Genomic DNA, 57671 nt, shown 5'->3' with positions numbered 1-57671 from the left:
TAATCCAAGATGTTGTAGTAGCTTGTAATCCATACTCACCAAATGTTACATAGTTACCGCCTTTAGAACGACCAGTTGTTTTAGGACGATGTTGACGACGATATTTAACACGTTTTGGTAGTAACATTATTATTTTCCTCCTTCACTAGTATTCTTAGTAGGAAGAACTTCACCACGATAAATCCATACTTTAACACCTAATTTACCGTAAGTAGTGTCTGCTTCAGCATGTGCATAATCGATGTCAGCACGTAAAGTATGAAGTGGAACAGTTCCTTCTGAATATTGTTCAGCACGAGCAATGTCAGCTCCGCCTAAACGACCTGATACTTGAGTTTTGATACCTTTAGCACCAAGTTTCATAGCTCTTGAAATAGCTTGTTTTTGTACACGACGGAATGAAGCACGGTTTTCTAATTGACGTGCAATATTCTCAGCAACTAAACGAGAATCGATATCAATTTTCTTGATTTCGATAACGTTGATGTGTACTTTTTTATCAGTTAAGTTGTTTAATTTATTACGAAGTTTTTCAATTTCTGATCCGCCTTTACCAATTACCATACCTGGTTTACCAGTGTGAATGGCAATGTTAATACGGTTAGCAGCACGTTCGATTTCAACGTGAGAAACTGATGCTTCTTTTAATTCGTTATCAATGAATTTACGGATTCTTAAATCTTCGTGTAATAGTGAAGCGAAATCTTTTTCAGCATACCATTTTGCTTCCCAGTCACGGATGATACCGACACGAAGTCCGATAGGATTAATTTTTTGACCCACAGTGTTCCCTCCTTAAATAGTTATTAAGCTTCTTTAGCTTCTTCTTTACCGTCACTTACGACGATTGTAATGTGGCTTGTACGTTTATTGATAGCACTTGCACGACCTTGTGCACGTGGACGGAAACGTTTTAAAGTTGGTCCTTCATTTGCATATGCTTCTTTAACTACTAATTCATCAGTGTTCATGTCATAGTTATGTTCAGCATTTGCTAAAGCGGACATTAATACTTTTTCAATTACTGGTGATGAAGCTTTGTTAGTTAATTTTAAAATAGCAATAGCTTCTCCAGCATTTTTACCTCTAATTAAGTCAAGAACTAATCTTACTTTACGAGGTGCGATTCTGATTGTTCTAGCAACCGCTTTTGCTTCCATTAGGATTTCCTCCTCTACTTCTATTTATTATCTTCTAGTTTTTTTATCGTCTGCAGCATGTCCTTTAAATGTACGAGTTGGAGCAAATTCACCTAATTTGTGACCTACCATATCTTCAGTTACATAAACAGGTACATGTTTACGACCATCGTATACTGCAAAAGTATGACCGATGAAATTTGGGAAAATTGTAGAACGACGAGACCATGTTTTGATTACTTGTTTCTTTTCACTTCCGTCTTGAGCTTCTACTTTTTTCATTAAATGATCATCGACGAAAGGTCCTTTTTTAATACTACGAGCCATTTGGGCGCCTCCCTTCTTATTGTGTGCGTGCAGCAATTAAGCCGCACACCCAAATAAGTTGTTATTATTTTTTCTTACGTCCACGAACGATAAGTTTGTCTGATGATTTTTTACCACGACGAGTTTTCTTACCAAGTGTTGGTTTACCCCATGGTGACATTGGAGATGGTCTACCGATTGGAGCACGACCTTCACCACCACCGTGTGGGTGATCGTTAGGGTTCATTACTGAACCACGAACTGTTGGACGGATACCTTTCCATCTAGAACGTCCAGCTTTACCAACATTAACTAATTCATGTTGTAAGTTACCAACTTGTCCAATTGTAGCACGGCAAGTTGATAAGATCATACGAACTTCACCAGAACGTAATCTGATTAATACGTATTTACCTTCTTTACCAAGTACTTGTGAACTTGCACCCGCTGAACGAGCTAATTGTCCACCTTTACCAGGTTTTAATTCGATATTGTGAATTACAGTACCAACAGGAATGTTTTGTAAAGGTAATGCGTTACCAACTTTAATGTCAGCATCTACACCACTTTCAACTACTTGGCCTACTTGTAATCCTTTTGGAGCAATAATATAACGTTTTTCACCATCAGCATATACTAATAAAGCAATGTTAGCTGAACGGTTTGGATCATATTGGATTGAATCAACTTTTGCAGTGATTCCATCTTTGTTACGTTTGAAATCGATAACACGGTATTGACGTTTGTGTCCTCCACCATGGTGACGAACTGTCAATTTACCTTGGTTGTTACGACCCGCTTTTTTCGGTAACGGTTGTAATAATGACTTTTCAGGAGTTGATTTCGTGATTTCAGCAAAATCTAAACTAGTCATATTACGACGACCATTTGTAATTGGCTTATATTTTTTAAGAGCCATTGTCGCTTACCTCCTTAATGGTAACTTTTATTTTATTGTTTAGTTGAATAAGTCAATTGAACCTTCTTTTAAAGTAACAATCGCTTTTCTTCTTTTGTTTGTATAGCCTTGGTAACGGCCCATACGTTTTTTCTTAGGTTTGTAGTTGATGATGTTTACATTTGCAACTTTAACGTCGAAAATTTCTTCAACTGCAATTTTAACTTGTGTTTTATTAGCACGAGTATCTACGTCAAAAGTGTATTTATCTTCAGCCATTGCTTCAGAAGATTTTTCAGTGATTACGGGGCGCTTAAGAACATCTCTTGCTTCCATTATCCGAGCACCTCCTCAACTTTTTTCGCAGCTGATTCAGTAATAATAACACTGTCAGCGCTAGTGATATCTAATACGTTTAATCCTTGAGCAGTACTAACTTGTACGCCAGGGATGTTACGTGCAGATAATTCAACGTTTACATCTTCGCTATCAGTAACTACTAACACTTTTTTAGGTTGTTCAAGTGTAGTTAATACGTTTTTGAATTCTTTTGTTTTTGGAGCTTCAAAACCAAAATTATCAACGATAGTGAAGTTATTTTCTTTCACTTTGAAAGATAATGCAGAACGTAATGCTAAACGACGCATTTTCTTAGGCATTTTGTATGCATAACTTCTTGGTGTTGGACCGAATACGATACCACCACCACGCCATTGTGGGGCACGAATAGTACCTTGACGTGCACGTCCTGTACCTTTTTGTCTCCATGGTTTACGTCCGCCACCACGTACAGCAGAACGATTTTTAACTGCGTGAGTTCCTTGTCGTAATGAAGCACGTTGTAAATTAATTGCTTCGAAAAGAACACTGTTATTTGGTTCAATAGCGAATACTGAATCGCTTAATTCAACAGAACCTGATTTAGATCCGTCTACTTTTAAAACATCATAATTAGCCATTATGCTTTTCCTCCTTTCGCTACTTATTATTTATTACCTTTTTTGATTGAAGTTTGGATTTCTAAGAAACCTTTTTTAGGTCCAGGTACGTTACCTTTTACTAAAATTACGTTGTTATCTGTATCAACTTGAACTACTTCTAAGTTTTGAACAGTAACTGTGTTTCCACCCATACGTCCAGGCATTTTTTGGCCTTTGAATACTCTTGATGCATCTGAAGCCATACCTACTGAACCTGGTGCTCTGTGGAAATGAGAACCGTGAGCCATTGGTCCACGTGCTTGACCATGACGTTTAATTGCACCTTGGAAACCTTTACCTTTTGAAGTTCCAGTTACATCAATAATGTCTCCAGCTTCAAAAGTATCTACTGTGACTTCTTGACCTACTTCGTATTCATCAACATTAACGTTTCTGAATTCACGAATGAAGCGCTTAGGTGCTGTGCCCGCTTTCTTAGCGTGACCTTCAGCTGGTTTATTTGCATATTTATTTGATTTAGCATCTTTTTTATATGCTTTTTTGTCTTCAAAACCTACTTGGATAGCATTGTAGCCATCTACTTCTTCAGTTTTCTTTTGTAATACTACGTTTTGACTTGCTTCTACTACTGTTACTGGGATTAATTCACCGTTTTCTCCGAATACTTGTGTCATCCCAATTTTTCTTCCTAAGATTCCTTTGGTCATCGAAAGTCCACCTCCTAAAATTTTCTATTATAATTTAATTTCGATGTCTACACCAGATGGTAAGTTTAATCCCATTAGGGCATCAACTGTTTTTGGTGTTGGGTTAACAATATCGATTAAACGTTTATGTGTACGTTGTTCGAATTGTTCACGTGAATCTTTGTACTTATGCACCGCACGGATAATTGTGTAAACTGATTTTTCAGTTGGTAACGGAATCGGTCCAGAAACTTCTGCACCAGAACGTTTTGCAGTTTCAACAATTTTCTCTGCTGATTGATCAATCACACGGTGATCGTAAGCTTTTAATCTGATTCTGATTTTTTGTTTTGCCATAATTTTCCCTCCTTATTCGTCTACATTTAAGTGATAGACTTCTCCACGAAAACTATCTCACACAACGCCATGGCAAAGCGGCCGGGTGTGTCAGTAACCTTTCGCTTCATCGCTTTCATCAAGTCCAACATTAGATATGTTACAGGAAAAACATTGATAAATCAAGGCTTTTCTATAACTTTTTGTACTTTGTCTAACACATACCTAAGTATTGTACTTTAAATAGATGAGGACATCAACCATTTTAGGTAAATTTTTTCCCTTTTTTTGTTTTTACTTTATAATATAGGTAATTGTTGTTATGAATTTTGATTTCTTCTATTTGATAGTAGAAATTTGAATTTGTTTCTTTTATTTACATCCGGAGGTGAATGTTTTGAAGAAAGGTACTAAAACTGCGCTTGCAATTATTAGCGTCGTCTTATTAATTTGTGAATTTTTCTATGGTATACCATTTCTAGGCGGAAGCTTTATTTTAGGCTTCGGTTGGCAACCCTTATTAGTTAATGCCTTTTTATATCTTATAGTAGCTCTTATTCTATTAATAGATACTCAAAATGCTATTAAGCCAATGTCTATCATTCCTATTATAGGTATTGTTGGTTCTTTTATCGCATTTATTCCTATTATTGGTATGTTTGTCCATTGGATTCTATTCTTCCTAATGGTTTTCTTTATTTTCGTTGTTTTAAACGCACCTAATTACGTTCGTAATAAAGATGCTAAAGTCGTTTACACACAATATAAAGATGATCAATCCAAAAAATGGTAATTTAAAACAATCTTAGATTAGCTGTGAAGAGATCTATGACGGTAGATTTCTTCACAGCTATTTTTATATAGGCATGGATATCAAACGATATCAATCTAGTAACACTCACTATAGGGATACAATTAATAAACGGGAAGTAAAAAAGCTAGACCATTATTATTTTGGATAGTGATGAGTATTATTTAGAGTTAACGTAACTACGATAATCATGTCGCCGACTATTATTATAAACTAAAAAAGCAGCCTAATGAGTAATCTCAAAAGACTGCCGTCATCGCTTGTATAAATCGACTATTAAAAACGATTCATTATCTGGTAATGAATCAAAGATCGTACGATTATCAAATGTTCCCACATTAGCCAAACGTACAACCAACTACAATTTAACACCTTATTCAAAAAATTAAAATTGAACGGTTTAGTTAAGTAATGCTTATTTTATTTGTAACTGCTTGACTAATCGTAGGAAAGGAGTGGGACGGATTCTTTTAATTTCATCGTCCGCCCCTAGCTTGCTTAACTTGTAGAATTAAATAATGAATTTCTCTTTGCTGGGCCCCGCCCGCAAGGATGACTAGAACTGAAAAATCTTAGTTCAGTCAACTACTATTAATTTGCAAAGTAGCATTATCTTATTATATTGTTACAGCCCTTTATGACGATTTAGCCGTGTACAAAGATGAAGTATAGAATGAATAGTACCATTAAGAAATACATAATTGGATGTACTTCTTTATGTTTTTTTGTAATGATCATTGTAATTGGATAGAATATGAATCCACAAGCAATACCAGTTGCAATTGAATATGATAGTGGCATCATAATAATTGTTATAAATGCTGGCACTGCGACTTCAAATTTCTTCCAGTTAATTTCTGCAAAATTCGCAGCCATTAAAATACCAACCACTACTAATGCAGGTGTTGTTACTGCACTTGTAACAATTTCAATTAACGGACTGAAGAATAATGCTAACAAGAAACAGAATCCAGTTACTATACTTGCAAACCCTGTTCTTGCTCCAACCGCTACACCTGACGTTGATTCGATGTAAGACGTTGTAGTTGTTGTACCAAAGATCGCGCCCACAATAGTTGCGAGTGAATCGGCAAATAACGCTCTACCTGCTCTAGGTAATTTGTTTTCCTTCATAATACCCGCTTGAGTTGCTACAGCCACCAATGTTCCTGCAGTATCGAAAAAGTCTATAAAGAAGAATGTTAAAATAACAATTAAAAATTGAATCGTAAATAATTGGCCTGGATCTTTAAATGCTTCAAAGGCTGCACCAAATGTTGGTGTAATGCTAGGTATTTTACCTACTATGCCTGAAGGTGTATGTATTAGTCCTGTTATCATTCCAACGATAGCAGTTATAATCATACCAATAAAAATTGAGCCTGGTACTTTTCTAGCGTATAAAATAATTGTTATCGCGATACCAAAGATTGCCAATAAAACAGGACCTTTAGTTAAATGTCCTAATGTAACTAATGTAGAATCATTTTTTACAATGATACCAGCACTTTGTAAACCTACAAAAGTAATAAATAATCCAATCCCAGCAGATACTGCCATTTTCATTTGATACGGAATAGCATTAATAATTATCTCTCGAAGACCGGTTGCAGTTAGAATTGCAAAGAATATTCCCGAGAATAATACCCCTGTTAAACCTATTTGCCAAGGGATACCCATCGTTAATACTACCGTAAATGCGAAGAATGCATTAAGTCCCATACCTGGTGCAAGTGCGATTGGATATTTCGCAATCAGTCCCATAAATAAAGAACCCACAAATGCTGCTAAAGCTGTTGCTACAAAAATAGCGCCTTGATCCATTGTCATGTCGCCTGATACGCCTTTAACACCTGCTAAACTTAATACTTGAGGATTTACAGCTAAAATGTATGCCATTGATAAGAAAGTTGTGATACCACCGATGATCTCTTTCTTATAGTTAGTATCATACTCGTCGAATTGAAAGTATTTTTTCACGGCTTTAAACTCCTTTAATTGAAATACTTTAATATTTTAATATTACTTGTCGAAAAACACAATACTAAAAACGAACTTTTTCGACATTTAACTTAATTAAGTTCGATTTTAAACTATAATTTTAGATTTTTCAGTGCATCTTTAAACGGGTTATTCTCAAGTGACTCCTCTTTATTCATATATTTTTTCATTTCTTTTTTAGATACTTTGCCACTCGTTTTATTTTTGAACCTTTTATCCATTTGTTCTTGCGTTTCTGTATGACCACAAACACATCGATATACTGCATCCTTTCCCCTACCAAATAATGTCATTTTCTTTTTACAATTTGGACAACGTGCATTGGTTTTACGCTGTACGTTCTTTTTAGTTTTGCAAGCAGGATCTTGGCACACTAACATTTGTCCATTTTTAGTTTTAACTTTAATCATAAATTTTCCACAGGTAGGACATTCTGTTGTCGTTAAATTGTCATGCTTGTATTTTTGCTCACTGTTTTTAATATTATTTACAATAGCTTGCGTAAATGACTTCATTTCGTCAATAAAGCGTCGTGAATTATACTGACCTTTTTCAATTTGCATTAACTTCTCTTCCCACTCAGCCGTCAACAATGGAGATGTTAATTCTTGTGGCGCAAGTTCTAGAATTTGTTTTCCTTTAGGTGTAACTTTAATCTTGCCATCTCTAGATTCAATGGCATTGATATTAAAAAGCTTCTCGATGATATCAGCACGCGTCGCAACTGTGCCAATCCCACCAGTTTGCTTCAATGTATTAGCGTGTTTATTTTCTTTAAGTTGAATATAGTTTTGCGGATTCTCCATCGCTTTTAACAGTGAACCTTCATTAAAGTATTCTGGAGGCGTTGTTTCATGTTCATTAACCTTGATATTGTTTAGATAATAACTTTCACCCTTTTTAAAAGAAGCACCCTTAACCACATCATTATTACTCATTTTAAGTGCTTTGTAGCCTAATTGACGGGTAATCTTTTCATTTAAAACAAATGTATGTTTACCAACGCTAACATTTACTTTAATTGCTTCATATTCATGTGGCGACATTAACGATTCCAAGAATCTTTCAGCCACCATCATATATATCTTGCTTTCTCTATTGCTTAAACGTTCCATATCAGGACGTACTTCAGTTGGAATAATCGCGTGATGATCTGATACTTTTTGATTATTAAAAATACGCATTTTACGTGAGTATGATTGTCCTATTAGGGGCCTTACTTGTGCTTTATAATCAGTAGCTAGCAATGCTTGTAATCGTTCTTTAATCGTATCAACCATATCATCAGTTAAATAATTAGAATCTGTACGTGGATATGTGAGTACTTTATGACGCTCATATAAATTTTGAATGGTATTAAGTGTTTCTTTAGGTCCCATTTTGTATCGTTGATATGCTTCTTGTTGCAAATCCGTTAAATTATAAAGTGGTTTTGGATAACTTTTTTTGAGTTTCTTATCAACGCTGTCAACGCTACCTTCAGCATGTTTGACTTCATTTGCAATTTGCATGACATCTTCTTTAGTCATATGATGACGATCCGTTGCTAATTGGAAGGTTAATCCAGCTATTTCACTAGACAACGTATAATATTTCTTAGGCTTAAAATGATTAATTGCTTGTTGCCTAGCATTGACCAATTGTATCGTTGGCGTTTGAACGCGACCTAATGATAATTGCGCATCATATTTTGTTGTAAGTGCACGTGTAGCATTGATACCTACAATCCAATCCGCTTCACTTCTAGCTAATGCTGCTTCATAAAGATGTTGGAATTGTCGACCATCTTTCAAATTTTTAAAACCATCACGTATTGCTTTCTTAGTTACAGAACTAATCCACAAACGTTTAATTGGCTTTTTATTATGAACTTTATCTAATATGAGACGTGCTACAAGTTCCCCTTCTCTTCCAGCATCAGTTGCGATGACAATATCTTTAACATTCTTATCTAATATAAGTGATTTCACAGTTTTAAATTGTTTACTCGTCTTACCAATGACGACCGTATGCATTTGTTTAGGAATAATAGGTAAATCTTCAAGTTTCCATTCTTTAAATGCTTTATCATAATGTTCAGGTTGCGCGTTAGTAACTAAATGTCCTAACGCCCATGTAACAATATAACGCTCATTTTCAATATAACCATTGCGTTTCCCTTTTATATTCATAGCTTCAGCAATATCTCTAGCTACGGATGGCTTCTCAGCTAAAATTAATGATTTCATAGAACTTTCCTTTCGATAAAAGATCTCTCAGTTAATGTTTTTGATAATAATACAATTGTAACACGATAGACAATAGTCCAAACTTTCAATTACTAATAAATAAATTTATAATTAATTTAACAAATTGATATTGAAATGGAGGTACGCTATGGACATTATTAAAGTAAGCAACCTGAACCAAATCATATCTTTTATTAATTCATCATCAGACAAAATTGCGTCTTATATATATAAACTTCATTCGTCTAATGATGATGTAGAACAGTTGCTCAATGCATCTATCAATACGACAGGTGTTTTCTGTTTAATAGAAGATGACTCAATTGTCGCACTCATCACTGGAATATTATATGAAGAAGATAAGTACAAAGTTATTGGACCATTCGTTAAAACAGATTTTGATTTTACAGAGGCACATTTTATTTCTTTATTTTCGGCATTAAGAGATGAACAATCTGCTAATGCAACATTTAACTTCTCTTATAATGATTGCACACAAAATTCAAAACCTTTAATGAAGACGATTCATGCAAATTATAACTTTACGGATTATTACTTAAACGTCTATCAATCACTTAATGAACCAGATGCTGAAATGAACATCATTGAATATCAGCCGGGATTTCAACGTGCTTTTAGTAAATTACATGCGCAGACATTTAGGCATAATGCTTTAACACCAAAAGAAATTGTAAATACTTTAGATGAATATAATCGTTTATTCCTATTTGTAAGTGAAGGCTTACTTAAAGGTTATCTTTATTTACAAATCGATAGTCAATCTTCGCTAGCTGAAATAAGATATTTTAGTTCACATACTGATTATCGTCTAAAAGGGATCGCATTTGATTTACTATCGTACGCAATACATTATGCCTTTGAACACTATGCAGTGAATAAAGTTTATTTTAAAATACGAAGTAAAAATGCTGCCTTAGTTGAACGATTTAATGAATTAGGTTTTGAAATTGAAAGTGAATATACTAAATACAAAATTGATCCAAGTCAATTACATCATTAAGCTTATATGAAAGCATAGGAAAGAACGAAATTTCTAAATGAAATCACTGTTCCTTTCCTATGCTTTTTATTTTCAATACGATTGTATTTGAGCGTTTACATTTTAAAATGAATATTTTTCAGATAAAATGTTCACGAGTGTTATAGGAAGGAAGCACTTTTAAGTAATTAAATAAGGAGAGTGTCAGTATAATGCAGTTTATAGATATACTTATCGCATTATTACCAGCCCTATTTTGGGGGAGTGTTGTTTTAATTAATGTCTATGTAGGTGGCGGTCCCTACAACCAAATTAGAGGTACGACATTAGGTGCACTAATTGTCGGTTTCATATTACTCTTAATTGGTAAAGCAGAATTTGATAATTTAACAGTCATTATCGTTGGCTTAATTTCAGGTGCGTTATGGGCATTTGGACAAGGTAACCAATTACGTTCAATCAGTTTAATCGGTGTTTCTAAAACAATGCCAATATCAACTGGTATGCAATTAGTTGGTACGACATTATTTAGTGCTATTTTTCTTGGTGAATGGAGTACCGGTGTTCAAGTCACGCTAGGAATTATCGCAATGATTCTATTAGTTACAGGTATCGCATTAACCTCATTACGTGGTAAGAATGAGGGTCAATCCAATGATCCAGAATTTAAGAAAGCAATGTTAATACTTATCATTTCAACAGTGGGTTATGTTGGATATGTCGTAATTGCCGATATCTTTGGTGTCAGTGGTACGGATGCATTATTCTTCCAATCAATTGGTATGGCTATTGGTGGTTTCTTACTATCAATGAAACATGAAACCAATATTAAATCTACTGCGCTTAACTTAATCCCTGGTGTTGTATGGGCTGTAGGTAACTTATTCATGTTCTATTCACAACCTAAAGTTGGTGTTGCAACAAGTTTCTCATTATCACAATTACTTGTTATCGTATCAACATTAGGCGGTATTTTCTTATTAGGCGAGAAAAAAGACAAACGTCAAATGATTGGTATTTGGTCTGGTATCGTTCTAATTGTCATTGCCGCATTTATACTAGGAAATCTTAAATAGTTTGATTAATACTAAGGAGGAGTCAGATTGTTTTCAGATTTAGAAGGCAAAGTTATTATTATAACTGGTGCAGGAAGTGGCATTGGTAAATCGTTTGCTGAGAATTTTGGTAAAGCAAAAGCAAAAGTCGTTTTAAATTATCGCTCAAATCGTCATTTAGACGAAATTGAAGCAGTCAAGCAGATCATTCATGATGCTGGTGGACAAGCCATTGCAGTTCAAGCGGATATAGCCGTTGAAGAAGAGGTACAACAATTAGTACAAGCTGCGGTTAATGAATTTGGTACGTTAGACATTATGATTAATAATGCTGGCTTTGAAAAACCAATTCCATCACATAAAATGTCAGTTGAAGAATGGCAAAAAGTGATAGACATTAATTTGACTGGGGCCTTTATAGGATCTAGAGAAGCTGTTAATCAGTTCTTAAAAGAAGATAAAAAAGGTATTATCATCAATACATCAAGTGTACATGATACTATACCTTGGCCTAACTATGTTAACTATGCTGCTAGTAAAGGCGGTTTGAAATTAATGATGGAAACAATGTCGATGGAATATGCACAACACGGTATTCGTATCAATAATATTTCTCCAGGTGCAATCGTTACTGAACATACTAAGGAAAAATTTTCTGATCCAGATACACGCGCAGAAACATTGGAAATGATTCCAGCTAAAGAAATAGGTGAAGCACAAGATGTTGCTAATGTTGCTTTATTCTTAGCTTCAGATTTAGCTAAATATATACATGGAACTACAATTTACGTTGATGGTGGTATGACGAACTACCCTGCCTTCATGGGTGGTAAAGGTTAAGTTTTATGTGCTAATCATAAAAAGCAAGCAATTCTAAAAAAGAATTGCTTGCTTTTTTCATATTTATATTACTTTATTATACAAATAGTGCCTGATAAATATAAAGAATGATAATACTTATAACGATTGAAATATTCGTTACCATACCGACTAAAGGTAACGTTTTATATTTAAATTGAATAGAATATGGAATAATCGCTACACCTACAGGTAGTAGCCAAGCAATAAGCAATGTCGTCTTAATCATTTCATCTGAAACAGGTAATAAGAAATGAACGAGTAGTCCGGCTATTAAGCCTAAACCATAATGTGCTAATAAATATTTAATCGCAATGGGCAAGAAATGACGTTCTATCTTGAAGTTAAGCATAACACCTAATAAAATCATTGAAAGTGGCATGTTCGCTTTAGAGATAATTGTGAAAAAATCAATTGACACCTTTGGTAAATGAATATTTAGCATATTCAAAGTAAACATAATGATATATGTGACAAGCGGAACGGATGTAATAAGTTTCTTACCTAGATATTTAAAATCGAACTGATCTCCGCCTTGACTAAAATAGCTACCAACAAAATAAGTTACGCCAAACATAATAATTGCGCCACCTATATCAGCCATACCAAAATAAATCATACCGTTCTTTGGCCAGATTGTATCAACAAGCGGATAAGCAAATAATCCAATGTTAAGTGATGCGGTCATCATCCCTACTGTACCTTTAATATGGTTATTATGTCTGTTAAATAGCCATAAAACAGTTATCTTAGCAAGCACACCATATGCAATCATCATGATAGGTAATATTGAAAATGAAAAATCTAATGATGCACTGTTAAGATTAACAATAACTAAAGAAGGTAGTGTGACATTAAGTACTAGCGTTGATAACACTTGACTATCTGCTGCTTTCAAAAAGTTTATACGTTTCAATAGATATCCTAGCGCGATTAAAAGAATGATCATTATAAACTGCTCTGTCACGGTAGTTCCTTCCTTCTACTAAAACATTTTATTACAGTTAAATACTTTAACATAATTTACATCATTTTTAGAAGTGTCTTGTTTCATGCTATAATTCAATGTGATTATTAAATTTTGATGTTAAAGGGGTTTAAGACTAATGGATTTAGAATCACAATTAGATGAATTAAAATATGATTATGTTCGATTACAAAATGACCTCGAAAAGCGAGAATCTCTAAATCAAACGATAGATCCTCTCGTTAAGCAATTAGAAGACATCGAATTACAAATTGCTGACATACGTGCTAAATTACGTCAGAAATAACGATTGTCTTGATTTAGACCAATTTAGGATTAATTTGTTGCCCTAGCGCTTTCTGTAGTAATCATCTAAACTAAGAATAGTCATACTTGGGCACCTTTCCAATCCATTAAGTAATTGCCAATTTGTAATAAATTGTATATTATTTTCAGACAAATAATATAAGTTGTAATTAGAAAGGAAGACAACAGGTGAAACTCTACTTATTATTATTACCCGTTTTATATCTCATTGTTAGTTATATAAGTATTTTCAAAATGCATTCTATATTTATTCGTATTTTACGCATTATCATGGGTGTGTTATTACTATTTGTATTAGCCTTAACAACACTACAATTTCCAGCTGAAAACTGGTGGGTCTTTGTTGTATTAGCCCTACTTGTCGGTAATGTTGAAGTAACTGCATTCAAAGCTTTAAAACATGATGCTAAAGCTGTTTCAATTCTGAATATCCTATCAGTTATTTTATTTGTAATTTATATCATTTTAATTTTTGTAATGTACTAAACCATTCTTTATAAGATTAAAAGAAGCCTAAGGCATCAATCAATGTCTTAGGCTTCTTTTTACATATTAGCAGTAGTTGGCTATATGTTTTATTTACGTGTTATTTTATTTTTTAAAGTGAAGAGGATTTCATAGATGACAGGTACTACAATTAAAGTAAGCAGTGTAGACGAAATTAATCCTCCAATGACAGTTGCTGCCATACCTTTTGATATTAATATTGAGCTGTCTTGACCAAATAATAGTGGTAACAATGCACCAATAGTGGCAATGGCTGTCATCAGAATTGGTCTAATACGCGTACTTCCCGCTTCTAGCAATGCTTCTTTCATAGACATACCTTCTTGCTCATTTGTAATCACACGATCTATTAACACAATGGCATTGGTTACAACGATACCTATTAACATTAACATACCTATTAAACTTGGCACCGAAATAGTTTCACCCGTAATGAGTAATGCTAATACGACACCGATAACTGTAAATGGTAGTGAGAACAGTATTGTGAATGGCGCTAAGCCACCTTTAAATGTGATAACTAATACGAGATAAACAATTACGATAGCTACTAGCATCGCAAATGCCAATTGACTTATTGCTTGATTAATATCATCTGTTGCACCACCAACGTTGATTTTAACGTTATCTGGTTTGTCTATATTATTAATTTTATTCATGACTTTACTTGAAACGCCACCAACGTCAGAATCTGTGATTTTACCAGATACTGTTGTTGCATAATCTCCGTCTTCTTGAACGAGTTTACTTGGTGTTGTTGTACGCTCAAGGTTCGCGATTTCTTTCAGTTGAACTGTTTCACCAGTTGGTGATTTTAATTCCATATTATTCAATTTATCTTTAGACCAATCTGTCTGTTTGTTTTGTTTAACTTTGACGTCTACCTTATTACCATTTTCTTTAACAGTGGTAATCGTTTTTTCTGGTAAATTCTCATTTAAATTCAATGCTAGTTGACCAGCTGAGATACCTTTTTCAGTTGCTTTATTTTGATCAACTTTAATTTCATATTGATCATACGTTTGCGATAAATCTGATTTTACATTAGTTATACCGCTAACAGATTTCATTTCTTTCTCTACTTTGGCAACGGTATCTTTGATTGCATTCGTTGAAGGTCCTTTTACAGTGACTTCAACCGAATCATTTCCAGAACCAGTACCCATGTCTTGATTTTTCCATTCACCAGGTTGATTCATCTTAGATAAATGTGAAATCACTTTATCAGGTTCTTCTTCAAAGTTAGGTGTGTCTTTATCATATTCAACCATAATCGCCATACTATTCGTGCTACCAGTTGGATCTGCAGGCGAAGGTCCTCCCACAGAATATTGCACAGTTTTCACTTTATCTTTCGATTGCAAATAGGCTTGCGCTTGTTTTGCATGATTTAGCACAGCTTTTTCAGTTTCACCAGGTTTAGGTGTATAAGTTACAGCTAGGAATTTATCATCACCAGTCGAAATATAGCTTGTACCTAATTTTGAGCCACCTAGTGCAATGCTTCCAATTAGGATAACGACACTAATAATTAAAACAATCCACTTATGATTTAAAGACCAGCCAAGGATTTTACGGTAGCCCTTACTTATGACGCCACGATTTTCTTCATTTTGACTACTCGAATGCGCCTTTAACTTAATTCCTTTTTTGAAAAATGTAGAAGCTAATGCAGGTACCACAGTAATAGATACAAGTAATGATGCTAACAAACTAAAGGCGATTGCTAAAGCGAAAGGTCTAAACATTTCACCTACTGAGCCTGATACAAATGCAAGTGGTAAGAATACGATTATCGTAACGATTGTAGAAGATAAAATAGGTTTAAAAACTTCTCTCGTTGCACTGATTACTAAATTGTCTCCAGACAATGCTTCTTTTGGATCTGACAATCGTCGATAAATATTTTCAACAACAACGATTGAGTCATCTATCACACGACCAATTGCGATTGTTAATGCACCTAGCGTCAAAATATTTAAAGATACATCGCTTAATTTTAATGCAATGAGTGCGATTAAAATAGAAAGTGGAATAGAAACTATTGATATAGCCGTTGTTCTAATATTTCTCAAGAATAATAAGATAACAATAATTGCAACAATAGTTCCTAATGCTGCTTTTTCAACCATAGTATAAAGTGAATCTTCGATTGGCTTAGCAGTATCCATAGTCTTAGTCGCTTTAATGTCATCATTGTTTTTCACAAAGTCATCAATTTTCTTTTGTGCATCTTTAGCAACTTGAACCGTATTAGCATCTTGTGCCTTCATAATTTGGACATTGACCGCATCTTTCCCGTTCGTCTTAGAAATTGATTCACGTTCATCTCCAACAGTAATATTTGCTAAGTCACTTAACGGTACGCTTGGCATTTCACCACTAGACGCTTGAGATTGATTGTTCATTTGAGATTGAGCGCTTGACGATGATGCGCTATCTCCAGTACTACGCATCTCATTACCGGATTGGTCATCACTACTACTTGCCTGGCTTTGACCGCTTATTGTTAATGGGATTTCTAAGTTTTTAAGGGCATTGACGGATTTAAATTGACCATCAACGACGATTGATTTTTCATTTTTACCAAATTGAAATAATCCTAGAGGTGTTTCCCGTGTTGCTGTTTTAATGTAATTCTCTACGTCATCAGCTGTTAATCCAGCTTCATCTAGTTTATTTTGTTTAAATTTTAATGTTACTTGTCTTGTAGTTTGACCATTAAGTTGCGCATTTTGTACGCCATCAACGGTTTGTAATTTAGGGATAAGTTGTGTATTGATTTCTTTTGTCGTCGCTTTGAGGTCATTATTTTTATTGGTAAATGAATACGCTACGATTGGGAATGCATCCATAGAATTTCGTGTTAATTCTGGTTCACTTACACCGTCTTTGAAGTCTAACTTATCTATTTCTTTCTTTAAGACTTCTTCAGCTTTATCCATATCCGTATCATTGTCATATTCAACGGTTACTATAGAGGCATTTTGTATTGACTGTGTTTTTACACTTTTTACATATGCGAGTGAGCGCACTTGGTCATCAATTTTGGAACTGATCTCATCTTGGGTTGTTTGAGGTGTCGCACCCGGCATTGTGGTTTGTACAGATATGACTGGATTTTCAACATCTGGCAGTAACTCGAGTTTTAATTTAGCACTAGCATATACACCTCCTAGAATAACTAATACAACCATCAAGAATATTGCAAATTTATTTCCTAACGAGAACGTTAGCATTTTCTTAATCACTTATGGTTTTCCCCCATTCTTATATCTTAAAAAATCATCCATGTTAGCCATCCCTATTATCCTAAAAAAATCTGAACGTCACAATGTTAGTTGTGTTATCGTTCAGATTAAATTCTAATAATAAATAAACTATTTACCTTTTAATTTACGAGAAATTTTAATTTTAGCTTTAGTTAAACGTGGTTTAACTTGTTCAATTAATTGATAAAGTGGTTGATTTAATACATAATCAAATTCACCTATTTTTTCACTTAGATACGTACCCCATACACGTTTAAACGCCCAAAGACCATAATGTTCAGAATCTTTATCTGGGTTATTATCCGTTCCTCCAAAGTCATAAGTTGTCGCACCATGTGCACGTGCATATTTCATCATTTCAAATTGCATATGGTGGTTCGGTAAGACGTCTCGATAATCATTTGATGACGCACCATATAAATAATATGATTTTGAGCCAGCAAACATCAATAAAGCACCTGATAAATAAACACCTTCAGGATGTTTTGCTAATAAACCATTCATGTCTTCTTTTCTTTCTAATGCCTTCTGAATTTTAGCTTCGACATCATTGAGTTTATTCTGCGTCTTTTTATCTTGCTTTCTTTCATATTTGTCTTGTAATTGTGCTTTTTCGTTGTCCAGTTCTTGAAGTTCTTTATGAATGTCCTCTAAGACAGGCTTTGGTTCCAACTTAACAAGGAATAATTCAGCATCTCCATCTTCATGCAGAGAGTCATAAATATTTTGGAAATAACTTATATCTCTTGTTAAAAAGCCATCACGTTCTCCTGTTACCTTCATTAATTCCGCAAAAGTTTTAAGTCCTTCACGATTTGAACGTTCTACTTTCGTACCTCGTTTTAAAGCAAGACGTACTTTTGAACGATTTCGTCGATCAAAACTTTGGATTATTTCTTCATCTGTTTTATCGATTGGCGTAATCATTGTCATTCGTGGTTGAATGTAGTCTTTAGATAAACCTTCTTTAAACCCTTTATGTTTAAATCCTAATGCATTTAAATTTTTAAGTGCATCTATACCTTTATCGACTTCAACATCTGGATCAATTTTAATAGCATAGGCTTTTTCTGCTTTAGCTACTTTTTTAGTTTCGGCTAATAACTGTTCCAAGGCAGCTTTATCACTATAATCTGTTACGAATCCACGAGAAACATAACATAGCGTGAATGGTAGTTTAGGTATCTTCTTAAATAGTAATTGACCTACACCTTTAATTTCACCATCTTCGCCCACTGCCACACGCTTTGAATACCATCCTGTTAGTCGTTTTGTTTCTGCCCATTTCGTTAGTTGCAGCAAATCGCCATTAGGATGAGCTTTCACAAACGCATCATGCTCTTGGTTAGTGATATTCATCTTTTCCATGCTATAAAAACTCCTTTTTCTTTACATTAATTATAATTATACAATGTCATGATTTGAGTGTCGACAAACTCGCCGTCCGATTCAAATATTATTTCATGAATTTAAATTTTTGATATACTGTATAGACTTAAAATACTAATTTTTCTTAAAAAGAGGGTTATTATGCGAAATTTAATATTAATACTATTTATTATTTTAAACTTCATAGCTATTGTTGTTACGATGACTCAACCTTTAACTATTTCAAATTTTAGTTTAAGAGTAATGTTCGTTGGATTGTCGTTTGTACTCACTATCTTTTTCTTATTATTACAAACGTCAAAAATAACTGTATACCTCAGTATACTCTCTTTAATACTTACAATCGTGCACATCGTATTGATTGCGCATAGTACTTATATTTACCTATATTAATCTTCTGGTTCAAAGCGATATTTAGCACCTTTTGTAATAATTGAGTACGGTGCAGTCGTTTCGCTATCTTTAAATACGACTGTATTATACCCCGACGTTTTCGCATCTTGTATACGGTATATAATGTGATCTGTCGTTAATTGTACATCCGTGTAATGATCGCCTTCTTCAAGAATGGTCATATCAAACCATTTTTGCCATTTTGAAAGTGTTTTTGCACGCTTTTCACTATCTATAATAATTTTGTCGATTTTGAATTGTTTTTGAAAAAGCGGTTCTAATTTCTGATTGTGTTTAACTTCTTTTTCTGCCCATTCAATAAAGAATGGCGGTTTTACCATGTAATCAGGATCTGCAATGTACAGTAGTTTCCATCTTACTTTGTCACCTTTTTTATTCTCTCTATGCATATCTATAGGTCCAATTGTTTCAATACCACGACCTTCTAATGTTTGCTTCAATTGTTCTATATTTGAGGTTCTTAAAGCAATTGTCTTAAAACCTTGTTGGAAGTGGTCTTGAACAATTTTAGTCGCAAATGCAACGCGACCCTCTTCTGTTTTTGACTCTTTAGTTAGTTTCTCTTTGTCTTCTACATCTATCAATTCAATATAATTTTCATTTATATAAGATAAACGATTAAATGTTCCAAATTTATGATGTTTACCACCCGAGCTAATTTTTAAGATTTCCCCTGGATATTTAAAGTTCTTAAGGTTATCAACATAATGAATAATATGGTCAAATCTTAGTTCCATTGATCGTATTCCCCTTTAATTATTCGACTTGCATCTATCTTATCAAACTTCTTATCTGATTACTTCTTTTATTTATACAACTTATTAATAAAGTATTGCAATTTTTTTAAATACGTCATATAATAATTTTTGTTTCAAAAATAGTTAGCAAAGCTAACTTGTTGAAAGGAGTATATTATGTTAGCAAATGAATTCTTCAATAGTTTCATCGGTTTATATCGCCCATATATTAAACGGACGCAACCGATACTCGACCGATTCGATTTACACCCTGGACAATGGTTAATATTAAGAGATATTGCCAGTACTTCTCCAACGACACTAGTTCATATCTCTAAACGTCGTTTTATTGAGAAACCTACGACACGTAAGATTATTAAAATTTTGTCTGAGAAAGAATTGTTAGGTATAAAACCAAGTAAGCAAGATAAACGTGAGAAATTATTAAGTCTCTCTGATAAAGGTCAGGCACTATACGAAGAAGTTTATCGTGAGATTCTACCAGTTCAACAAGCGCTTATTAAACATGCTGGATTATCAAAGGAAGATCTTGAAAGTGTCATAACAGTAATGAATAAGCTTCATCTTGCGTTGGCAGAGGAGGAAGCAGAATGAAACAAAACATAAATGCAAAACAACCCATCTTCACGAAGAGTTTTACGGTTAATTTCTCAATCAACTTTTTCGTGTATTTATGTATGTATCTTTTATTAGTCATTATTGCTGACTATAGTAAGACAACTTATCATGCATCGGATAGTCTAGCCGGACTCGTAGTAGGATTGTTTATTATCGGTTCTTTAATAGGAAGATTTGGTACTGGTAAATATGTTAATAAATTTGGCCCTAAAAAAATATTAATCACTGGATTACTATTACTTCTTATTACACAATTACTGTATTTTATACCCGGATCAATTACATTTTTAATGTTCGTACGTTTAATAAATGGCATTGCAACAGCTATTGCGACTACAGCAACTGGCACGATAGCTGCACATGTCACACCAGTCGAACGTAAGAGTGAAGGTATTAGCTTATTTTCTCTCAGTTTAGTACTTGGAACAGCTATAGGTCCTTTCTTTGGCATCTTATTATTAAAATCATTTTCTATCAATTTATTATTTACGATATGTGTCGTGTTAGGCCTTATTAGTTTAATTATTTCTTTATTTATTAAAATTGATTTCGATGCCGTTCATAATAAAACGGATGCTAAAGTAGCTCAAGCGTCTGGTTTCAACATTCACAACTTTATTGCTAAAGAAGCAGTACCTGTATCTATTGTTATGATGGTTATTGCATTAAACTATGCTTCCATACTCACTTTCCTAAAATTCTTTGCAGAGCAACGTCATTTATTAGAAGCATCCAGTTATTTCTTTATTTGTTATGCCATCGCTTCTTTAATTACACGTCCAATTGCAGGACGTATGATTGATGCACGTACTGAAAATGTTGTTGTTTATCCAGCATTTATCGCACTAATCATTACCTTTGTCTTATTAGTATTCAGTTATAGTGGCTGGATGTTATTACTTGCTGGTGTCTTTCTAGGTATTGGTTATGGCAATTTATCGTCATCAATGCAAGCAATCGCTATTAAAGTGTCACCTACGAGTAAATATGGTATCGCAACATCAACCTACTTTATTGGTTTAGATATCGGCATTGGATTCGGACCATCTTTATTAGGCTTATTTACAGGTTTCATTAGCTATACAGAAGTTTATATTATTATGGCTATTGTAGCTGCACTTAGCATTGCACTTTACTTTTTTGTACATGGTAGAAAAGTCAAAATGCAATATCAATAAATATAAAGCGCTAGGAAATCATTAAAACATTTCCTAGCGCTTATTATAATCTATTAATTAGCAATACTAATTGCTTCGATTTCAGATTTCATTTTATCTAATAATTTTTGTTGTGTAGCATTGAAGAAATAAAAAACTTGTCGCTCATCTGTTTCAGAGCGTAATTTAGAAATCAATTCTTTCTTATAAATTTTACGTATAATCACGTCAATTTTGCTTGTATCCCATAACATTTCAAAATGCAATGTATCGCGTAATTCTTTACCGCTAATTTTTTTACCTTCATAAACTTTAAATAAAACTACAAATTCCTCAATGGAAATTTTATACGATGATTTTAACCAATGTTTTAATTGGCTTAATTCTCTCTCTGCTGCAATAAAGCGTTGTACTTTTTCTGTTGCCATAATTAAAGACCTCCAATGTTGATTCTAAGATGTAGTTATTGCTTTAAAAAATTAATTTTCCTTAACAAAATTATATAACACATACACAATTTAATCTATTACAAATTTTATTTGTTTTCTGATTAGTGTTTAATACAAAATCAGTTATACATATACTCAGTGCTATTATGACATTCCTATACTTTAATCATAGGTATTCTATTAAATAATGATTTACTTTAAATGTAATCTGTTAAGTGAATTTATATTCTAAAAGAACGGGAGCGAGACAGAATTCTTTTTAAATTCTGCGCCACTCCCGTTCTTAATTTAACCACCAATGTAGTTCATATTAATTTTCTTGCGTTGACGATTTTTAACTGTTTGTTCTGTACGTTCATCTGAATATCGATCGTCACGAATGTTCCATAAGCTTATTAATTGTTCTCTTAATTCATCATCCGTCACACCTGAACGAATAAATGATTTAATATCAAAGCCTTCAACAGTACTAAATAGACAACCATAAAATTTACCATCCGATGATAAACGTGCTCTCGTACATGTAGAACAAAATGAAGCTGAGACACTTGTGATTAAACCAAATTGAGCACCATTATCTTTATGTCTATAGTACTTTGCGACTTCCCCAAAATATTTAGGAGGGACTGGTTCAATATCAAAATGCGCTTCAATCATATCTAGCATTTCATTTTTGGTCACAACTTTACTGAAGTCCCAACCATTATCATTACCAACATCCATGAACTCGATAAATCTTATTTCGATATCTTTATCTTTAAAGTAATCGACCATTGGGATGATTTGATCATCGTTTACACCTTTTTGGATTACAACGTTTACCTTAACATGGAAACCAATAGATACTGCATAATCAATTTGATCTAGAATAGTAGTTGCTTTAATATTACGATTATTGATGGCTTGGAACACTTCATTATCTATAGCATCTAAGCTAACATTAATACGTCTTAAGCCCGCATCATATAATTTTTGACCATGCTTTTTCAACAAGAGTCCATTCGTCGTCATACCGATATCTTCAATACCATCAATGTTGTTCAACTCAGCAATTAATTGATATAAATTGCGTCTAAGCAATGGTTCCCCACCTGTTATACGTAATTTTTTCACGCCAAGCTCTGCATAAACACGCGCAATTCTCACCATCTCTTCAAACGTTAATAACTCATCTTTAGGTAGGAACACGTAGTCATCACCGAAGATTTCCTTAGGCATACAATAATCACATCTAAAATTGCAACGATCAGTTACAGAAATACGTAAATCGCGAATAGGTCGACCTAATTTATCTTTGATTTGTGCAACCATACATGGACCCTCCTTAATGATTTATCTGATGTTTCAATGTGGCTAAATCTTCTTGATAATTAATATTCTTATACCAATATTCAGGTGATTGTATGGTTGTAACATCTATACATTCTGTCGTCACTTGATTATATACGTGTCGTAAGCTAAAATCATCTGAATCTAAAGCTTCTTTCATAACGTCTATACAATTTGGGTGATAAAATGCAATGGTTGGTATGACACGTCCATTTTCTGAATATGCAGCAATATCAATTTGATCTTCGATTAGTTTAGAAACTAAAAACTGATACAATGCACTGATGGCCTTACCAGTTACCATCGGCGTATCAACAGATATGACAAAGAATAACTCCTCATCATTGTATTGCTCCATTACAGTATATATACCAGCAAGTGGCCCTTTATCTTTATTTTTAGTGTCATCTATAATAACATGATCATGTTTAAATTGATCAGCTAATTGATCATTCGTGCTAATAATGATGTCATTAAACATATTTGTTTCTTGTAATGTTTGAACAATTCGTTGATAAAATAATTGTCCATCTATTTCAGCAAACGCTTTAGCCGTACCAAAGCGTTCTGAATGACCACCTGCTAAAATAATAGCTTTCATTTCCTGTTAACCCCCACTTACTGGTGGAATCAATGCAACTGTATCTGTTGGTTGAATGATATCCTCTTCTTGTACAAATTCTTCGTTTACTGCAACCTGAAATTTTTTAGATTGAATTGAGGGATGTCTCTCAAACAATCTTTGTTTAAAATTATCAACATCAATTGTTTCATTAATATCAAGTATTTCACTATCAGTTTGCAAAATTTCTTTTATTTCAGCGAAGTATAATACCTTCACACTAGTCCTCTCCTTTAGTTGCAAGGTCGTGGCTACCTCTTTGATGGCCCTGCCATTCTGCACCATCTTCCCATATTTCTTTTTTCCAGATTGGAACAATTTCTTTAATACGCTCTATCGCATACTCATTCGCACGATATGCATCTTTACGATGTGGTGATGATACTGCAATTAATACTGCAATATCTGAAATTTGGAGCGGCCCAATTCGGTGAACAATGGTGGTAATTGTCCCTGGCCAACGTTCTTGAATTTCATCACCAATTTGCGCTAATTTCTTCTCTGCCATAGGAACATACGCTTCGTATTCTAAGTATTCCGTTTTAATGCCTTTGGTCCACTCTCTTACATGCCCTGTAAAGACCACTACAGCACCTTGGTGTTCATTTATAGTAAATGTTCGATACTGTTCCGTTTGTATAGGTTCAGTAACGATTTCAAATTGCTTCATTTAGTGTCAATTCCTTTGCTCTATCCATTGTAATAGCCAATTATCATAATGTGATAATGCTTGTATATCTTGAACATGGTAACAATATTTAACACATGTCAATTGCTTTAGCTGTTCTAGTTCTTCAGTTGTTCGATAAACAATTACTTTATCATAATGTTCATCTTTATATCCTTCAACCAAAATGATATTACAATCAATTGTAACAGATTGGTCAATCATTTGAGTAAGATTTTGTTTATATGCACGCGTGACCGTTTGTTGATAGTGTTCACCTTGCACAATGCTTTGATCTGCTCCAGCATTAAAGTGTTTCATATGATCTACATGATCCTCTTGAAGCGTGATATCATCGCCAATGTGACCATGATGTTTGATTGTTGCTACAGTGTAACCATGAGATTTTAAAAATTGTATCGTATGTTGCATCAATGTTGTTTTTCCTGAATTTTTAAAGCCTACGATTTGCAAAATCATAAGGTCATTTCCGTCTCAAAAACATTAGATTCAGTTAAAATAACATTTACTGTATGTCCAGCTTTAAATCCTCTTGTTCCCCCTGGCAACATAATCATTGCATTACTATGTGCAATTGCCACTACTGCTCCTGATTTATTAAACCCTGATGGTACTACAGTCGCACCGCTTTGTGAGAAATTAGCAGTTGCTCGAATAAAACGTGTAAATGGATTAGCTTTCGTAAAATCTTCCATTAATGTCGCTTTAACAACCTGAGGGTAATATGCAGTTGCGCCCATCATATGCTGAACAGCTGGTTTCACAAATAATTCAAAACCGGTAAAGCAAGCAGATGGGTTGCCTGACAAGCCAAATAAATATTGTCCATTAGCCACAGCTACCGTTGTTACACTACCAGGTCGCATTGCAACTTTGTTAAATAATACTTTAGCATTAACTGCTTTATAAATTTCTGGTAGGTAGTCAAAGTCTCCAACAGAAACACCGCCAGTTGTTATAACAATATCGTGTTTAGACATAGCATCTTTAACTACAGCAATACTACTTTCTAAATCATCTTGTTGGATTTTGTATGCTTCCACGTTTAAGCCAATCTTCTCTGATAATGCTTTAATCATTGGACCATTTGAGTTGCGGATTTTTCCTGGTTGTAAGTCATCGTTCACATCTAATAGTTCACTACCTGTTGCAATGACAGCAATGCTAGGGCGACGTGTAACTGGCACTTTAGTATAACCATACGTTGCTAATACGGCTATTGCACCGGGGTTAATGACTTGTCCCTTTTTCAAAACAATATCTCCAGTTGTCGTTTCTTCACCTTTAAGCGATACATTCTCATTTGCTTCAAATGATTTACGTATCGTGAAGGTATCCCCGTCTTCAACTGTTTGTTCAAACATCACTACTGCATCGGCGCCTTCTGGAATTTGTGCACCCGTCATAATACGCACCGCTTCGTTTTGACCAAGTGTTTTACTTGAAACTGAACCTGCACCTATATTGTCAATTACTTTAAATTGTTTGCGGTTTTCTGAATATGCACCTGCAGAGTCTTCACTGCGTATCGCAAACCCATCATAAGGTGATTTATTAAAACGAGGTATATCATAAGTCGCAACAATATCCTCTGCTAAAATATATCCTAAACTCTCATCTAAATTCACTTCAATTTGATTCAAATATATCTCTTGTTGGACAACACGATGTATTGCTTCTTTCACTGGTATAGGATTTCTTTTTTCAACTGCCATTGATTTCATCTCCAATTTATAATTTAAAATCATGATATACTATCCCTATCAGGAGGGTTAATATGTCAAAATTCACTCATATTAATGAACAAGGTAATGCTAAAATGGTTGATGTTTCAAATAAAGCTGTTACGAAGCGTACTGCACAAGCCCATTCTAGCATTACTGTTAATGAAACAATCTATAAACAAATAATTGATAATACTAATAAGAAAGGTAACGTATTAAATACGGCCCAAATTGCTGGTATTATGGCCGCCAAGAACACATCAACAATAATACCTATGTGCCACCCCTTACCTTTAACTGGCATTGATGTTCAATTTGATTGGCAAACGAATGACAACATGACTTATACATTAAATATCACTGCGATTGTCTCCACAACAGGAAAGACTGGTGTGGAAATGGAGGCATTAACTGCCGCATCAGCGACTGCACTAACCGTTTATGATATGACGAAGGCAGTAGACAAAGGCATGATCATCGGTGAAACGTATCTTGAATCAAAATCAGGTGGCAAATCAGGTGATTATCGTCGATAAGCTATTCTAAGCACATATACTATGTTCAATTTAAATAATAAAGTCATGGATGCAAAACTTCAATTAGGGAAACCTATCATTTAAGTTTAAATCCATGACTATTTTTTTTATTTATTCAATTCATGCAACATATGATTTAATTCTGGCTTAATTAACTTTTCAATAGCTAATTTCACAGCGCCAGTTGATCCAGGTAAACTGAAAATCAATTTATTTTGGACTGTACCAGCAACCGCTCTTGATAATAATGCTTTTGTGCCCACATCTTCTGCGTAACTTAAATATCTAAATAATTCTCCAAATCCCTCTATTTCTTTATCAAAGATGGGTTTAACTGCTTCAATCGTAACATCTCTTTGCGCAATACCAGTACCGCCTGTTGTAATAATGACATCAATATCAGTTGCCAACCATTGTTTGATTTGAGAATAAATCGCTTCTTTATCATCTTTGACAATCGCATAATGTGACTTTGCGACTTCAACATTAATGTCTTGAATTAAAGTTTGAACAAGTTGACCACCTTTATCTGTTTCTTTATCTCTAGTATCTGAAACTGTCAAAACTGCACAATGAATCGTTCTGTCTACTTTCGCATGATCATGTTGATGCATTAAATTCACTCCTATCCGAATAATTGATTAATTAAATGAATGGCATCTGACGTTTTTGTTGTGCCATGTATAAGCATCCGTCCACCTTCAAAACTAACAATTCGATGCCCTTTATATTCAAACATTATCATATATTTGTTTTCTCTATAATTAAGTTGATGTTGTTTGAGAAACTCTCGCACCATTTCCTGGGTAATATTATCATTATCATATTGTACTGTATCTCTACCACATAATGTTGCATATAATGTATGTTGTTGATTTAAATAAGGAAATGATGGATTTGAACCACACGTTGGACATTCATTTCTGAACATACGACTAAAGCCAAATGTATAATGTTGTCCTTCCCATATATCCCCGTATGTTAATTTACTAGGCACTGATTGTTCAGTTAATAATTTAAGGGCATCTCGCAATTGAAAGCTCGTTGTCATTGTGACTGCAGGTTGTATAACACCGACTGTATCACACGTTAAATTAATTGCTGGGAGTTGTGGCATTAAACAGTTGAAACATGGTGTCTGTCCGGGTATAAATGCAGCTTCTATATAAGTGCTTTGTACGACACCACCATAAATCCAAGGTATTTTCTCTTTATAAGCAAAGTCATTGATTAATTGTCTTGTCTCAAAATTATCCGTAGCATCAATGATTAAATCTACATGCTGTGCATGTTTATCTAAAAAATAATAATCAACATGCGTAATGAACGTATTGAGTGCTAGATCTTGACGCAATGCTTTTAAATGACGTTCAGCCGCGACGACCTTAGGAAGCATTTTATTAGCATCCTCTTCCGTAAATAATGTTTGACGCTGTAAATTACTAAATTCAATATAGTCTCTATCCACAATTGTAAGTGTGTTTATTCCTGCACGAACGAGTCCCTCAGCAACATGTGTTCCCAATGCGCCCATACCAATAATAAGTACATGCTTTTGACTGATTTTATTTTGTCCGTTAGCTCCTATTCCTTTAAACAAAGTTTGTCTCGAATAACGTTCCCTCGTCATTTTTATTGCCCTCTCTAGTTAAGATCCATTTCTATCATTATAACGAACAAAGCACCTCTTTTACAAAGAGGCGCTTTTATTACCCTATTTTTATGATTTTATCCGCTAAAACTTCGGCTTCAAAATTAGAATGTGTAACAAAGATAATAGGTATCTTCCATTCTTTAAAAATACGTTTGATTAACTTGATTCCCTCGTCTCTTGTCGCATCATCTAAACTTGAAAAGGGCTCATCTAATAAAATTAAATCTGGCTTCGTACTTAATGTACGTGCTAATGCAACACGTTGAGATTCGCCTCCTGAAAGCGTCGCTGGATATTGCGCGCTTAAATGATGAATATTTAGGCGATCCATTAAGTCATCTATGTGAACAGATGGTTTAGCCATAAAAGTGATATTCTTATTCACTGTCATGTTCGGAAATAATTGGTAATCTTGAAATAAATAACCAATATGACGCTCTTGGATTTTCACGTTCACTTTATGTTCAGTATCAGTGATAAGTCTATCATTTATTTTAATATATGCTTTATCCGGTTTTCTTAAACCTGCTATCATATTCAATACTGTCGTTTTACCTATACCTGAAGGTCCTCGTATTGCATAAATTTTAGGGACAGTATCATGAATGTTAATATCAATCAACGTCTTCTTTAATTGATATTGTAGCTTTAACTCTAACATCTAATCTACCTCCCTATACTTATCTTTATTAGCAAAATTCAATATACCAATTACAGTAATTGAAAATGCGACTAACACAAGCACCCATAACCAAGCTTGGTTTTCTCTACCTTGTTCCACTAAAAAGTATATCTCAAGTGGTAACGTGTTCGTTTTATTTGGTATGTAACCTGCAACCATTAATGTTGCACCAAATTCTCCAATTGCACGAGCAAAACTCATCATAATCCCAGCGATGATTGAACGTTTAGATAACGGTAAAATTAAGCGATAGAATATTTTATTTTCACTTGCCCCCATGGTACGAGCAGTATTTAACATTTTAGGGTTAATACTTCTAAATCCTTGAATCGTGTGTTGATACATTAACGGAAAACTAACAATGACAGATGCAATTACTGCACCTGTCATTGTGAATACTACTGGAAGATGTAGTACCTCTTCAAAAAATTGTCCTACAATACTTCTAGGAGAAAATATAATGAGTAAGATAAACCCTAGCACCGTTGGCGGTAGAACAATGGGTAATAATATAAAACTTTCAAGGAGTTTAGTAAGATGCCCTTTTCCCTTATAAAGCAATCGACATATAAAAATACCTAGTACTGTTACAATAATCGTACTTATGACGGCTACTTGAATCGATATCCAAAAAGGTGTTAATTCAGGCATTCTTCAACCTCCTAAACTTCGAAATGATACTCTTTTAAGATATCTTTCGCTTTGTCAGATTTTAAGAAGTCCATCCACTCTTTCGCAAGTTTTTTATCTGAAGTTGCACCTGCTTCATAAGTGATTGGTTTTTTAAGTTCTGCTTCTTTAATTTCATTTACTTTATCTGTTTTTTTGTTGTCAGTATATAAATCTGTTTCATAAACAAAGCCCATTTCGGCATTGCCTTTTTCAACATAATTTAATACTTGTTTAACGTCTTTGGCATAAACTAAATGATCTTTAACGTCATTATATAAACCTTGATCTTCTAAATATTGTTTCGCATATTTACCAGCTGGAACTGTTTTAACTTCACCAATTGCTAATTTTTCATTATCTTCTAAATCTTTAACTGATGTTTTGTCGCTATTTTTATCTCCAACTAAGACAAGCTTATTATGTGCATATTTGTATGTATCGTGTGCTTTGTCTTTATCTTTTAGCATATCAACATCTTTAGTGTTCGCAGACATGAAAACGTCAGCTGGTGCGCCTTTTTCAATTTGTTGTCTTAATGCGCCAGAACCACCATAGTTAAAGCTTACATCAACATTTTTGTGATCCTTTTTAAATTCTTTCTCTAATGCTTTACTTACATCACCTAAGCTAGCTGCTGCCGAAATTTGTAATTCTTGTTTGTTGTCACTATCTTTTTTGCTTGAGTCAGATGATTTATTTCCACTATCATTGCTACCAGAATTTGAACATCCTGCTAAAATAATAACTAATGTAGCAATAACTGCCATGAAATGTTTAAGTTTCATTTCACAAACCCCTACTTTTATACCACTTATTATACGCTTATTTATAACTTTTAAAAGGTATAAAATGATAAATTTCACCTAATCTTCACATTATTAAATATATTTAATATACTATCAATTATTTATATGTAATTTAAATCTTTTCAAATAATGTTCAAAAGTTTTAATATAGAGTTATATATGCCTAAAGGAGAAATAAAAATGGATAAAGATGTATTACAAGGGCAATCTATCCTCCGCTATGAAGACGGGCAACTCATCAATACAACAGATAGCTATGTTACAGAATTTCCATTGACAATTATTGTTAATGGCACAGAATTTGCTACAGTCATTTGTAGTCCAACACATATGGAAGAACTTGTAGTGGGATTTTTAGCTTCTGAGGGAGCTATTTATAAAAAAGAAGAAATACGCGCTTTGCAAATAGATGATAGTAAAGGTTTCGCACATGTAGAGTTAACTAAAGATTTAGGCGACCGTTTTGAGTATTCAACTAAACGTATGATTGCATCATGCTGTGGAAAAAGTAGAGAATTTTACTTTCACAATGATGCAGCTATCGCTAAAACCTCAATGTCTAAAATCACATTAACGCCAAAACAAGTGCTCAATATGATGACTGGGCTACAATCTGCAAGTACATTGTTTAAACAAACAGGTGGGTTGCACAATGCTGCCATTAGTGATGGTGATGAATTTTTTGAACATAGACAAGATATCGGCCGTCACAATGCGCTCGATAAACTTTATGGATTTTGTCTTGAAAGACGTATACCTGTCAGAAATAAGGTACTTATTTTTAGTGGGCGTATTTCATCGGAAATATTATTAAAGGCGGCTAAAATAGGTGTAGGCGTCATTTTATCCAAATCTGCACCTACTACGTTAGCGATTACGTTAGCTAATGATTTAAATATAACTGCAATTGGTTTTATTAGAGATGGCAACTTTAATGTTTATAGTCATCCAGAACGTATTAAAGCCACTGACACATTGGATTAATCTTCCAAATGCGTCAGTGGCCTTTTTATTTTACATCTTCTTTGATGATATGATACACAAAGCTTTGGTACGTATAACCTTGTTTCGTGTACATATCTTTGGCTGTATCTTCTCCATCAGCTACGAGTATAACTGGACGTTCGTTTGCTATGCTACCTATATGTGCTTGTAAAGTTGATCCAATACCCTGTCTTCGATAGTTTTCCATAACACCAAAACTATCAATTTCGATGGTTTCCTCAGTTTCAATCACATCAACAGTACCTACAGGTGCTTTGTCAACGTATGCTATTAGTCGGCATATGTTATCTTTTTTATGCTGAATTGTCCGTCTCGTGTCATTGACACTCTCAATCGCAAACGGTTTACCATAAGGCAAGGCAAATGAATAATAAATATTCAAATAATCTTCCATATTGCTTTCATTTACTTCTTCAATCACAACATCTTTTCGACTAGGTAAGCGTGTTAATTCATTACCTTCTATAATATAGAATTCAAGTAAACCTAGTTGAAATCCTTCCTTTTCAATTGCATTTTTCCATACTTCTTCCAACCTCTCATTCTCTGGAAAAGTAAACGCTAAATGATTCGAATGCTGTTTCTCATGCAATTCATACTGTTTAGTCATATCTTTATGCCACTGTTCTATAGTTGGCATTTCTTTATACACCCACTTATTTGTATCATATTTCAATGGTTGTGAAGGTGTTAAGTAAATCATTATTCGTTCATCTTCATGATATAGATGCCCCTCTTGAGCAATGTTTCGGATTGATATATTTGACATCACTACATCCACCTGCCTCGTTCATTTGTTAGACTTATTGTATCAAACTTTTGAAGCGTGAATGATTTAAAAGTGTTACGCCAATTAAACTCGCAATGATGGCTTTAATGATATCTCCTGGCATAAAAGTAAATGACAATAAGAAGGCTTTACTTACTGGAATATGTATAATGAAGCCCATAATAATTGTACCGACGATATCTAAAAATAACACACCAATTATTAATGTAGTAACAAATAATACGGCAAAATTGATTTTATTAAAATATTGATCTCTTACAGAACCAATACCAAACGCAACAACCGGATATAAGAATAAGAATCCTGCTGATGGTCCTGCAAATACGCCAATTCCTCCACGTCCACCTGAAAGAACTGGTAAACCTGCAGCTGCTAATAGTAAAAAGACAATGACACTGAGTGTCCCATATTTTTTACCTAATATCATACCTGCTAAAAATATACCAATATTTTGTAATACGATAGGTACTGGCATAATCGGAAGCGGAATTCCCGGAACCAATCCTAAAACACAAATAATCGCTGTCATTAAAGCTGTGTAAACTAAATTTCTTGTATTCATGTTGTATCCTCCTTCTACGAAGATGATTATACCACTAATGTAAACTTTATAAAATAAAAAGTTTACATTTATGAAGGAGAATCTACTTTTTTTGCTAACTGCGTAATGTATTTAAAGAAGTCATCATGATTTACACTCGTAACAACTTGGACAGGACGACCTTTTTCTGTCACATATGTACGCCCTTGACTTGGTCCTTGATGTTCAACATCAACATGCTTTGTTATTGATTGAACCAATTCAGGATTACCAACATAAGCAGTGGTTAGGACATCCCATAAAAAGTAAGTTGAATTAGTTATAAAATGTGTTAAAGGTGGGACTGCCGCATAACTAACACCTAGAAAATCAACGCCCGAATAATGACGTTCGTTTGCCCACATTTGTCGAATATCTAATGTTAATGGCACTTGATTCGTGCTTTCTAAAGCCACCATATCTATAGCAATGTCACTATCAAATACTACTTTTACCGCCTCTGGATCCCAAAATGCGTTCCATTCAGCTGTACCATCATGTTCTGGCTCTTCCACATTGCCTTTTTCAAGAAAAGTCCCTCCCATCCATACTAATTTAGCAATATTCTTCTGAATGCTTGGGTCAATCGTAAGTGCTTTAGCCAAATCTGTTAATGGTCCCGTAAACAATAGTGTTATCTTTTCTGTTGACTCGCTCAATACGCGTATAATATCCTCATACGCTTCTAGGTTGCTCATGCCAGATTGTTGATTCGTCGTTTGTTCATTCAATATCGGCAATGCATCCATAAAGAATGCATGCAATCTCCACTCTTTCGGAAATGGATTGGCACCACGTTCATATGATGGCGCAACTTGTAATGATGCATTAGAAAAACGATTAATAATTTTACATGAAGCACTAACAGACGGTTCTAAATAACAATCTGCTCCTATTGTACTTACTCCAACTAAATCAATATCTTCCATTTGTAACAATAAAAATAAAGATATTAAATCATCTACACCACCATCGTGGTTAAAATATACTTTAGTCAAAGTGATTCCTCCCATTATTATGTAAATAGAAAATAAAGCGGAACGGAAATGATATTTTCCCAAAAATTTATTTTGTTGTTCCACTCTCAACTTGCTTAGCTTGTATACTTTCTTGATGAAATACTATTTGCTAAGCCCCACCGACAAGGTTGACTAAAATTAAAAGAAGCTTGTTGCAAGTGCACTGTTATGTTAGTCAACGACTGTCAATATATATTTATAGGGAGTGGACAGAATTCTTTTAAATTCGTCGTCCACTCCCAGCTTGCTTTGCTTTTAGAATTTCTTGATGAAATTCTCTTTGTTGGGGCCCCGACCCCAACTTGCTTTGCACCCGCAAGGATGACTAGAACTGAGAAAAGCTTGATTAAAGCGCCTTCTCAGTTCAGTCAGCTACTGCGAATTTGCTAAATAGCTTCATTATATTATTTTTGTCCCAGGCTTTTAAAATATCATAAAAAATTGATCGTCGTCTCTATATTCTATTATTTACTAGCTTCAATTAATTTGTCTTTTAAATCTTTTCGCATAAAGTCAAGTGTGTAAGGATCATTATACCAATATGTTTCAGCCTTAACTTCAATCACGTTTCCATTTTTAACTGCTGGCAAGTTTTTCCAGATGTTTGTTGTCTCATAACTTGGTTTAGATTTACCTTCTCCTGTTGAGACGATATAGTCACCAGCTACGTCTTCAATTTTTTCTTGACTGACTTCAGCCCAACCTTCTTTTTTAACTAAATCTTGTTGGCCTTTAGGCATATTCAAACCAAATGCTTGATATAATACTTCTCCACCACGACCCCAGTTGTCGCCGTAAGTGTAAACTTTCTTGTCAAATTCATCTAAGATAGAAACTGTTGCGTCTTTACCAATTGCATCTTTGATTTCTTTGCCATCTTTTTCAGTTTGTTTCTTCCATTTTTCTTCCCATTTTTTAACTTCGTCTTCTTTACCCATAATCTTACCTAACATTTCTTGTTGTTCAAGGTATTTGTGTTTGCCATAATCAACAACAATCGTTGGTGCGATTTTTTCATATTTTTTGATATTTTTATCTGTAGAATAAACAATAATTAAATCCGGTTTTTGCTTAGCCACTTTTTCAACGTCAGCTTCACCAATTTTTGTTGTATCTTTAAATTTCTCTTTTAAAATTGGGCTTTGATCAACTTGATTGTTAACCGCAACAATGTGCGCGCCTAATTTATGTAAACCACCTGCAAATGTAGGTGCAACGACAGCAATACGTTTAGGATCTTTAGGAATATCTATCGTCTTTCCACTATCTAATTTATATGATTTTGTTTCTTCTTTTGAATCAGATTTACCCGAACCACCGTTATTACCACATGCAGCTAAAACGATGATTAGAACAAGTAATGGTAAAATTAATTTCTTCATAACATCCTCCTGTTGAAAACGATTATCAATTTCAACAAAATTATATCCTACAATGCAACGTTTTACAATAAAATTTTAAATTATTTGTAAAATCAAAAAAGAGTGGAACACAATTTTTCGAAATTATTGTTCCACTCCCCCGCAAAGCTCATCACTACTGAGAAAAGCTTGATTTAAGCATCTTCTCTATTCAATAAGCTACTACGTCATCATATTATTTTTGCCCGTCCACTTATCCTTACCTTGTTTACACTATTTAAAATAAATTGCACACAGATTTAGCTATGTTAGTATAAGCGGCATCCTCCATAGGTGGATTGTGTAATCCAGCTCTCATATCACGGTAATAACGTTGCAATGGTCGTTCCATTTCAAGACTCTTCGCGCCAACGATTCTCATCGCTAAATCAACTACTTCCAACCCTTGATTCATTACTAGCACTTTACTCGCAGATGTTTCATTCCATAACTTAGGTTGATTTTCTAGGTGATTATAGCCTTTAGCAGTACTCCATAAGAAATGTCGAGCTGATAATAATAGTGACTCCATTTTACCAATATTTTGTTGTACAGTTGGCAAGTGACTAATCGTACCTTCTATACTATTTGGGCCATACGTTGTTGCGAAATTGATTGCATAATCTCGTGCCGCCTGTGCAATGCCTAAATAAGTGCTAGGAATGTGTAATATCCATCCATTCGGTTGCGGTTTTCGTTTTGACTCAACAAAAAAGTCATTGGGTACCCACACATCATTCAATACTAAATCGTGACTTTCTGTTGCTCTCATACCTACCATATTCCAATTATCGGCAATTTCTAAGCCATTAGTGGCTCTAGGCACTAAGAAAAATCCTACTTCTTGCAAGTCATCGACATAAGCTGCGACAATATAGTGTGTCAACGCTTTGCTCATTGATGTGAACGTTTTAACACCATTTAATAGGTAGCCTTCATCTTGCTTAACTGCATGCGTTGCAGGTCTGCCACCACGAGTAGGGCTACCTGTATCCGCTTCACTTACTGCTCTATTGACTAAAGCACCATTTTTAATTTCTTTAGCAAAACGATCCAGCATATCTTGATTCCACATTGATTGTTCATATATTTGTCCTATGACACTTAAATGCCAACCGATTGATAACGCCGTTGCACCATCAATTGCTCCTAAATATGTTTGTAACACAACCATATCTTCAATAGTCGCGCCTTCACCACCATATTCAACGGGTAACGTAAGTATGCTATATCCTTCTTGCACTAACCATTCAATATTTTCAAATGGGAATCTCGATTGTTTATCATTTTCTGCTGCTCTTTTTTTAAAAGTTTCTTCAATCGATTGAAACTTTTGTATCCATTTTCTTTGAATATCTGTGTTAATCAGAACTGAATTGATCAATTATATCACCTGTTCATTGTCATTGTTATTTAAACCTAGTTTATCACTCAACATTTTAAAATGAAAGTTAACCACGTTCAGATAGCAATATAAAAAGACTTAAGTCAGAGAGATTGAATATCTCAATGCTTAAGTCTTCTCATGAATAAACATGAATTACTTGATGTACTTTTCTAATTCAGCAATCAGTTTATTAATCTTGTCTCGTTGTTCATCTGTTACATAAACAATAACTATTCTTTCATCTTGTATGCTACGCTTTTTTGAAAGTAACTGTAAATCTTTTAACTTTTGTAATGCTTTAGTTAAGTAATAAGGTTTAAACTCTGAATACGTTGCAATTTCCTTCGAAGTTATTTCATTTGTTTTACTTCTTGCAATATAATTTAAAATATAAACCTCTTCATAATTTAAATTATATTTCTTTTTAGTGTCTTTGAAGAACTTTTTAACTTGAAATGTTGCGTTAACTAAATCATTGATGTCTTTAATTTGTCCCATATCCTAAACCACTCCTCTGATGTACGTCTTGTTGCTACAAGGTTCATGTCTACTATTTATTACTTACCAAACATTTCTTATGCTATAAAATTTATTTTATAACATTTAAGTATAATATTTCAATATTTTTATGAAATTAAAATGATATTATATATCAATAACACGTTCCATCAATTAAATTACACATAATCAATTTGTCTTAATTGCTATTTAATAGAATATAAAAAAGGAGTGCGACAGAATTCTTTTTGAATTCAATGTCCCACTCTCCTAACAAGGATGATTCGCGCTGAACACAGCTTCTTTAAATCGTTGTCTCAGTTCAGTCAGCTACGATATATTTGCAATGTCGCTTTGTTATATTAATTTTTATTTCGTTCTTTCTATACATTAAAGACTTAATCTAACTGAAAAAATGGTTAATAACTGTTGTTCTATCCCTTAATTCTCTATTACTGCCATTTTATCGTTATTTAATTTTAGCATTCACATAATCAACAAACGGTTGAATCTCTTTTGTTTGAATTTGTTTCATTGGTACTTTCCCAATGTTAAAAGTAAACACTAAGTCTTTACCATCAAATTCAATTGCTTCTATTTCATTGTATGGAATATTTCTATAATAGAATTGTCCATTCATATCTACATTCATAATTAATCTTTCAGAGGTAGCAATAAACGCACCTTCAAACTCACTTTGTCCTTGAACGTTATACTCAATTATCCCTAGTACAGAAGGCCCTTTAGACTCTGTTGGGAACAAATCATCGGGATTCACATTATCTAAAATCATGCATTCATTCTCCTTACCTATTATGTTTATTAAATCAATCTCATTTCCTCTTGGAATTTATTGTAACATTTAACAAATATTTGATAGGTTTCATATGCTCGTGATTCAATAAATTTTACGTTTACAATTCGTTCATCTATTGAATTACGATATTTCTCTAAATACCCTTTATGATAAAGTTCATTAATAACTGCATTTATACATATTAAGTATCGATAAGACATAGATTGAATCTCTTTTAATGAAATGACTTGCCGATTCGAAATGAACGCTCCTAATAAAATCAGTTCATCTAAACTCAGATTAAATTCCTTCGCTAACATTTGGACTTTATATCGTGCATCAAAAATAGTGATGACATATTTCAATGAATTGTAATGGGTACTTTCTATTATACATGCAAAGTTTTTCAATTTTACCATTTCATTAATTTCAGAAAACATCGTATTGAGTTTATCCTGACAGTTTGTTGATGGGAGAAATAATAAGCGTCTTTGATCATTATTATCACGCAATTTAATAATCCATCCCAAATGGTATAAGTTCTCTAAATGATGTCTTAGTTGTCTTTTTGAAATAGATTGATACGTAATTAATTCATCTATATAAATACCTTGATGATGAACATGATAATAATTAATGACTTCATTTAATGTTTTTAATTGTTCAAACTTTAATTGGTAGCTGTACTTTAGCACCTCACCTACCGCCTTCATAAAAACCAGATAAAACAATAATGTTTCTAACTTATGCTTATCCATCATACCTATCACCTCATGACACAATCTTTAGATTGGGCTATCGAAAGCATCTACGGCAAATCGCTTAACCGTATAAAATGATTAAGATTACTTTGAACATAGCAATGATATACCACTATTCCTACCCAACCTTTGCAAAGATAGACATTTACATGACTCTTTCAATAAAACAACATCATCTTTATATTTTGTGAATCAGTAGGTCGTACTAACGAATACACAATCATAACAGTGATTGATTACTTCTGATAGGTTATTTTAACTGTAATGCGCTTTGGCTTCAGCAATTAATAACTGGGTTGTTTCATCAAACGGTATTTCTGATTGATTCAATGATTGGTATTGATGTGACTGATTTTTAGTTCGAATTTGACCAGGTGTGTTACCATACCTTTTATTAAATAAAGCGATAAAATGCGGGAGATGATTGAACCCATGCTTGAACGCAATGTCTTGAATCAAATGATTACTTATTAAGATGTCTATTAAACATAATTTTAATCTAACATCATTTATATATTGCGTTATATTACGATAAGGTGTGTGATATTTGATAACTTTACTTAATTCTTTAGCTGACATATTAAGTGCATTCGCCATGTCCTGACGACTAATCTTAGTACTGTGATGTTCAATAACATACTCATGTACCTTATCAACTAAAGCATTTTCTAATTTATAATGAACACGTTGTTTTCTTTGCAAATATCCTAATTCTACACATAAATGTTTAACAAGCTTATCTTTGATTTGTAATTTGTGCGGTTGTCTACTTTCAAATTCCAGTATATTTAGAATAAATGGTTCTATTTGTCTTCTTTCTATAGAAGAAAATTTATAGCCATTTGACTTAATATAATCATCAGCAAACTTCAAATAATCTTTGAATGCTATTTCAATGTTTGCGACGATCGCACCATCTTCGCTTTCAATCGAGTAAATATCATTAAGCATCACAAATAATAAATCTCTTTCTTGCATCTGAAATCTCTCTAAATTTAAATTTACTCGTCCTGACCCTTTCAGCCAATAGATTAATTTAATATTCGATTCCTTTTGCTTACTTATCTTTATATCTTTTAAAAGTTTTACCGAAAAGTTATCAATCATACGTACGTCCTCTCACTTTATAATATATAAAGACATGACATAAACAGAAATAATAAATTATCCCCCATAACTCTAATAACTATTGCTGCATCATTAACGTTTCTCTAATTTAACGCATTTAATCGAATGTCTATCTTCATATATAATTGTATGTTTTATTTCGGTATTATCAGTAGCAAACTTTTAACCAATTATATCATTTTATTATCTTATATAACGATTTTTATATCCTAAATGATTTTTATAATATCAAACATTATAAATTCCTTTAACACGCCTGCAAGAGAGTAATAATACAATTAAATTAAAAGATGATTCAGATACTTATTGTAAAAACAATACAAAAATAATGAATTCTATTAATTTTATATCAAATTTATTTTTGCTGTTACTTTACAAAAATGTTACAGAGAAATGAGTATCTTTTTCATATATTTTTTAAAACGTTGCTATAACAGCGTTTTTTAATATTACAAAAAATTACTTATTGTATTTATCTCAACACTATTTATTAGCAAAAAATTACAAAATGATAACAACGCACACAAAATGATTTTTTTCTGATAAAGTATGTCTTGTCGTTAAGAAACTTATTAAAAACTGGACTTAAGGGTCATCAAATGACTATTAAATATAAAATATTAATTTAATTCTCAGGAGGAAATTTTACAATGAAAAAAATCGCTACAGCTACAATCGCTACTGCAGGAGTTGCAACAATCGCTATCGCTGGACATGGTCATGAGGCACATGCAGCTGAACAAGGCTACAATCCAAATGATCCAACTTCATACAGCTACTCTTACACTATCGACCAACAAGGTAACTATCATTACACTTGGAAAGGTAACTGGAGCCCAAATCAAGTAAATCACTCTAGTCAATCAAATTATTCAAACTACAACTATTCTTATAACTACAATAATTACAATAACTATAACAACTATAACTACAATTACTATGGTAATAACACACAATCATATAGTTCAAACACACAACAAACTGGTGGTTTAGGTGCAAGCTACTCAACTTCAGATCGTAACATTAAAGTAACTACAACTACTGCGCCATCATCACAATCAAATGGTGTGTCAATTTCAAGAGCTTCAAGTTCAGGTAGTAACTTATACACTGCTGGTCAATGTACATACTATGTATTTGATAGAGTAGGCGGTAAAATCGGTTCTACTTGGGGCAATGCTAATAACTGGGCAAGCGCTGCAGCTGCATCAGGTTACACTGTAAACAATTCACCATCAGCTGGTGCTATTTTACAAACTTCTCAAGGTGCTTACGGTCACGTAGCATATGTTGAAAGCGTTGGTAGTGACGGTTCAGTTACTGTATCAGAAATGAACTACGGTCACGGTGCTGGTGTTGTTACTTCACGTACTATCTCAGCTAGCCAAGCTGCTGCATACAACTACATTCACTAATTTTATGTATAACGAATAAATTAAGGTCAGTAAATGAATTTCTTAAAATACATTTACTGACCTTTTTAATGTGCACAAGTTTAATAATATTGTGAACTGTTGGATATATAATTGAGCGTATTAAAAAAGATTGGAAAGTAACACTTCATACTTTCCAATCTTAATGTATGTCCAACAAATTCATTCTTTCTTGCTTTGTTATATCTTTTACTATAATGGTGCTAATAATAAATTCGTTTGTCATCGTTCATGGATCCAATTCTCGCTACAAAAATTGAACCCACTACTATGAAATATTTTGAGGATATTTACAGTTAAAACTTTAATGCATTAGATATCATCGCTACAAAAATATCTATGTAATGTTTTAACATACTTGAATATATCCTTTTGACAAATGATTAAACATATTTTTACGAATTTTTTACATAACTTTTGTTGTTTAATTTACGAATACCAAGTCCTGAAAATCCATAAACAATAGCTAGAATTGCACATAAGTAACACGGCACTGTCCAAATAAAGAATTGATCTACGGATACACCCAATTGTTGTGTGTAATAAATTCCTGAAGTTCCCCAAGGTATTAACGGCAATACCATCGTACTAGAATCTTCTAATGTTCTTGATAAATTAGTTTTATCCAAATCCATTTCGACAAACATATCTTTCATTAAGACACCCACCATGATAATGACTATAGATGCTACACCAGCAGCAAAAACTAACATTAAGCAACATACCACTGTTATTAAAATTAACGTACCCACTGATTTTACACCTTTAGATACTGTATTTAACATGACATCTAAACATCCTGATGTCTCTACAATACCTGCGAAAGCATAGCCACAGAAAATTGTAACAAGTATTTCTGTCATACTCATCATGCCACCTTGTTCTAATAACGACGTCGCATTGTTAGAGAGATTGGTATGACCAGTCATTGCAGGTGTAAAACCGTTAAACATAGCTTTAAATCCATCAACCATAATAAAGTGATGATTTAATGTACCTACAATAACAGCACTCAAACTAGATGCTAACATAGAGGGTACTGTGGATACTCGACACACTAAGCAAATAATGATAACTAACAAAGGTATCCACACCCATATATTAATATGATATATACCATCAAGTTCATTTAATAATTGATGTATTTGCTTTGTATTGACTGCACCTTTTGAATTTAATCCTGCAAAGAACCATACGATTAACCCTATCATTGATGCCGGTATGGTCGTCCACATCATTGCCCTAATGTGAGAAAAGATATTCACCTTAGTGACTAAGGCAGCCAAGTTGGTCGTATCTGATAATGGTGACATTTTATCACCAAAAACTGCACCTGCAATAATAGCACCTGCTGCCATACCTAAGTCGATATTCAGCTGATGTGCAATAGATATCAAAGCAATACCCGCAGTAGACGCAGAGCCCCATGCTGTCCCTGTGGCTAAACTACAAATTGCTGAAATGATAAATGCAGAAACTAAAAAATAATGTGGATTTAAAAATTTCAAACCGTAATAAATTAAAGCTGGTACAGTTCCAGAATACATCCAACTACCAACAATAATGCCTACAGCTAAGATGATAAATATTGCAGGCATAGCCGTTGTTAGCCTTCGAGTAATGCCTTCTTCCAAATCTTCCCACTTTAATCCTACACGCCAAGCAATTAAAGCAGCATAGGCAGAAGATATAAGTAATAGCACTTGAATTGGAATATTAAATTTTATAAATCCGATTGTTACGACAAGAACCATAACGACGATTGTAGATATTGCTTCCCAGAACGATGGCTGTCTTTTCATACACATTCCTCGTTTCTATTAGATTAATGACCTCTTTTCACAGCTAGATGTTTATTTGAATGATTACTTAAATATTAAATATGCATGTATACATCGTTTATTCAACTTTTCATTATTCTAAACCGAGTTTTTCTAAACCAAGTTCTTCAACTTTAAGACCTTCTTCGAAAAAGTCACGTTCTAAAATTGTAGACGCAATCATGATAACCGCATCGATATTGGGTGTCTCAACATCGATTGCTCGTCCTAGACTTGACCATAGCACTAAGCCATATGCGATATCTTCTGTTAAGTAACGATTTTGAACTGAATTAGGTCCAGGAATTTGAGAGAAAACAGGACTCGTATTAAAGAGTCGATTTAATGGTTCATCTTCATCTTTACGCTCTAAATATCCTCTTTGTATACGTGCCTCTTTCGCTGTTAAAAGTTCAAACCCTAATTTACGACCTAACGTTAAACGTTCTAATTCAATCGCATGTAATAATCTGACAGTGTGTTTCGTGATTCCTTCCTTATACAAGGCAAATGAATCTGCATAATCGATTCGACCTACATTTAATAATGTTGGCCCAGGATGTACTTCTGGATTTCCGTTTTCTAAATTTGTCTTCCATAAGTTTTCTTCTTTAACCAGGTATGGATAAACTTGACTCACTTTTTCAAAGCTGTCACTAAGTTCTTTCTTATTATAAGTAGAGAAGAACACCTTACGTACATTGAGTGATAAATCTACTCGTGCTGCTTCAAAGTCTACACGCGTACCGTACGTTAGCGTATTAGCTTCAGCAAACTTAGGCTGAACCTCGATATGTCTATCTTCAAGTACATTAATAAAACGGATTGAAGCCATCGCTGCTGCAATATTAAAGAAGATCAGTTGATCATTCGTCACGTGCTCAGCCATTATTTCCGCATAGTATTCAATATAAGATGAAGGAATAATCACTTGAACAAGTTCAGCGTCTTTCAAGACATATTCAATGTCATCACTGATTTCAGTAAACGGTACAAATGATTCGGCACCTTCATTGTTAAAATCAAAGCCACCCTTTTCTAATGCATGATCAAACTTTTTAATAGATGAATTTCGACAGTATAATTTCACATCATGGCCTTGATTTACCATATCTACTGCCGCTGTTACTGCACCATTACCTGATCCTACTACTGCTATTTTCATAATTATAACTTCCTTTCAAACTATCTTATTGTCTCTCATTTTGATTAAAAATAAAGGGAGCAGGTTAGAAATCTACATCGCTTCACTAGATTTCTATATAACCTTGAAAAGACAGTCCAAAATAACTGTCTGTTTCCAAGTCCCGCTCCCGGGCAAAGTTGGCTAGAATAAAAATAAACTAAAGCCATCATCATTTTTATTCAGTCAGCTACTGCCAAATCATTCATATGAATCATTACTAAAAAAATTAGTACTTAATTTTATACAACGCTAAACTATATCCTATTTTTTAAAAATTAAACACACTAAATTAATTTAAATTAATTTTAAAATTAACTAATCATTTTAAAGTAACTTTGTTATATTAATAGTGATACATGATTATAAGTTGAAAGGAGTATTATTATGTCAGAATATGATAATCAATCACACAACTCTCCGATTCAGAGGGATAATGAGCAAGATGCGCGTTTAATGGCAATGTTGGTCTTCTTATTAGGCTTTTTTACTTCTATTATTGGTCCGATTATTATTTGGGCTATTAAACGTAATGAATCACAATTAGTTGATAAAGCTGGAAAAAATTACTTTAACATGCTCATTTCATATTTCATTTGGAGTGCTGTCATTGGAATTTGTATTGTTCCCTTATTCTTCATATATGCCGTTAATAATGAAGCGGTTATCATTATCGTAACAATATTAATCTTTATTCTTTCTATCTTGCTATTTGTGCTTTCTATTTTATATTTCGTATTCCACATCGTTGCTTGTGTGAAATATTTTAGTGGAAAAGCGTATGTTGTTCCATTATCAATTCGTTTCTTTAAATAAATAGCGTAACAACTAATGTTACAAATGCCTGTAACATAAATCATATATTAACATTATCAAAATATAAGAATAATGTAGTATACATGCATATTCCAAGCATTATTACATTACGTAACCTTGAGCACCCCTTTATTACGGAGTTGTTCAAGGTTTTTGTATTTCATTTACGAAAACGTAACAATGCACATAACGCGTTTGGAATCTGTTAAAGTATGAATTGTCGTTGGGAGCGACTAAAAAATCAAATCGAAGTCTATTCAACATATCGCTAACTAAACCTATTGTTGAATATCATATTTTGGGAGGACTTTTTACTATGAAAAAAATCATTACAATTTCAACTTTAACAGCAGGCATTGGTGTATCAGCATTAGGATTAAATGCTAACCATGCGGATGCTGCGGAATATAATCACAATCCAGCACCACAACACAATCAATTCGGTGGCGGTTATCAACAACCTCAATTTAACCAACAATCATTTAACTATAATCAAAGCACTACTTCATCTTCAATAACTGACGGAAGTACGTCATCTAGTAGTTCTTCAACAACGACGACGTCATCAACACAAACAACTTCTTCAACATCAGGTAATTTATATACAGCTGGCCAATGTACGTGGTATGTTTATGACAGAGTTGGTGGCAACATTGGGAGTACTTGGGGAAATGCGAATAATTGGGCTAGTGCAGCTTCAGCAGCTGGCTATACGGTAAATCAAACACCTGAAAAAGGCGCAATTCTACAAACATCTGAAGGTACTTATGGCCATGTTGCTTACGTGGAGAGCGTAAATAGTGATGGTTCTATAACTGTTTCAGAAATGAATTATACTGGCGGACCATTTGTCAAAGATACGCGTACCATTTCAGCAAGCCAAGCAAGTGCTTATAACTATATCCACTTATCATAATTTCTATATATAATGATCAGTTAAAAGCGTATGCCTCGTTAATTAAACATTAACAGCATACGCTTTTTTAAGTTTCTCAAATTGAATTTAAATCAACGATTTGAGAGAATGAGCATATTAGTCTTTTATAGATAAGGAGTGTTAGGTTATGCAATGGCTTAAAGTCATTTTTGCTGGTCTGATTGAAGTGGTTTGGGTAATAGGATTAAGTAATGCGCATAATTTCGTTACTTGGCTATTCACTTTAATCTTTATTGCATTAAGCTTCTATTTAATGATTTCCGCTTCTCGACATCTACCTGTTGGGACCGTTTATGCGGTGTTTGTAGGCATAGGAGCTGCTGGTACAGTGATTGCTGACATGCTTTTCTTTGGTCAACCATTTACGATTACGAAACTGGGCTTGTTACTACTATTGTTAATAGGAATTATAGGCCTCAAATTATCAACGAACGACACGCCTCAGGGAGGTATGTAATATGTCATGGCTATATTTACTCATTGCGGGATTACTAGAGGTACTTGGTGTCATTTGGTTAAATCAATTTGCACGTTCAAAACAAAAAATTTATATTATTTTGATGGCAGTGACATTCATTTTTAGTTTTAGTACTTTAAAACTGGCAATGGCAACCATTCCAATGGGAACTGCTTACGCTATCTGGACAGGTATTGGTACTGCTGGAGGCGCGCGCTATTGTAGGAATGATATTTTATAGAGAATCAACACATTTTAGCCGTATATTCTTCATTTTCTTAATACTTTTCTCTGTAATTGGCCTCAAAATAATTCAATAAAATGAAATGAATTACATTTGTATACGTTTTCTTCTTTTATTATACTTAAGGAGAAAACAATGTTAAGGAGTGAGTATCATGGAAAAAGTTTATATCGCTGGCGCAATTCCTGAAGTAGGATTAAATTTACTTAAAGAACACTTTGAAGTTGAAATGTATGAGGGTGAGGGCATCATTGACAAGGAAACGCTAAAAGAAGGCGTCAAAGATGCTACTGCACTGATAAGTATCCTTTCAACGAATGTGGATCAAGAAGTAATTGATAGCGCAACGAACTTAAAAATCATTGCAAACTATGGTGCTGGATTTAATAACATCGATATTAAATACGCACGTGAAAAAGGTATTGATGTTACAAATACACCTAAAGCATCAACTGCATCAACTGCTGAATTAACATTTGGCCTTGTTTTAGCCGTTGCACGTCGTATAGTAGAAGGTGATAAATTATCTCGTACTAAAGGTTTTGACGGTTGGGCACCTTTATTCTTCAGAGGTCGTGAAGTATCAGGTAAAACAATTGGTATTATTGGTCTAGGAGAAATTGGTAGTGCAGTAGCTAAACGCGCGAAAGCTTTTGATATGGATGTCTTATATACTGGTCCACATCAAAAGAAAGAAAAAGAACGCGAAATTGGCGCGAAATACGTAGATTTAAATACATTACTTGAAAATGCAGACTTCATCACGATTAATGCTGCCTATAATCCAGATTTACATCATATGATTGATACTGAGCAATTCAAACGAATGAAGTCAACAGCCTATTTAATTAATGCAGGTCGTGGCCCTATTGTAAACGAAGAGGCTTTAGTAAAAGCTTTAGAAGAAAAAGAAATCGAGGGCGCTGCATTAGATGTTTATGAATTTGAACCTGACATTACGGACGGATTAAAATCACTTGATAATGTCGTTATCACACCACACATTGGTAATGCAACATTCGAAGCTAGAGATATGATGTCTAAAATCGTTGCAAATGATACAATCAAAAAATTAAGTGGCGACACACCTCAATTTATAGTTAATAAGTAATCTAAAATATGAAAAAAGACGGAAACTGAAAGGTCATGGCTAAGTGTATTCGTACTCACTTAAGCATGTACAATGACTTCAGTATCCGTCTTATTTTTTATTTACTTTTCGCTTTGTATAAGAATTTAGTTTGTCTACTTAATAAACGTTTAGGTGTTCGCTTCATTACACTATTGCGTAATGAGATGGCTAATGTGTTATCTTTTTGAGCTATTTTACCAATCTTTCTTGAACGTTTAATGACTTTAGTAGTATGTTTAACCCTTAACTTATCATAGCGTTTTAACGCTTTGTCCAAATCGTATTCAGCTAAGCAATTGGCTAATACAATTGCATCCTCCATTGCTTGCCCTGCACCTTGCCCCATATTAGGTGTTGTTGCATGTGCTGCATCTCCTAACAATAGTATCCGTTGGTTTACAAATGATTTGATTGGTTTCATATCATATAAATCATGTTTCAGAATACCTGTTTCGCTCTGTTTATCTAAAATATGGCGTACGGGTTCTGGATAATTATTGAAATATGCTTGAAGATGTGGTTTTTCAAATGATTGATATTTTGAATCCTTTTCAGACGCATTAATTGTGATAAACCAATACGCTTGATTATTGATTAGTGGGACAATACCTACGCGACCACGTTTTCCCCAATATTCATTAGCTGTATCTGTATTTTGTAGATTCGCATCATCCACTAAGCCACGAAAACACGTATACCCTTGATAAAGTAGCTTGGCATTCGGATGAACGGCTTGTCTAACAACAGAATGAATACCATCTGCACCTATACATAAATCAAAACGCTGACTTGCATGGTTAGAGAAGTGAATTAGCACTTGTTGATCAACATTATCAACTTTAATGACATCATAATCAGTATAAATACATTGAGGATTGACATAAGACTCTATGAGTTCTATTAATGTTTGTCGTGCTAAAGTAACATTTAATGTGTTTTCTTTTAATTTTACAGTAGATAAACTGTTTCCTTTGTCATCAAGGACATTCATCGCTGATAAGTTTAGACCCGCATTTTTGATGCCTTTAGCTAAGTCATGTTTTCCTAATTTCTTAATGACATTATCACCAATGCCTATCCCTGCGCCAACTTCACTAATGCTTGGTTGTCTTTCAAAGATAGAAACGTCATGTCCTTTTTCTGAAAGTAGTGCACCAGCGGTTAAACCACCTATTCCTGCACCAATTATTGCAATTTTCATTTATTTACACCTCAGTATTAAATTCTACTAAATTTTATCATAACTATGCTTTATCATTGCAGTTGGAAATGTAACATCCTGCAATTGTTAACCTAATCAAGAGGTATAGAAGTTTTTGCGAATATCATCTTTTTTAATACCAAATTCATCATAATATGATTGCATAAATGTTGCGATATGATCTGCCCATAAGATATCGCTCGCATACTGATGCTGCCCTGGATTCTTAGGATTCCATCGCATTTGATAGAGCGTAATTTGGTCATTATCAAAATAGTTCGCACGAATAAATTTGGCACCACCTAGTATGGCTTTGCGTGGTGTCGTCCATGCTGCTTCTTTCGCGTAGCTTTTACCTGTATGTATCGCATTTTCATCGAAGGCACCTACACCAAAAAAATTATAATAGCGTGTCTTGCCATCTTTGATACCACTAGCAAGTTTAGATTCACCATTCGCCGTTTCAACACGTGCATGGCTTATTAAGTAGATGATATTCACTTTATATTTATCTTGCGCCTCTATAAAAGCATCGGCTTGATTTTCAAGAATACCGTATCCTTTTAGCATCTGATTTACTTCTCGTTTCGACATTGGAACTTGCTGAGAAATATCCATGTATTTAAAGTTATTATCATCTCGTGATATGCGCATCGCCTTCTCTATGTCTTGGTTATTCGCATTCACAAATTGACCATTGCTTTCAACTGTATTTAACACACTTGCATCTGTTTGTTTCTGTAATGCTTCTTGAAAGCTATAATGGCGATCATTTTTCAACAAATCCGAGTGATTAATAATTAATAAAACAATGAAAATAATGATGATAGTGCCTAACAATATGATTGGCAAACGTAAATGGGATAATTGTTTCATGTCAGTGACAATCCTTTATATAGCTAATTAAGATAAATATAAGTAAGTAATGATAATAACAATTAAGACAATCGCAAACGATATGTTGATGACAATCTTCATGCCAGTTCGGTCTCTGAATAACACATTGAAGATAACCAAACTAATTGCCAGTGATACAGCAAACATTGAAATTGCTAGCACCATTTGCATCATCACTAAAAAAATAATTCCTAAAATAATGAACACATTAGAAATCACTGTCATAATTTTAATTGCGTTTGGATGAATTGTTCTCACCCCTTTTTATTAATATATAGTCCACCTTACCATAATTTAAGTTGAAAGTACTTATAAATTTATTTAAAGAAACGAAGTAAGGAGTGAGACTGAATTCATCGTCTCACTCCCTACTTATTATTTTAATTACATTATTTCTCGTCTCTTGACATACCTTTCAGCAAGTTAAGCATATATGTTAAGCTACGATTCATATCATCGTCTTTAAGGACACCCATTAGACTACGAATACTTGTTTTAGCATTAGGATTAGCTTGATTTGCAACATGTAAGCCTTTATTCAGTTTATTTAAGAATTGGCTTAATTCTTGTACATTGAGCTCTCCTAACATAAAGACCATTGGTGCTAAATTTGTAATTAAACCTGCGTATAAGTCTTTATTAAGCTCGGTCATAAATTTATTAATGATCACTTGACGACCTCTAATGCCGCCATTCATTAAATCAAGAATTTTCGCCTCATCTAAAGCTTTCACTATACGAATTGCTTTTAAAATACTATCTTTATTTTCAGCAATAGCATCTGTGACTTCATTAATACTTTCAAGTTTAATTTGCGCTTCAGACTTCTCTAAACGTTTAATTTTTGTTATTCTTTCAGCCATTATTTATCCACCACATTTCCCGGGAAAACATAATCAGGACGTTCCCATTTTTTCTGTACTTGGACACTATATTGCGGATTACGTTGCTTATCGACACGGAAGTTAGTTGGATTTAATGGTGACTTACCTTTACGTGTCAATACTTCCATACGACAACTTGTTCGTTTATATGATGGTGTGTCTGTATATTGATCGACATCACTGTTCGTTAATTTATTGATAGCACCTAAATCACCATTTGACATAGCATCATTATTTAAAGGAATATAAATTTCTTTACCTTTAACTCGATCGGTGATTGTGGCAATCAATGTTGCTTCCCCAGTTTCAGAAATCAATCGTAGTTCTGCACCTTCATGAATATCACGTTCTTTTGCTAGTTCTGGTGAAATTTCAACAAATGCATTAGGCATTTTATATTTAATCATTTCAGTTTGATATGTCATATTACCTTCATGGAAATGTTCAAGTAAACGACCGTTATTCACATGTAGGTCATACACTTCGTCTTCTTTAAAGAAGTTATCAAATGTTAATGGGAATAATTTAGCACGACCATTTTCAAAATTAAATCCATTCATATATAACGTTGGTTCATCTGTACCGTCTGGTGCTACTGGCCATTGAAGACTGTTGAAACCTTGTAATCGATCATAGCTTACACCTGAATAAGATGGTGTTAATCGCGCGATTTCATCCATGATTTCACTTGGATGTTTATAATTCCAATCCGCACCCATACGTTGTGCAATTAATTGGAAGATTTCCCAGTCTGGTTTAGACTCACCTAATGGTTGTAATGCTTTGTTAATACGTTGAATACGACGTTCTGTATTTGTGAACGTACCATCTTTTTCTAATGATGGACTTGCTGGTAAGACAACGTCTGCATAAGTTGCTGTAAATGTTAAGAATTCATCTTGAACTACTAGGAAGTCTACTTTTTCTAAAGCTGATTGAACAAAATTAATATTAGAATCTACAATACCTGTATCTTCACCGTATAAGTATAATGATTGAATATCTCCATTATGGATACCTTCCATCATTTGGTGATTGTCACGTCCAGGTGTTGGGTTTAATGCAACACCATATTCTTTTTCAAATTTCGCTCTAACTTCATCGTCGGCCACTTTTTGATAGCCTGGGAATTGGTCAGGCATACTACCCATGTCACTTGCACCTTGTACGTTATTGTGACCACGTAACGGATACGCACCTGAACCTGGTTTTCTGTAGTTACCTGTGACAAGTAATAAGTTAGAAATGGCTGTACTTGTATCACTACCAATATCTTGTTGCGTAACACCCATTGCCCAACAAATTGACATTGATTCAGCTTTTGCAGCCTCTTCAGCAAAACTAATGATTTGTTCTTTTGGAATACCAGTTGCTTCTTCCGCAAAATCCATCGTAAATAATTCTAATGATTTGTAATATTCATCATAATTATCTACCCATTCATTTAAGAAATCTTTATCATGTAAATCATGATCAATGATGTATTTCGTAGCCGCACCAAGCCATACTAAATCCGTACCAGGTTTCGGTTGATAGAAGGCATCCGCACGCTCTGCCATTTCATGTTTTCTGATATCGAATACATGCATTTTTTGTCCGAATAATTTTTGTGCACGTTTCATTCTTGAAGCAATAACTGGGTGTGCTTCAGCAGTATTGGTACCGATTAAAACTGTCATTGCTGCTTTTTCAAGATCTTCAATTGAGCCTGAGTCCCCACCATGACCAACTGTTCTAAATAGGCCTTTTGTAGCTGGAGCTTGACAATATCTTGAGCAGTTATCAACATTGTTAGAACCGAAAACTTGTCTTGAAAGTTTTTGCATTAAATATGACTCTTCATTTGTTCCTTTAGAAGATGCGATAAATGCTAGGTGATCGCCACCGTATTCATCTTTAATACGTTTGAAGTTAGATTCAATTACATCCAATGCTTCATCCCATTCAACTTCATGGAACTCGCCGTCTTTTCTCACAAGCGGTTTTGTTAAACGTTGGTCTGAATTAATATGACCCCAAGAGAATTTACCTTTCACACATGTAGCAATTTTGTTTGCTGGTGAATCGTGTGATGGTTGAACTTTAAGCACTTCTCTATCTTTAGTCCATACATCAAATGAGCAACCTACGCCACAATATGTACAAACCGTTTTCGTTTTCTTAATACGTTCTTTACGCATTTCCGCTTCAGAATCTGATACTGCGAATAATAGACCATCACCTGGTTCAGCTTTCTTAGTTAAATCAATCATTGCTGCTAATGAACCTGGTTCAGTATCTGTCATATAACCAGCATTGCCCTCCATGTTAACTTCCATCATGGCATTACAAGGACAAACAGTTGCACATTGACCACATGATACACATGATGACTCATTAATTGGAACATCATTATCCCAGATAACTCTAGGATGTTCACGATTCCAGTCGATTGAGATGGTTTCATTTACTTCGATATCCTGACATGCTTCGACACATCGACCACAGAGAATACATTGATCTGGGTCATATCGATAAAATGGACCATAGTCTTTTTCATATGGCTTCGTCTTATATTCGTATGACTGCTCCTCTAACCCCCATGCATCCATGGCATTATGTATTTCACAGTCACCGTTGTTATAATCACATACTGTACAATACAACATGTGTTTTTCTAATATACGATCTAAAGCTTCTTTTTGACTCGCTTTCACATCGCTATTTTGAGTATTAACTGTCATAGGTCGATCTACAACAGTGCTACACGCACGTTCAATTTTGCCGTCAATTTCGACCATACATGTATCACATGTTTGGATTGGTCCCATTGACTCGTTATAACAAATTGAAGGTACGAAAGTATCACGAGATTTTATAAACTCGAGCAAACTTGTTCCTGGTTCTACAAGATAATCTGTGCCATCAAGCGTGACGATTAAATGTTCTTGCATACTCTCCACCCCATCTATATTAAAATTTTCCGTAAAATGACTTTAACGACGTAACCATTCCATTCCAATACCCCACATATATTGAACATAGAATTACATTAATTGTATTACTTATTTCATTAAATGTTAAGCGTTTCATAAATTTTTGCAATTTTAAAAGAATTAAATATTAATAATACATTCCACTACTACAAAATTAATTTTTAAAGATTTATTATATTTTAATTTTTTAGAGTATATAAAAAGAGGTAGGACCAAACGCTTTTGAGTTTGATCGCCTACCTCTATAAGTATAGGTTTACTTGAATGGCAAAAGTAAAGGAGTGGAACAACGCATTTATTTTAACTTTTGTCCCGCTCATTATGCTTACAAGTTATTATTTAACACATCTGTAGCATTCTGTTTTGAGTCATCATTTGGTATAAAGTACCAAAGGCCATCATCTTGAATGCCACCTTGCCCTTCTAATTGATGACGGTTCACTGTTGCATTGGCATTTTTATAATTTTTTCTAATATCGTTCATGTCATTTAATGTTAAATCTGTTTTTACATTTTTCTGGATTTGATTCATTAATGATGGGAAATGTGTCAATGCTGACGCACTTGTCATCTTATTAGCCATCGCTTGAAGGATCAATTGTTGTCGTTCTTGACGACCGAAATCTCCACCAGCGCCCTCTTCTTTACGACTACGTATAAAGGCCATTGCAGTATCACCATCTACGTGTGTAGATTGTCCTTTTACAAAGTTTGTTCCTTTCGTAGTGAAAGTATCATTACTCGTAACATCGACGCCACCTAAAGCATCAATCATATCATGTAAGCCATCCATATCAACCGTCGCATAATGATCGATAGGGACATTCATTAGTTTCTCTAATGATTTAACAGCCATCGTCGGCCCACCATAAGCATAAGCATGATTGATTTTCTCTGTTGTACCTTTACCTACAATGTCAGCTTGTGTATCTCGAGGCACACTGACGATTTCTGTTGTTTGTTTCTTCGGATTAATAGAAAGAAGCATGATTGTGTCACTTCTTTCACCATCATTTTGACTTTTACGTTGTGCATCTGAGTCAACACCAAATAATGCAATGGTAAATGGGTCACCGTTAGATAAACTTATATTCTTTGATCTCAATTCTGAATGTTGTCTATTTAATGGATTATGAATCTTACCACTCGTGATAAAAATACTAGCCACCACAAAAATTGTCGCTACAATTGCTAGTACAAACAATATCCCTATAAACCATGTAACTATTTTTACGGGCAGGCTCATTCGTTTATGCGTTCTACGCATCCTACCACTCCTATTCTTTTTTATGAATTAATATTATAATTATATATTAAAATGATTAACTTGCTATACGTCTTAAGAACTAACTTTTCTTAAACTAGCGATTATGAGTGTTAAATATGATAGCCACCATCTCGATTGAAAATAGCCAAAATAGCTTTATAACAACCACGGTTACTAATAATGAAAGGACCACTCTTAGCAAAGTCTAACGGTTCGCCATTTAATTGTGTCATTTCCAGATTTAATTCTTTTGCAAATAAAAATTGTGCTGCTATATCCCACGGTTTAGGGTTTGTATTCATATGTGCGCCAAATTGCCCTTTAATGACTCTGACTGAATCTAATCCACATGATCCAATATTTCTCACGCTAAATGACGCATCATATAATGCTTTACTTGTATCATCATTTATATATTGTGTTCCAAAAGAAATGATTGCATCACATAATTGTAATTCACGAGGTGGCAATAATGGCTGACCATTAACATATGCCCCCTTACCCGCTACAGCCTTGTACAATTTATCATGAGGATAATCATATATGTACGACAGTTTAGGTTCCCCATCAACGAAATATGCAATAATAATACAATAATCTTCTTGTTGCTTAACTAAATTTGCCGTGCCGTCAATTGGATCCATAATCCATAAATGACCCTCGTATGGCTGAATCGTATCATTATCTTTTTCTTCAGCTAACAATTGATGTCCAGGAAAGTATTCAGATAAATACGTTTCAAATTTGTTTTGAAGTTGCTTGTCTACATTAGTAACTAAATCAAAGCGATTTAGTTTGGTATCCGTAGACATATCTTTGATTAATTGTGGAATAACATCATCTAAGTGTGTTAACCAATTCATAATATGTGTATCTATATAATGAAGTTCATTTTGCATCATTTCACCTCAACGATCTATTTCACTTTATTGTATCTTACTGTATTTATTTGTCATAGGTATTTTTAAATTGCGACACAAAAAAATCGGCTAGTCATCTGCTAGCCGACAAATAGAAAGGAAAGTAAGTAATAAATATTGAAGATGTTTCGATGTAACTCGAACGATTCACAACAAGCTATCTGTTATATAGCTTCTACCCCTTTGTTTGAATTCGTTCTCCCCTGTTACAAATAATATATTAGCATAAAACACTTTAATTTGTAAGCGTTTTCTAAATAAAAAACGTTTAATTTTACACACATAATCTACGAATATTCTCAAAATGTCTTCAATATCAGTGTTATGTTATAATTAATGTAATATGTAATGGTTATAGGTGGTGTTTATGTTGAAGAAATTGGATCGCCAAAATCAAATTATTTCATTGATACAACAAGGCAAAACAATCAATGCATCAGAATTGGCACAACACTTAAATGTTTCTGTTCGTACAATTAGTCGCGATATTGCTGATTTAGAAAATCAAGGTGTTCAAATATACGCACATAAAGGGAAACATGGTGGCTATCAAATTCAGAATACTGAGGATAAAATACAAATTCATTTTAATGAACAGCAGTTGGTATCTCTATATTTAACCTTAATAGAAAGCCAATCTTATTCAACATTACCTTATACGAAAGAGATTGAATCTATAATTAATCAGCTTATCAATATACCTAACACGCATGTTCGTAAATCACTCACCCATATGACTGACTTGATTAAATTTGAAGATACAGAACAAATTACTTTACCTCGTCTATTTACAGACATATTAATCTATAGTTCTGAACGAAATGTTATGCTGATTGACTTCAATGATAATCATGACACTATTGCTGAAAATGTGATATTTATTGGTTTACTATGTCGTAATGGTGAATGGCTAGCAATTATATATGAAATCGGTTTAGGTCGAACACGGGAACTACCAGTACTCGATATTTATGATATTTCTTATTCCTTCGAAAAGACGATTAAAACATACGATATTTCAATACAAAATTATACTCAATTTTTAAATCCAATCGAGCATACTGAATAATATGTTCGGTTGGGTCCTCTACGTTCTACCTCTTTTATGACTTAATACCTTCAAAGTAAGGAGTTTCACATACCATGGATCAATTAACTCAAATTCGTCAACAACTCATTGTGCTACTCACGCACATCGAAAAGATACGATATTACTATCTAATGGATGACCGGTACTTAAATCAAGAAATTGACGCGTATCATACTTCGATTCATCATTTCAGTCTTGATTTAGCTTTAACACTTCAAAAT

General features: G+C 33.9%; 63 protein-coding genes and 1 pseudogene (2 of these 64 only partly in view). 19 read left to right on the top strand and 45 right to left on the bottom strand.

The annotated features are described in order from the left end of the window. The 9 genes from rplP to rpsJ all read right to left on the bottom strand — a co-directional run. Positions 1–127, bottom strand: partial view of a 50S ribosomal protein L16 gene (gene rplP, locus KA878_RS08910; RefSeq protein ID WP_002432945.1) — the 5' end (the start) only. It extends 308 nt beyond the left edge of the window; 127 of the gene's 435 nt are visible here — the first part of the coding sequence; its start codon is at positions 125–127; the stop codon falls past the left edge of the window. Positions 128–129: 2 nt separating this feature from the next. Next, complete coding sequence (rpsC, locus tag KA878_RS08905) at positions 130–783, bottom strand: 30S ribosomal protein S3 (RefSeq protein ID WP_193839067.1); 654 nt, start codon at positions 781–783, stop codon at positions 130–132. 23 nt (positions 784–806) lie between these two features. Beyond that, positions 807–1160 carry a 50S ribosomal protein L22 gene (gene rplV / locus KA878_RS08900; RefSeq protein WP_001829734.1) on the bottom strand — a complete coding sequence of 118 codons (354 nt, stop codon included), beginning with the start codon at positions 1158–1160 and terminating at the stop codon, positions 807–809. Between the two features lie 27 nt (positions 1161–1187). Continuing rightward, the gene (gene rpsS / locus KA878_RS08895; RefSeq protein WP_001829710.1) at positions 1188–1466 is read right to left on the bottom strand and encodes a 30S ribosomal protein S19; all 279 of its coding nucleotides are present in this window, start codon (positions 1464–1466) and stop codon (positions 1188–1190) included. Positions 1467–1530: 64 nt separating this feature from the next. Further along, on the bottom strand, positions 1531–2364 hold the full coding sequence (gene rplB, locus KA878_RS08890; RefSeq protein ID WP_107614134.1) for a 50S ribosomal protein L2: 834 nt from the start codon (positions 2362–2364) through the stop codon (positions 1531–1533). A gap of 39 nt (positions 2365–2403) precedes the next feature. Beyond that, positions 2404–2679 (bottom strand): 50S ribosomal protein L23, encoded by a 276-nt coding sequence (gene rplW, locus KA878_RS08885; RefSeq protein WP_011275127.1) that lies wholly within the window; start codon positions 2677–2679, stop codon positions 2404–2406. Further along, on the bottom strand, positions 2679–3302 hold the full coding sequence (gene rplD / locus KA878_RS08880) for a 50S ribosomal protein L4 (RefSeq protein ID WP_011275126.1): 624 nt from the start codon (positions 3300–3302) through the stop codon (positions 2679–2681). The genes rplW and rplD overlap by 1 nt, the downstream gene beginning before the upstream one ends. 26 nt (positions 3303–3328) lie before the next feature. Next, positions 3329–3991, bottom strand: coding sequence for a 50S ribosomal protein L3 (gene rplC / locus KA878_RS08875; RefSeq protein WP_053028556.1), 663 nt, complete (start codon positions 3989–3991; stop codon positions 3329–3331). Between the two features lie 27 nt (positions 3992–4018). Further along, entirely contained in the window at positions 4019–4327 is a 309-nt protein-coding gene (gene rpsJ / locus KA878_RS08870) for a 30S ribosomal protein S10 (RefSeq protein ID WP_015900978.1), read from the bottom strand. 376 nt (positions 4328–4703) lie between these two features. Here rpsJ and KA878_RS08865 point away from each other — a divergent pair, with 376 nt between their 5' ends. Continuing rightward, positions 4704–5099: a hypothetical protein gene (locus tag KA878_RS08865; protein WP_053028557.1), complete on the top strand. Its 396-nt coding sequence runs from the start codon at positions 4704–4706 to the stop codon at positions 5097–5099. Between the two features lie 663 nt (positions 5100–5762). On the opposite strand, the gene KA878_RS08855 is transcribed toward KA878_RS08865, so the two are convergent. Both KA878_RS08855 and KA878_RS08850 read right to left on the bottom strand, forming a co-directional pair. After that, positions 5763–7097: an NCS2 family permease gene (locus KA878_RS08855; RefSeq protein WP_193839066.1), complete on the bottom strand. Its 1335-nt coding sequence runs from the start codon at positions 7095–7097 to the stop codon at positions 5763–5765. Between the two features lie 113 nt (positions 7098–7210). Further along, positions 7211–9346, bottom strand: coding sequence for a DNA topoisomerase III (locus tag KA878_RS08850; protein WP_193839065.1), 2136 nt, complete (start codon positions 9344–9346; stop codon positions 7211–7213). A gap of 148 nt (positions 9347–9494) precedes the next feature. On the opposite strand from KA878_RS08850, the gene KA878_RS08845 reads away from it, so the two are divergent. The 3 genes from KA878_RS08845 (at position 9495) to KA878_RS08835 (ending at position 12241) form a co-directional block, all read left to right on the top strand. Further along, positions 9495–10367, top strand: coding sequence for a GNAT family N-acetyltransferase (locus KA878_RS08845; RefSeq protein WP_075108006.1), 873 nt, complete (start codon positions 9495–9497; stop codon positions 10365–10367). A 191-nt stretch (positions 10368–10558) separates the two neighbouring features. Continuing rightward, positions 10559–11422, top strand: coding sequence for a GRP family sugar transporter (locus tag KA878_RS08840; protein ID WP_053028561.1), 864 nt, complete (start codon positions 10559–10561; stop codon positions 11420–11422). A 27-nt stretch (positions 11423–11449) separates the two neighbouring features. Then, positions 11450–12241 (top strand): glucose 1-dehydrogenase, encoded by a 792-nt coding sequence (locus KA878_RS08835; RefSeq protein ID WP_053028562.1) that lies wholly within the window; start codon positions 11450–11452, stop codon positions 12239–12241. A 76-nt stretch (positions 12242–12317) separates the two neighbouring features. Here KA878_RS08835 and KA878_RS08830 read toward each other — a convergent pair whose 3' ends face one another. After that, positions 12318–13226, bottom strand: coding sequence for an AEC family transporter (locus KA878_RS08830; RefSeq protein ID WP_193839064.1), 909 nt, complete (start codon positions 13224–13226; stop codon positions 12318–12320). Positions 13227–13365: 139 nt separating this feature from the next. Between KA878_RS08830 and KA878_RS08825 the strand changes: the two genes are divergently transcribed. Together KA878_RS08825 and mspA are read left to right on the top strand one after the other, a co-directional pair. Further along, complete coding sequence (locus KA878_RS08825; RefSeq protein ID WP_178377470.1) at positions 13366–13533, top strand: SE1832 family protein; 168 nt, start codon at positions 13366–13368, stop codon at positions 13531–13533. A 188-nt stretch (positions 13534–13721) separates the two neighbouring features. Further along, positions 13722–14039: a membrane stabilizing protein MspA gene (gene mspA, locus KA878_RS08820; RefSeq protein ID WP_053028564.1), complete on the top strand. Its 318-nt coding sequence runs from the start codon at positions 13722–13724 to the stop codon at positions 14037–14039. A gap of 89 nt (positions 14040–14128) precedes the next feature. Here mspA and KA878_RS08815 read toward each other — a convergent pair whose 3' ends face one another. Continuing rightward, a complete protein-coding gene (locus KA878_RS08815; RefSeq protein WP_193839063.1) occupies positions 14129–17311 on the bottom strand; it encodes an efflux RND transporter permease subunit in 3183 nt (1060 codons plus the stop codon). A gap of 129 nt (positions 17312–17440) precedes the next feature. Continuing rightward, a complete protein-coding gene (locus KA878_RS08810; RefSeq protein ID WP_193839062.1) occupies positions 17441–18700 on the bottom strand; it encodes a lipid II:glycine glycyltransferase FemX in 1260 nt (419 codons plus the stop codon). A 162-nt stretch (positions 18701–18862) separates the two neighbouring features. Between KA878_RS08810 and KA878_RS14340 the strand changes: the two genes are divergently transcribed. Beyond that, positions 18863–19114, top strand: a complete 252-nt coding sequence (locus tag KA878_RS14340) for a hypothetical protein (protein WP_228480664.1) — start codon at positions 18863–18865, stop codon at positions 19112–19114. On the opposite strand, the gene KA878_RS08805 is transcribed toward KA878_RS14340, so the two are convergent. Then, positions 19111–19872, bottom strand: a complete 762-nt coding sequence (locus KA878_RS08805; protein ID WP_193839061.1) for a VOC family protein — start codon at positions 19870–19872, stop codon at positions 19111–19113. The genes KA878_RS14340 and KA878_RS08805 overlap by 4 nt on opposite strands. Before the next feature lie 177 nt (positions 19873–20049). Between KA878_RS08805 and KA878_RS08800 the strand changes: the two genes are divergently transcribed. Beyond that, positions 20050–20487 (top strand): MarR family winged helix-turn-helix transcriptional regulator, encoded by a 438-nt coding sequence (locus KA878_RS08800; protein WP_193839060.1) that lies wholly within the window; start codon positions 20050–20052, stop codon positions 20485–20487. After that, complete coding sequence (locus tag KA878_RS08795) at positions 20484–21689, top strand: MFS transporter (RefSeq protein WP_193839059.1); 1206 nt, start codon at positions 20484–20486, stop codon at positions 21687–21689. Before KA878_RS08800 ends, KA878_RS08795 begins: the two co-directional genes overlap by 4 nt. A gap of 53 nt (positions 21690–21742) precedes the next feature. On the opposite strand, the gene KA878_RS08790 is transcribed toward KA878_RS08795, so the two are convergent. The 7 genes from KA878_RS08790 to KA878_RS08760 form a co-directional block, all read right to left on the bottom strand. After that, positions 21743–22096: a SarA family transcriptional regulator gene (locus KA878_RS08790; protein WP_053028570.1), complete on the bottom strand. Its 354-nt coding sequence runs from the start codon at positions 22094–22096 to the stop codon at positions 21743–21745. A 309-nt stretch (positions 22097–22405) separates the two neighbouring features. Further along, entirely contained in the window at positions 22406–23428 is a 1023-nt protein-coding gene (moaA, locus tag KA878_RS08785) for a GTP 3',8-cyclase MoaA (protein ID WP_075108013.1), read from the bottom strand. A 13-nt stretch (positions 23429–23441) separates the two neighbouring features. After that, a complete protein-coding gene (mobA, locus tag KA878_RS08780; protein WP_210142138.1) occupies positions 23442–24047 on the bottom strand; it encodes a molybdenum cofactor guanylyltransferase MobA in 606 nt (201 codons plus the stop codon). A gap of 6 nt (positions 24048–24053) precedes the next feature. Further along, the gene (moaD, locus tag KA878_RS08775) at positions 24054–24287 is read right to left on the bottom strand and encodes a molybdopterin converting factor subunit 1 (protein WP_075108014.1); all 234 of its coding nucleotides are present in this window, start codon (positions 24285–24287) and stop codon (positions 24054–24056) included. Between the two features lies 1 nt (position 24288). After that, positions 24289–24738, bottom strand: coding sequence for a molybdenum cofactor biosynthesis protein MoaE (locus KA878_RS08770; protein WP_053028574.1), 450 nt, complete (start codon positions 24736–24738; stop codon positions 24289–24291). Positions 24739–24744: 6 nt separating this feature from the next. Then, positions 24745–25215: a molybdopterin-guanine dinucleotide biosynthesis protein B gene (gene mobB / locus KA878_RS08765; RefSeq protein WP_070855285.1), complete on the bottom strand. Its 471-nt coding sequence runs from the start codon at positions 25213–25215 to the stop codon at positions 24745–24747. Continuing rightward, positions 25212–26471, bottom strand: a complete 1260-nt coding sequence (locus tag KA878_RS08760; protein WP_193839058.1) for a molybdopterin molybdotransferase MoeA — start codon at positions 26469–26471, stop codon at positions 25212–25214. The genes mobB and KA878_RS08760 overlap by 4 nt, the downstream gene beginning before the upstream one ends. 62 nt (positions 26472–26533) lie before the next feature. On the opposite strand from KA878_RS08760, the gene moaC reads away from it, so the two are divergent. Then, on the top strand, positions 26534–27016 hold the full coding sequence (gene moaC / locus KA878_RS08755) for a cyclic pyranopterin monophosphate synthase MoaC (RefSeq protein ID WP_075108016.1): 483 nt from the start codon (positions 26534–26536) through the stop codon (positions 27014–27016). A 107-nt stretch (positions 27017–27123) separates the two neighbouring features. Here moaC and KA878_RS08750 read toward each other — a convergent pair whose 3' ends face one another. The 5 genes from KA878_RS08750 to modA all read right to left on the bottom strand — a co-directional run bounded on the left by KA878_RS08750 (position 27124) and on the right by modA (position 30809). Further along, a complete protein-coding gene (locus KA878_RS08750; protein ID WP_075108017.1) occupies positions 27124–27630 on the bottom strand; it encodes a MogA/MoaB family molybdenum cofactor biosynthesis protein in 507 nt (168 codons plus the stop codon). A gap of 11 nt (positions 27631–27641) precedes the next feature. Further along, positions 27642–28646, bottom strand: coding sequence for a ThiF family adenylyltransferase (locus KA878_RS08745; RefSeq protein WP_193839057.1), 1005 nt, complete (start codon positions 28644–28646; stop codon positions 27642–27644). Between the two features lie 79 nt (positions 28647–28725). After that, entirely contained in the window at positions 28726–29331 is a 606-nt protein-coding gene (locus tag KA878_RS08740; RefSeq protein ID WP_075108019.1) for an ATP-binding cassette domain-containing protein, read from the bottom strand. Then, on the bottom strand, positions 29332–30003 hold the full coding sequence (gene modB / locus KA878_RS08735; protein ID WP_075108020.1) for a molybdate ABC transporter permease subunit: 672 nt from the start codon (positions 30001–30003) through the stop codon (positions 29332–29334). An 11-nt stretch (positions 30004–30014) separates the two neighbouring features. Further along, positions 30015–30809: a molybdate ABC transporter substrate-binding protein gene (gene modA / locus KA878_RS08730; RefSeq protein WP_053028582.1), complete on the bottom strand. Its 795-nt coding sequence runs from the start codon at positions 30807–30809 to the stop codon at positions 30015–30017. A 201-nt stretch (positions 30810–31010) separates the two neighbouring features. On the opposite strand from modA, the gene fdhD reads away from it, so the two are divergent. Next, the gene (gene fdhD, locus KA878_RS08725; RefSeq protein WP_075108022.1) at positions 31011–31814 is read left to right on the top strand and encodes a formate dehydrogenase accessory sulfurtransferase FdhD; all 804 of its coding nucleotides are present in this window, start codon (positions 31011–31013) and stop codon (positions 31812–31814) included. Positions 31815–31839: 25 nt separating this feature from the next. Here fdhD and KA878_RS08720 read toward each other — a convergent pair whose 3' ends face one another. The 9 genes from KA878_RS08720 to KA878_RS08680 all read right to left on the bottom strand — a co-directional run bounded on the left by KA878_RS08720 (position 31840) and on the right by KA878_RS08680 (position 40044). Continuing rightward, the gene (locus KA878_RS08720; protein ID WP_193839056.1) at positions 31840–32604 is read right to left on the bottom strand and encodes a GNAT family N-acetyltransferase; all 765 of its coding nucleotides are present in this window, start codon (positions 32602–32604) and stop codon (positions 31840–31842) included. Positions 32605–32638: 34 nt separating this feature from the next. Next, positions 32639–33187 (bottom strand): biotin transporter BioY, encoded by a 549-nt coding sequence (locus tag KA878_RS08715; RefSeq protein ID WP_193839055.1) that lies wholly within the window; start codon positions 33185–33187, stop codon positions 32639–32641. A 68-nt stretch (positions 33188–33255) separates the two neighbouring features. Then, complete coding sequence (locus tag KA878_RS08710) at positions 33256–34218, bottom strand: nucleoside hydrolase (protein WP_193839957.1); 963 nt, start codon at positions 34216–34218, stop codon at positions 33256–33258. A gap of 470 nt (positions 34219–34688) precedes the next feature. Further along, complete coding sequence (locus KA878_RS08705; RefSeq protein WP_193839054.1) at positions 34689–35606, bottom strand: ABC transporter substrate-binding protein; 918 nt, start codon at positions 35604–35606, stop codon at positions 34689–34691. Positions 35607–35862: 256 nt separating this feature from the next. Then, on the bottom strand, positions 35863–37005 hold the full coding sequence (locus KA878_RS08700) for an acyl-CoA dehydrogenase family protein (RefSeq protein ID WP_193839956.1): 1143 nt from the start codon (positions 37003–37005) through the stop codon (positions 35863–35865). A gap of 159 nt (positions 37006–37164) precedes the next feature. Further along, the gene (locus KA878_RS08695; RefSeq protein WP_037549844.1) at positions 37165–37509 is read right to left on the bottom strand and encodes a transcriptional regulator, SarA/Rot family; all 345 of its coding nucleotides are present in this window, start codon (positions 37507–37509) and stop codon (positions 37165–37167) included. Between the two features lie 469 nt (positions 37510–37978). Next, on the bottom strand, positions 37979–38302 hold the full coding sequence (locus tag KA878_RS08690) for a PH domain-containing protein (RefSeq protein ID WP_075108029.1): 324 nt from the start codon (positions 38300–38302) through the stop codon (positions 37979–37981). Positions 38303–38331: 29 nt separating this feature from the next. Further along, positions 38332–39063 (bottom strand): transcriptional regulator, SarA/Rot family, encoded by a 732-nt coding sequence (locus KA878_RS08685; RefSeq protein WP_193839053.1) that lies wholly within the window; start codon positions 39061–39063, stop codon positions 38332–38334. Positions 39064–39321: 258 nt separating this feature from the next. Then, the gene (locus KA878_RS08680) at positions 39322–40044 is read right to left on the bottom strand and encodes a helix-turn-helix transcriptional regulator (RefSeq protein ID WP_228480668.1); all 723 of its coding nucleotides are present in this window, start codon (positions 40042–40044) and stop codon (positions 39322–39324) included. A gap of 800 nt (positions 40045–40844) precedes the next feature. On the opposite strand from KA878_RS08680, the gene KA878_RS08675 reads away from it, so the two are divergent. Next, positions 40845–41609, top strand: coding sequence for a CHAP domain-containing protein (locus tag KA878_RS08675; protein ID WP_053028591.1), 765 nt, complete (start codon positions 40845–40847; stop codon positions 41607–41609). Between the two features lie 413 nt (positions 41610–42022). Here KA878_RS08675 and nhaC read toward each other — a convergent pair whose 3' ends face one another. Both nhaC and KA878_RS08665 read right to left on the bottom strand, forming a co-directional pair. Then, on the bottom strand, positions 42023–43429 hold the full coding sequence (nhaC, locus tag KA878_RS08670) for a Na+/H+ antiporter NhaC (RefSeq protein ID WP_193839052.1): 1407 nt from the start codon (positions 43427–43429) through the stop codon (positions 42023–42025). A gap of 112 nt (positions 43430–43541) precedes the next feature. Then, on the bottom strand, positions 43542–44612 hold the full coding sequence (locus KA878_RS08665; RefSeq protein WP_193839051.1) for an NAD/NADP-dependent octopine/nopaline dehydrogenase family protein: 1071 nt from the start codon (positions 44610–44612) through the stop codon (positions 43542–43544). 405 nt (positions 44613–45017) lie between these two features. Between KA878_RS08665 and KA878_RS08660 the strand changes: the two genes are divergently transcribed. From KA878_RS08660 to KA878_RS08640, 5 genes and pseudogenes are all read left to right on the top strand, one after another. After that, on the top strand, positions 45018–45446 hold the full coding sequence (locus KA878_RS08660) for a magnetosome magnetite crystal formation protein family (RefSeq protein ID WP_053028594.1): 429 nt from the start codon (positions 45018–45020) through the stop codon (positions 45444–45446). Positions 45447–45762: 316 nt separating this feature from the next. Then, on the top strand, positions 45763–46362 hold the full coding sequence (locus KA878_RS08655; protein WP_193839050.1) for a CHAP domain-containing protein: 600 nt from the start codon (positions 45763–45765) through the stop codon (positions 46360–46362). Between the two features lie 148 nt (positions 46363–46510). After that, positions 46511–46840 (top strand): DMT family transporter, encoded by a 330-nt coding sequence (locus KA878_RS08650; protein ID WP_075108035.1) that lies wholly within the window; start codon positions 46511–46513, stop codon positions 46838–46840. Position 46841: 1 nt separating this feature from the next. Then, a pseudogene (locus KA878_RS08645) lies at positions 46842–47160 on the top strand (DMT family transporter). 78 nt (positions 47161–47238) lie between these two features. Next, positions 47239–48195 (top strand): 2-hydroxyacid dehydrogenase family protein, encoded by a 957-nt coding sequence (locus KA878_RS08640; protein ID WP_193839049.1) that lies wholly within the window; start codon positions 47239–47241, stop codon positions 48193–48195. 97 nt (positions 48196–48292) lie between these two features. On the opposite strand, the gene KA878_RS08635 is transcribed toward KA878_RS08640, so the two are convergent. The 7 genes from KA878_RS08635 to KA878_RS08605 all read right to left on the bottom strand — a co-directional run bounded on the left by KA878_RS08635 (position 48293) and on the right by KA878_RS08605 (position 56342). After that, complete coding sequence (locus tag KA878_RS08635; protein WP_193839048.1) at positions 48293–49417, bottom strand: FAD-dependent monooxygenase; 1125 nt, start codon at positions 49415–49417, stop codon at positions 48293–48295. 96 nt (positions 49418–49513) lie between these two features. Next, positions 49514–50293, bottom strand: a complete 780-nt coding sequence (locus tag KA878_RS08630; RefSeq protein WP_193839047.1) for an N-acetylglucosaminidase — start codon at positions 50291–50293, stop codon at positions 49514–49516. Positions 50294–50320: 27 nt separating this feature from the next. Beyond that, positions 50321–50539 (bottom strand): hypothetical protein, encoded by a 219-nt coding sequence (locus KA878_RS08625; RefSeq protein ID WP_053029047.1) that lies wholly within the window; start codon positions 50537–50539, stop codon positions 50321–50323. Positions 50540–50703: 164 nt separating this feature from the next. After that, complete coding sequence (locus tag KA878_RS08620; RefSeq protein WP_053028601.1) at positions 50704–51177, bottom strand: helical membrane plugin domain-containing protein; 474 nt, start codon at positions 51175–51177, stop codon at positions 50704–50706. Further along, on the bottom strand, positions 51177–54131 hold the full coding sequence (fdhF, locus tag KA878_RS08615; protein ID WP_070855310.1) for a formate dehydrogenase subunit alpha: 2955 nt from the start codon (positions 54129–54131) through the stop codon (positions 51177–51179). Before fdhF ends, KA878_RS08620 begins: the two co-directional genes overlap by 1 nt. A 367-nt stretch (positions 54132–54498) precedes the next feature. Further along, positions 54499–55440 carry an LCP family glycopolymer transferase gene (locus tag KA878_RS08610; RefSeq protein WP_193839046.1) on the bottom strand — a complete coding sequence of 314 codons (942 nt, stop codon included), beginning with the start codon at positions 55438–55440 and terminating at the stop codon, positions 54499–54501. Between the two features lie 110 nt (positions 55441–55550). After that, positions 55551–56342 (bottom strand): inositol monophosphatase family protein, encoded by a 792-nt coding sequence (locus KA878_RS08605; protein WP_193839045.1) that lies wholly within the window; start codon positions 56340–56342, stop codon positions 55551–55553. A gap of 388 nt (positions 56343–56730) precedes the next feature. On the opposite strand from KA878_RS08605, the gene KA878_RS08600 reads away from it, so the two are divergent. Both KA878_RS08600 and KA878_RS08595 read left to right on the top strand, forming a co-directional pair. Next, positions 56731–57429, top strand: coding sequence for a helix-turn-helix transcriptional regulator (locus KA878_RS08600; protein WP_193839955.1), 699 nt, complete (start codon positions 56731–56733; stop codon positions 57427–57429). Between the two features lie 74 nt (positions 57430–57503). Next, positions 57504–57671, top strand: the start of a protein-coding gene (locus tag KA878_RS08595) for a hypothetical protein (protein ID WP_193839044.1). It continues 183 nt past the right edge of the window; only the first 168 of its 351 coding nucleotides appear in the window; the start codon lies at positions 57504–57506; the stop codon falls past the right edge of the window.

The organism is Staphylococcus sp. GDY8P57P (genome assembly GCF_017892585.1).
Taxonomy (GTDB): Bacteria; Bacillota; Bacilli; order Staphylococcales; family Staphylococcaceae; genus Staphylococcus; species Staphylococcus borealis.
The sequence above is the reverse complement of the archived record's forward strand: the minus strand, read 5'-3'. Positions and strand labels throughout refer to the sequence as shown.

What these genes read in the sequence shown, in the direction of transcription:
- rplC (WP_053028556.1), bottom strand. Translation starts at nt 3,991, where the DNA reads ATGACCAAAGGAATCTTAGGAAGAAAAATTGGGATGACACAAGTATTC.
- KA878_RS08630 (WP_193839047.1), bottom strand. Translation starts at nt 50,293, where the DNA reads ATGAAACAATTATCCCATTTACGTTTGCCAATCATATTGTTAGGCACT.
- KA878_RS08705 (WP_193839054.1), bottom strand. Translation starts at nt 35,606, where the DNA reads ATGAAGAAATTAATTTTACCATTACTTGTTCTAATCATCGTTTTAGCT.
- KA878_RS08795 (WP_193839059.1), top strand. Translation starts at nt 20,484, where the DNA reads ATGAAACAAAACATAAATGCAAAACAACCCATCTTCACGAAGAGTTTT.
- moaC (WP_075108016.1), top strand. Translation starts at nt 26,534, where the DNA reads ATGTCAAAATTCACTCATATTAATGAACAAGGTAATGCTAAAATGGTT.
- KA878_RS08740 (WP_075108019.1), bottom strand. Translation starts at nt 29,331, where the DNA reads ATGTTAGAGTTAAAGCTACAATATCAATTAAAGAAGACGTTGATTGAT.
- rpsJ (WP_015900978.1), bottom strand. Translation starts at nt 4,327, where the DNA reads ATGGCAAAACAAAAAATCAGAATCAGATTAAAAGCTTACGATCACCGT.
- mobB (WP_070855285.1), bottom strand. Translation starts at nt 25,215, where the DNA reads ATGATTTTGCAAATCGTAGGCTTTAAAAATTCAGGAAAAACAACATTG.
- rpsS (WP_001829710.1), bottom strand. Translation starts at nt 1,466, where the DNA reads ATGGCTCGTAGTATTAAAAAAGGACCTTTCGTCGATGATCATTTAATG.
- modA (WP_053028582.1), bottom strand. Translation starts at nt 30,809, where the DNA reads ATGAAACTTAAACATTTCATGGCAGTTATTGCTACATTAGTTATTATT.
- KA878_RS08745 (WP_193839057.1), bottom strand. Translation starts at nt 28,646, where the DNA reads ATGACGAGGGAACGTTATTCGAGACAAACTTTGTTTAAAGGAATAGGA.
- KA878_RS08720 (WP_193839056.1), bottom strand. Translation starts at nt 32,604, where the DNA reads ATGTCAAATATATCAATCCGAAACATTGCTCAAGAGGGGCATCTATAT.
- modB (WP_075108020.1), bottom strand. Translation starts at nt 30,003, where the DNA reads ATGCCTGAATTAACACCTTTTTGGATATCGATTCAAGTAGCCGTCATA.
- KA878_RS14340 (WP_228480664.1), top strand. Translation starts at nt 18,863, where the DNA reads ATGCGAAATTTAATATTAATACTATTTATTATTTTAAACTTCATAGCT.
- KA878_RS08750 (WP_075108017.1), bottom strand. Translation starts at nt 27,630, where the DNA reads ATGCATCAACATGATCATGCGAAAGTAGACAGAACGATTCATTGTGCA.
- KA878_RS08675 (WP_053028591.1), top strand. Translation starts at nt 40,845, where the DNA reads ATGAAAAAAATCGCTACAGCTACAATCGCTACTGCAGGAGTTGCAACA.
- KA878_RS08760 (WP_193839058.1), bottom strand. Translation starts at nt 26,471, where the DNA reads ATGGCAGTTGAAAAAAGAAATCCTATACCAGTGAAAGAAGCAATACAT.
- KA878_RS08800 (WP_193839060.1), top strand. Translation starts at nt 20,050, where the DNA reads ATGTTAGCAAATGAATTCTTCAATAGTTTCATCGGTTTATATCGCCCA.
- KA878_RS08805 (WP_193839061.1), bottom strand. Translation starts at nt 19,872, where the DNA reads ATGGAACTAAGATTTGACCATATTATTCATTATGTTGATAACCTTAAG.
- KA878_RS08665 (WP_193839051.1), bottom strand. Translation starts at nt 44,612, where the DNA reads ATGAAAATAGCAGTAGTAGGATCAGGTAATGGTGCAGTAACAGCGGCA.
- KA878_RS08845 (WP_075108006.1), top strand. Translation starts at nt 9,495, where the DNA reads ATGGACATTATTAAAGTAAGCAACCTGAACCAAATCATATCTTTTATT.
- KA878_RS08790 (WP_053028570.1), bottom strand. Translation starts at nt 22,096, where the DNA reads ATGGCAACAGAAAAAGTACAACGCTTTATTGCAGCAGAGAGAGAATTA.
- KA878_RS08625 (WP_053029047.1), bottom strand. Translation starts at nt 50,539, where the DNA reads ATGACAGTGATTTCTAATGTGTTCATTATTTTAGGAATTATTTTTTTA.
- rplW (WP_011275127.1), bottom strand. Translation starts at nt 2,679, where the DNA reads ATGGAAGCAAGAGATGTTCTTAAGCGCCCCGTAATCACTGAAAAATCT.
- moaA (WP_075108013.1), bottom strand. Translation starts at nt 23,428, where the DNA reads ATGGTTGCACAAATCAAAGATAAATTAGGTCGACCTATTCGCGATTTA.
- KA878_RS08850 (WP_193839065.1), bottom strand. Translation starts at nt 9,346, where the DNA reads ATGAAATCATTAATTTTAGCTGAGAAGCCATCCGTAGCTAGAGATATT.
- fdhF (WP_070855310.1), bottom strand. Translation starts at nt 54,131, where the DNA reads ATGCAAGAACATTTAATCGTCACGCTTGATGGCACAGATTATCTTGTA.
- KA878_RS08685 (WP_193839053.1), bottom strand. Translation starts at nt 39,063, where the DNA reads ATGGATAAGCATAAGTTAGAAACATTATTGTTTTATCTGGTTTTTATG.
- mobA (WP_210142138.1), bottom strand. Translation starts at nt 24,047, where the DNA reads ATGAAAGCTATTATTTTAGCAGGTGGTCATTCAGAACGCTTTGGTACG.
- rplV (WP_001829734.1), bottom strand. Translation starts at nt 1,160, where the DNA reads ATGGAAGCAAAAGCGGTTGCTAGAACAATCAGAATCGCACCTCGTAAA.
- nhaC (WP_193839052.1), bottom strand. Translation starts at nt 43,429, where the DNA reads ATGAAAAGACAGCCATCGTTCTGGGAAGCAATATCTACAATCGTCGTT.
- KA878_RS08650 (WP_075108035.1), top strand. Translation starts at nt 46,511, where the DNA reads ATGCAATGGCTTAAAGTCATTTTTGCTGGTCTGATTGAAGTGGTTTGG.
- KA878_RS08610 (WP_193839046.1), bottom strand. Translation starts at nt 55,440, where the DNA reads ATGCGTAGAACGCATAAACGAATGAGCCTGCCCGTAAAAATAGTTACA.
- KA878_RS08655 (WP_193839050.1), top strand. Translation starts at nt 45,763, where the DNA reads ATGAAAAAAATCATTACAATTTCAACTTTAACAGCAGGCATTGGTGTA.
- rplD (WP_011275126.1), bottom strand. Translation starts at nt 3,302, where the DNA reads ATGGCTAATTATGATGTTTTAAAAGTAGACGGATCTAAATCAGGTTCT.
- KA878_RS08840 (WP_053028561.1), top strand. Translation starts at nt 10,559, where the DNA reads ATGCAGTTTATAGATATACTTATCGCATTATTACCAGCCCTATTTTGG.
- KA878_RS08635 (WP_193839048.1), bottom strand. Translation starts at nt 49,417, where the DNA reads ATGAAAATTGCAATAATTGGTGCAGGAATAGGTGGTTTAACCGCTGGT.
- KA878_RS08710 (WP_193839957.1), bottom strand. Translation starts at nt 34,218, where the DNA reads ATGGGAGGAATCACTTTGACTAAAGTATATTTTAACCACGATGGTGGT.
- rplB (WP_107614134.1), bottom strand. Translation starts at nt 2,364, where the DNA reads ATGGCTCTTAAAAAATATAAGCCAATTACAAATGGTCGTCGTAATATG.
- KA878_RS08660 (WP_053028594.1), top strand. Translation starts at nt 45,018, where the DNA reads ATGTCAGAATATGATAATCAATCACACAACTCTCCGATTCAGAGGGAT.
- fdhD (WP_075108022.1), top strand. Translation starts at nt 31,011, where the DNA reads ATGGATAAAGATGTATTACAAGGGCAATCTATCCTCCGCTATGAAGAC.
- KA878_RS08690 (WP_075108029.1), bottom strand. Translation starts at nt 38,302, where the DNA reads ATGATTTTAGATAATGTGAATCCCGATGATTTGTTCCCAACAGAGTCT.
- KA878_RS08810 (WP_193839062.1), bottom strand. Translation starts at nt 18,700, where the DNA reads ATGGAAAAGATGAATATCACTAACCAAGAGCATGATGCGTTTGTGAAA.
- KA878_RS08715 (WP_193839055.1), bottom strand. Translation starts at nt 33,187, where the DNA reads ATGAATACAAGAAATTTAGTTTACACAGCTTTAATGACAGCGATTATT.
- KA878_RS08770 (WP_053028574.1), bottom strand. Translation starts at nt 24,738, where the DNA reads ATGAAGCAATTTGAAATCGTTACTGAACCTATACAAACGGAACAGTAT.
- KA878_RS08695 (WP_037549844.1), bottom strand. Translation starts at nt 37,509, where the DNA reads ATGGGACAAATTAAAGACATCAATGATTTAGTTAACGCAACATTTCAA.
- KA878_RS08605 (WP_193839045.1), bottom strand. Translation starts at nt 56,342, where the DNA reads ATGATGCAAAATGAACTTCATTATATAGATACACATATTATGAATTGG.
- KA878_RS08640 (WP_193839049.1), top strand. Translation starts at nt 47,239, where the DNA reads ATGGAAAAAGTTTATATCGCTGGCGCAATTCCTGAAGTAGGATTAAAT.
- KA878_RS08620 (WP_053028601.1), bottom strand. Translation starts at nt 51,177, where the DNA reads ATGGCTGAAAGAATAACAAAAATTAAACGTTTAGAGAAGTCTGAAGCG.
- KA878_RS08680 (WP_228480668.1), bottom strand. Translation starts at nt 40,044, where the DNA reads ATGCAAGAAAGAGATTTATTATTTGTGATGCTTAATGATATTTACTCG.
- KA878_RS08825 (WP_178377470.1), top strand. Translation starts at nt 13,366, where the DNA reads ATGGATTTAGAATCACAATTAGATGAATTAAAATATGATTATGTTCGA.